Source organism: Myxococcus sp. AB056 (assembly GCF_006547365.1).
Classification (GTDB): domain Bacteria; phylum Myxococcota; class Myxococcia; order Myxococcales; family Myxococcaceae; genus Myxococcus; species Myxococcus virescens.
In genome coordinates this window covers 1-54,209 of sequence record NZ_VHLB01000008.1, presented here as the reverse complement: position 1 = coordinate 54,209, position 54,209 = coordinate 1, and the positions used below count along the sequence as shown (strand labels likewise).

Sequence of the window (54,209 nt, the reverse complement as noted above, 5' to 3'; positions counted from 1 at the left end):
TTCATGTCCACCAGGGACAACTCGCCGAAGAGGGGAATGGCCTTGAGGTATTCGTAGCCGTCCGGCGGCGGCGGTGGCGGCGCGCGGGCGGGCTCCACCGACGGACCGCCATTCAGGTTCAGGTGACGCAGCAGCCGCGTGTGCTCCGCCTGGAGCGCGATGTCACCCCGAAGCTCCGGCTCCTGGAGCGCATCCGCCAGCAGCACCAGCGCCTGCCACGACTCCCCTTGCGCGTCCAGCAGCGCGCTCATCCGCAGCACCGCCTCACGCCGCGCCACCGCGATGTCCGGAGACACGGCACGCAGGGACTCCAGCTCCGCGTGCGGGTTGCCCAGCTCGCGGTACACCGCGGCGGCCTCCATGGGACGGCGCAGCCGGGTGAGACAGCGGGCCATGGCCTCGCGCGCCTGCAGCGACTCGTACAGCGACAGCGCCCGCTCCAGCGCGCCGCCGCGCTCGAAGGCCGCCGCCGCCCGGGCCGGTTCACCCGCGCGCAGCCACGCCTCCGCGGCCAGGAGCAGCGCGCCCGCTTGTTCGTGGAGCTGCGCGACATCGGCCGCGGCGCCATCCACCTCCAGCACCCGCGCGGCGCCAGCGAAGTCACGCGCCCGCCGCAGCACCGACACCAGCGTGGCGCGAGCGAACGCGGACGCACGCGAGGACTCCTCCAGCACGACGTCCCGCTGCGACGCCGCCAGGGCCTCGTAGATGCGGACGGCCACATCCACCGTCCCCTGCGCCACCGCCTCCCAGAAGGGCCGCGTGCCCGTGCTGGCGGGCAGCTCGTCACCGTGCCCCGGCTCCACCGTGGAACGCGCCATGCCGTGAACTCCCCCAAGCACCCCTGGGCCCACCCCCTGGGCTCTCCACGTGCTGGATTGGCGCCGTGCGTAGCAGACCCCATGAAGGGAGGCGAGCGTCCTCGCGAGGCAGGCGTCTTCCACATGGAAGACGCCGCCCAGGGCCGCGTTCAGTCCACCTTCGTCGGGAACGGGTTGCGCTCGGCGAAGCCGAGTTGGTGCCAGTACGGGTAGGTGGGCGTCACCGCGCTGGCCGCGTCGAGCCGGGCCACCTGATCAGGGGTGAGGTTCCACCCCACCGCGCCCAGGTTCTGCCGGAGCTGCTCCTCGTTGCGCGCGCCGATGACGATGGTGGACACGGAGGGGCGCTGGAGCAGCCAGTTGATGGCGACCTGGGGCACCGTCTTCCCTGTCTCCGCGGCGACGGCATCGAGCGCGTCCACCACGCGGAAGAGGTACTCCTCGGAGAGAGGCGGCGCCCCCTGGGCGTTGAGCGAGGACTGCATGCGGGAGCCCTCGGGCCGGGGCTGTCCCCGGCGAATCTTTCCCGTCAGCCGCGCCCAGCCGAGCGGGCTCCACACGACGGTGCCCACCTTCTGGTCCAGGGCGAGGGGCATCAGCTCCCACTCGAACTCCCGGCTCACCAGCGAGTAGTAGGCCTGGTGCGCCACGTGCCGCGCGAGGCCGTACTTCTCCGAGGTGGCGAGCGACTTCATCAGGTGCCAGCCGGAGAAGTTCGACGCGCCGATGTAGCGAATCTTCCCGGCGCGCACGAGGTCGTCGAGCGCCCGCAGCGCCTCCTCGACGGGCGTGAGCGCGTCGAAGGCGTGCAGTTGGTAGAGGTCGATGTAGTCGGTGCCCAGCCGCTTCAGGCTGGCCTCCACCGCGCGGGTGATGTGGAAGCGCGAGGAGCCCACGTCGTTCGGTCCCTCACCCGAGCGGAAGGTGCCCTTCGTGGAGAGGATGACCTTCTCCCGGCGGCCGGAGATGGCCTTGCCGAGAATCTCCTCCGCCAGGCCGCGCGAGTAGTTGTCCGCGCTGTCGAACATGTTCAGCCCCGCCTCCAGGCTGATGTCCACCAGACGCGTGGCCTCCTCGACCCCGCTGCTGCCCCACACCTTGAAGAAGTCCCCCTGGCCTCCAAAGGTTCCCGTCCCGAGCGTCAACACCGGGACCTTGAAGCCAGAGCCGCCGAGCTGCCGATATTCCATTCCCATAGAGGGGCCTCCTGGTAACGGGCGAGCCCCAGGCGCTCAATCGGAATGCGCGACCCGGGCAGCAATTCCCCCCGCTATGCTCCGGCGGAGCGAACGTTAACGTGGGGACCGGCACGTTCTCCCGGAGTCCATTGGCATGAAGTCGCGCATCACGGTTGCCTGGAGCACCGTCGCGTCCCTCCTGGCCGTGCTGCCTGGAACGGCGGCGCATGCCCACGCGGGCCTCCCGGAGACGTCCAACGTCACCCTCCGCCGAGGCCACCCCCAGGACTTCTTCTCCGGGACGACGTTCGGCGCGGTCATCTCCCGCGACAGCGGCAAGACCTGGCGCTGGGTGTGTCCGGATGCCATGGGGTACGGCGGATGGCGCCCTGAGGCCTACCTGTGGCGGGAAACCGGCGACATCCTCGCCGCCACCGGCAGTGCCCTGCTGCACTCCCCGGATGAGGGCTGCTCCTGGCGCACGCATCCCTTCTTCAAGTCGACCTGGGTGACGGGGCTGGCGGCCCACCCCACCGATGACCGCGTCTTCCATGCCGTCACCGGGCGGCCCGGCCTCGCCAACGGCCTGTACCGCTCCAACGACGGCGGCGAGACGTGGACCGCCTCGCCGCTGCTGCGCACCGGACTGGAGCTGAACGCGGTCCGCGTGTCCCCGGTGGACCCCCGCCGCCTCTACGTGTCGGGCGTCTCCAACAACCAGATGGTGGTGCTGCGCAGCGACGACGCGGGCGACACCTGGCAGGAGTTCCCCCATGCGCTCCCGGAGTTGCTGCGACCCTACGCGCTGACCGTGGTGGCGGTGGACCCCGTCGCCGTGGATGTGGTGTGGGTGCGCGTCTCCGCGCAGGGCTACACGCACCTGCTGCGCAGCGATGACGGGGGCCGCACGCTGACGCAGGTGACCGTGTTGGATGACACGTTCATCAACATGGACCTGTCCTCCGACGGCGGCACCGCCTGGGTGGGCACCCTCAACTACTTCTTCATGGGCTCGAGCACCGGCCCGCTGGAGAAGCAGCCCCTGCCCACCGGCAACGCGTGCGTGCTGCGCGACGGCGAGACGCTCTACGGCTGCGGCTCCACCTGGCTGCACGACTGGGCCCTGGCGCGCAGCACGGACCAGGGGCGCACGTGGGAGCACATCTTCGCGCTGTACGAAATCCAGGGCACGCAGCTGTGCCCACGTGGAACCCCCGTGCGGGACCTCTGCCCGGCCCGCTGGCCGCAGCTCGCGGAGCAACTGGGCGCTCCGCTCTACCCGGATGGTGGCGTGGAGGAGCCGCCGCCGCCGGATGCGGGGGCCCCGGATGCGGGCACGCCCGACGCGGGGCAACAGCCGCCCGAGCAGCGCCCACCCGAACCGAAGTCCGGTGGCTGCACCGCCGCTGCGGGCCCCGCCCTGCCCCTGCTGTTGTTGCTGTCCTCCCTCCTCCCGAGGCGCCGTGGCCCACGGCGTCCACATCGATAGGCTTCTGATGACACTCCCGATTCGAAAGCGGCTGTGGGCCCCTTGCGCGGCCGTGCTGCTGGTGCTGGGCACCGCCTGCGACGGCGAGGACGCGCCACGGGACGAAGCGTGCGGCGAACCCCTCTACGGCGGCGAGGCCACCGACGAAGCGTGGCGCACCTTCGTCGACGCGCAAGGCCGACCCACCGACAGCTCCCAGGCGGTGACGCTGGAGTCCCCCGCCCCGGGCCAGACCTATGCGATGGACGCGGCGCCGCCCACGTGGCGTTGGACGTCTCCGCTGGCCTCCCGGCTTCCATCGCGCGAGACGCCCCGCTCCATGCTGGCGTGGCTGGGCAACCTGCTGCTGCCGTCCGCCCAGGCACATCTGCCGCCCGTCACCGGCGACTTCTACTGGGTGCAGGTCACCGTGCCGGGGCGCCAATGTCCGGTGGAGCTGCTGACGTCGAACATGGAGTGGCAGCTCGACGCGGCGACCTGGGACACGCTCCGTGCCGCCTCGGGTCAGGACCTCCGCGTCCAGGTGACCAGCGCCTACCTGGTCCAGAACCGGCTGCGTGAAGGTCCGTATCGCCTGGAGTCACCACGCACCATCCGCGTGGAGGATTCGCGATGAGCCACCGGACACCGTGGTGGATGCCCGCGCTGGCGCTGCTGATGGCCGGCTGTGATGAGAACTCGGCGCGGGTGGTGGGCGTGACGCCACCGGACGGGCTGGACTACGCGCACGAGGAGCCTTGGCGGGAAGGAACGTTCATTCCGCCGCCGGGCCCCGGCGGACGCATCCTGGTCACCAACAGCCTGGATGACACCCTCAGCCTGGTGGAGCTGGCCACCGTGGGCACGCCGGACTTCCGCGAACTGGCGCGCGTGCCGGTGGGGCTCAACCCGGTGGAGCTGGAGGGGCCTCACCACACCGCCGTGTCCCCTGCGGGGGACTTCTATTACGTCGGCATCTCCAACTACGTGCCAGGGGGTGGCTCGGGGCCGCATGGTGCCCACGGCACGGGCGCGGATGACGGCTACTGCTTGAAGCTGGACGCGCGCGACAACCGGCTCGTGGGCTCGGTGCGTGTGAATCCCAATCCCGGCGACGTCGTCATCAGCGCGGATGGGAGCACGCTGTACCAGACGCACTTCGACACGCTGAAGATTGCCGAGATGGCGCGCCAGGGCCGCCCCGAGTCGGACATGAACGCGAACCTGGCCATCATCGACGCGCGGACCATGACCCGGAAGGCCATGGTGGAGGTGTGCCCCGCGCCGCACGCGGTGCGCCTGTCCGCCGACGAGCGCACGGCCTACATCGCCTGCTGGTCGGACGAGGTGGCCATCGTCGACCTCGCTGAGGCGAGCCCGACGGTGACGCTGGTGAAGGTGGCGGCGGGCTCGGGCAGTGCGGTGGCACCCCGGCACCAGCCCTACGCGCTGACGCAGTCCCCCACCACGGGCGAGGTCTGGGTCAGCTCCATGGCCAGCCGGCAGGTGCACGTGCTCAATCCCCAGACGCGCACCATGATGCATGAGCGCGCCGTGCCGCTGCGCGGGCCGCCGATGTTCGGCGCGTTCACCGCGGACGGGCGCACGCTGTACATGCCCTACCAGTTGGTGGACGCGCTGGCCGTCATCGACCCGGAGACGGGCACCGTGCTGCGCGAGGTGCAGTTGGCGGACGCCGGCTGTCTCAACGTGCATCAAGTCACGCTGACGCCCGACGAGCGCATCGGCCTGGTCGTCTGTGAAGGCGACCACGTGGGGCCGGGCACGTTGCACGCGGTAGACCTGACGGAAGGCACGGTGGTGGGCACGGTGGAGGTGGGCATCTTCCCGGACTCGGTGAGCATCCTGCGGGGGCAGCCATGAAGCGCGCGGCATGGGGTGTGGTGGCGCTGGCCCTGGTGCTGACCGGCTGCGACGACAGCGGCAACGGCCGCGTGCCGGCGGCGGAGTACGGCGAGGTGCTGTTCAACGACTCGCGGCTGTCGGAGAGCGGCTTCAACAGCTTCTCGTGCGCGACCTGCCACGCGACGACGCCCACCGCGCCGGCGGGGCGGATGGACTCCGGCTACACGCTGTATGACTCGGCGTTCCGGGAGAGCTGGTGGGGCGGCTTCGAGACGCGCCTGCTGGACGCGGTGAACTTCTGCTACGTCAACTTCATGCGGGGTGTGACGCCGCTGCCGAAGGACTCGCCGCAGAGCCGGGCGCTGTACGAATACCTGGTGAGCATCAGCCCGAGCCCGTCCGCGCCGGCCCGTCCCTTCACGGTGGTGAAGGACATCGTCGAAGTCACGCGCGGTGACGTGGCGCGCGGACAGCAGGTCTACGTAGAGGCCTGCCAGAGCTGCCACGGCGAGCCCCACACCGGCGCGGGCCGGCTGACCGAGCTGGCGTCGATTCTGCCGGAGGTGACGAACGACTACGACGCGCTGTTCCCCGGCGTGCCCAAGTCACTGGTCGTCATCGAGAAGGTGAGGCACGGCCAGTTCTTCGGTGTCGGGGGCAACATGCCGCTCTACAGCCTGGAGTCCCTGTCTGACGAGGACTTGGGCGCATTGCTGGCATTCCTGGCTTTGTGACGGGACCTGCGTGTTCCGGTGGAGCCCACGGGCCACCGGACATAACCTCGCCGCGGACACACACGTGGGAGCGAGAATGGGGTTCTGGGGCAGGCTTTTCGGGAGGAAGACACCAGCGGCCGGCGAGGTTCCTCCCGGCTCCTCCAAGGCCTGGGCGGTGGAGCCGCGCGAAGCGCTGATGCGGCAGGTGGAGGCCCTGCTGCGCGCCGACCCGGCGGTGGAGAAGGTGGAGCGGCGCACGCAGGACTACGGCCTGGACATCACCCGCGCCGGAAGTGACTGCACCTTCTTCCTGGACAACCTCTTCGCGGACACGCGCGAGCTGCCGCCCGAGCAACGCGTCCAGCTCATCCAGCGCTACCTGCGCGCGCTGTGGCAGGAGTCGCCGGATTCGCTCCACTGGGAGCAGGCCCGCGAGCTGCTCCTGCCCGTGCTGCGCGCATCCACCTTCGGCATGTCGCTGCAGAAGCCGGCGGAGTTGGACCGGGAGATGGTGGGGCGGCGGACACTGCCCTTCCTGCGCGAGCTGCTGGTGCTGGACCTGCCGGAGTCCGCCATGTTCGTCCAGCGCCGGCACCTGGAGACCTGGGGCGTCACCGAGGACGAAGCCTTCACGGCGGCCCACGCGAACCTGGCCCGGCTCCCGGACGAAGGCGTGGAGCTCTACGACGAGGAGCACGGCCCGCTGTGGACGGTGGAGACGCGCGATACCTATGAGACGTCCCGGCTGCTGCGCCCGGGGTTCCTCGCGTCCTTCGCCAGTCGCGTGGAGGGCCGGCCCATCGCCATCCTCCCGGAGCGTTCCACCCTGCTCATCGGTGGCGACGCGCGTCCGGAGCTGGTGGCACGGCTGACCGAGAGCGCAGAGCGGGAGTACGCGGCCGCGTCCCGATGCCTGACGCCCGCCCTGTACACGGTGGACGACACGGGACGCGTGGTGCCCTACGTGCACCCCGGTCAGGACGTGCTGGCGAACCGGGTGCGGCTGGCCCACGTCCGCCTGGCGCTGGCGGAGTACAGCGCCCAGAAGGAGGAGCTCGACGCGCTCCATGCGGAACAGGAGGTGGACCTGTTCGTCGCCAGCTACAGCGCGACGGCGCGCAAGCGGGACGAGTTCCCCATCTCCTGGTGTGTCTGGTCGCACGACGTGGACGCCCTGCTGCCAGAGGCGGACATGGTCGCCGTGCGCCCCGCAGCGGAAGGTGATGAGTTCTTCACCGTGCCGTGGCGGGAGGTGCAGCGCATCGCGGGCCGTTGTCTCACGCCGGTGCCGGAGCTGTGGCCGCCGCGCTACCGCACCACGGAGCAGCCATCCCCGGAGATGGTGAAGCAACTTCGCGCCGCGCAGGTCACCTTCGAGGACTTCCAGGCGCCCTGAGACAGGAGGACGGCACGATGCTCGCTTGCGTGGACGTGGACTACCGCCCCGAACTCACCGTGGCCGCGTGCGTGCTGTTCCGAAATTGGGCGGATGCGAACGAAGCCTCGCACCTGGTGGAGCATGGGCCAGCCGCCGCGCCTTACGAGCCCGGGCAGTTCTACCGCCGCGAGTTGCCTCACCTGCTCCGGGTGCTGGCGCGGGTGGAAGTGCCACTGGAGGCCATCATCGTTGATGGCTATGTGTGGCTCGGAGAGGACCGGCCGGGGCTGGGGGCGCACCTGTACGAGGCGCTCAACCGGGAGGTGCCCGTCATCGGCGTGGCGAAGACGGCCTATGTCACCACGGGGCCCTCGGTGCCCGTGCTGAGGGGCAAGAGCCTGCGACCGCTGTTCGTCGGAGCGGCGGGTATGGACGCGGCCACAGCGGCGGAGCACATCCGGCGAATGCATGGGGCATCTCGCACGCCCACGATGTTGAACCGGGTGGACCGGCTCTGCCGCATGTCCTGAGCGGGGCGGCGAAGCCAAACCCCCGACATTTCCGAACAGCGACTGTCGCCTCTCCGCCCGGGGAGCAACCATCCTCCTGGAATCCTCGCGCCGGGAGGCTTACCTTTGACGGCGGATGGCCTCGCACCCGACCTCACAACTGGGCTTGTTCGACACGGCGGCCACTGAGCGCGACGACGTGGAGACGGAGCCGCGTGCGGGCACCGGGGTGCAGCGCAGGCTTCCGGCGCGTGAGGAAGCGCGGCCACGGGCGGCGGAGCGGCCTGTAAGCACTGGCGTGCAGCGCCGACATCCCTCGGGTGAGGACGCGTTGCCACTGGCGACGGAGCGGCGCGCGAGCACCAGCGTGGAGGACCGGCGTCCCGCGCATGAGCGAGATGAAGCGTTGCCACTGGCGACGGAGCAGCGCGCGAGCAGCGTGCCGGAAAGCCGACTCCCCGCGCGCGAGGAAGCCCTGCCGCTGGCGGCGGACCTGGCACGGCGGTTGTCTTCGATTCTTGGCTTGCCGGTTCACCTACGGCTCACGGACAACCGGGCCACTCTGGTGAGCTTCCGTCGGGGTGAGGAGGGGCTGCGGCTGCGCATCCACCACCTCTTCCTGGGAGCACCGGACGCGGTGGTACAGGCCATGGCTGCCTATGCGGGCCGGGCGGATGCGCAGGCGGGCGAGGTGCTGGAATCCTACGCGCACGCGCACAACGAGCGCGTCCGCAGGGAGCGTCGGCCGGGAAAGCCGCTGCGCACGCGGGGCCGCTGCTTCGACCTGCAGGCCATCTTCACGCGGCTCAACGCGAGCTGGTTCGACGGCCGGGTGCAGGTGGACGTGGGCTGGGCGCGCAAGCCGGCGGGCACGAAGCGTCGCAGCATCCACGTGGGCGGCTATGACGCGCGGCTACGCGAGATTCGAATCCACCCGGCGCTGGACCGGCCGCATGTGCCCGCGTTCGTGGTGGACTACCTCGTCTTCCACGCGATGCTGCACGCGGACCTCGACGGCGAAACGGGCAACGAGGGCCGCTGCGCACCCGAGCACACGTCGGCCTTTCGCGAGCGCGAAGCCCTGTTCCCGCTGCGTGACACAGCCCAGCGCTGGCTGGGCGACAATCACGCCTCCCTGCTGCGCGGCCGATAGCGAGGAGGCGGCTCGCGCGGGCCGCGCTACTTCTGCACTGAGAGAATGACCCACGTAGCCGTATCCACGGCGTACACGATGGGGACGTCCGAGAGAGATGGCCCTTCCATGTCACGGCATGCGTCCGGCCGGGCCAAGAAGCTGACGAAGACCACGGCATTCGCCCCAGGAACAGCCGTCACGTCGTAAGACTGGCGCTGGGAGGCACAAACCTCCGTGGGAGTAGCGCCTCGACGCGGCTTCGCCCCCAACGGAAGAAAGTCCTCCATTGCGAATGCGACGGCAGCGGCAATCGCGCCTGGTAGGACGTGCTGCCCATCGGTGGGAAGCACAACTGGAAATCGGTACCGCGCGGCTTCTTCAGGCGGCATCTTCGCGGGCCGAGGCGCGGGCCGAAACAACGCACAGCCTGGAAGCAACGCCAAGCAGAGCGGAACGAGCAAACCCTTGCGCATCTTAGTCTCGCACGTTCTCAATCGCGGTGATGCGGCCAACTGCCTTGTTCTCGGGCTTGATGATCCCCACGAGTTTCCATCGTCTGTCCACACGCTCATAGACCTCACCTGGTCGCGTCTCGCCAATATGGGGTATCAGCTTTTGGAGGTGACATGACGTATCGAACTGGATCCTGATGAACCATCGCTGATTGCCACCCTGTCGGTCCTTGGGGGACATGGGCGAAGGTGACCAGGGATGGCTATGGAAATCCGCCAAAGGAACAGTTCGTCCACGCCCATCGACTACACGGCGAGGCGAAAAACACGACTTTCGCCTGGAGGCTCCCACCAACTGCGTTTCCCCCAAGGGCGAGCCCTTGCTGGCATAGAAGACTCCGTCGCCCAAGGAGTAGATAAGGCCACAGTATTCCTGGCCATAATCTCGTTCCCTTGCGCGAGGAAGTCGCATCACCGCAGGGCATAGCTGGTCGATAACCGCGTCCACGTCACTGGACGGTTCGATGTCCGTCCAAGGGCCACGTACCCATACGTGCCGCTCCCCAGGCTCGAACCCGTAGTCGTCGGACGCCTCCGTTTGGAGCGAAGCACTCGAACATCCGAGCGAGCACAGCACGAACGCCGCCGCAAGCCTCACAGACAATGAGTCCTCCATGTGAGGCGGATTCAAGCAGCAAAGGCTGACTTGAAGTGACTGATAGCCGCTTATATCTCATTCCCCGCGTGGCACAGCCCAGCGCTGAATGGGCGACAGGCTGACGCCCCCACACGCGCCGGGACAGTAGCGGGCGCATGCCCTATCGATGCATGCTCGGGGGATGCGCTACTTCAGCGTGGAAGAAGCCAATCGGCTGGTGCCGCTGTTGACGCGCACCTTCGAGCGGGTCCGTCCGTGGGTGGAGCGTGCCCAGCAGCTCGCGGACGAGCTGGGCGCCGCCCCCAGCCCCAACGACCCGAGCCTGGCCTCCCTGCGCGACGAGCGCGACGCCCTCCTCGAGCGCATCCGCGGCGAACTCCTCCAGCTCCAGGAGATGGGCCTGGAAATCAAGGGCGCGGACGGCCTCGTGGACTTCCGCGCGAACCGGGGCGGCGAGCAGGTCTACCTGTGCTGGCGCTTCGGAGACCCCGCCGTCTCCCACTGGCACGCCCTGCTCGACGGCTTCGCGGGACGGCGTCCCATCGAAAGCCCGGACGACTTCGCCCCCACGTACCTCAGCTAGCCGCCCCGCCGCCGAAGCTCTTCTGCAACAGCGACATCTTGTTCCGCGCCGACAACAGTTGCTGACGCAGTGAGTCCGCCTGCCGGGCCACGTCGAGGAACGCCTGTTCCTCCGCGGCCTGCGCCAGCGAATGGGCCTCGTCCGCGACCAGGGACATCCGCTCCTGGAGCGCCTGGAAGGTCCCCGCCAGCGCGGCGTTCTCCTCCGGCGTCTTCGCCGCCTGCCGCTGCTGCGCGAACTGCTGCATCTGCACGTTCAGCTCGCCCGCGTTCTGTCCCAGGGCGCCGTAGCGCACGAGCAGGTCCTTGAAGACCTCGGTGCGCCGCTGGAGCTCCTGCGCACGCAGGTGGATGGCCTCGGCCTGCGCCTGCTGCCGATCTCTCACCTTCGAGATGGCCCCCACCAGCGCCGTCACCCGCCCCCGGAGCTGCTCGTCCATGTCCGCCAGCCCCTGCAGCATCGCCGACGCGCGCTCCAGGTGCTTCTCGGATTGAAGTGGCGCCTTCTCGAGCTGCTCGGCCTGGGACTCGAAGCGCGCCAACTCCGCGTCGAGTGCCCGGGCGGCAACCACCAGCTCGGAGTCCTGAAGCTTGTCACGCTTGCTCATCGTGGGCGGGACCATGGCATTTCCCAAGAGAAGGCGCCGCACCCAAGCAGGCACCGAGTGCCCCCAAGCGTCTTCGGAACGACGTGGTAGCGCACCAAGGAGGCAGGCACCCCAGGTCGCCTGCAGGCCCGGCCGCCCGGCAACCCCTGGCCGTGAGGCTCGATGCGCCCACGGTGTGCTCGCCAGCGGCGTCCGTCATCCCCAACTTCCGGACATCTGACGTCACGAGGTGCACACATGCCCATGGGTTTCTCACGCTCCGTGCTCGTTACCGGCGCCACTGGCCAGCAGGGGGGTGCCGTCGCACGGAAGCTCTTGCAGCGCGGCCACCGCGTCACCGCATTCATCCACCACCCGGACTCCCCCACCGCCCGCGAGCTCGAGTCGCTCGGCGCCGAGCTGGTCGTCGGGGACTACGACGACCTGGACTCCATCGCCCAAGCGGCCCAGGACATGGACACCATGTTCGCCACCGCCACGCCTTTTGGCCCGGGCGGCGTGCAGGCGGAGGTCCGCCACGGGAAGAACCTGGCGGACGCGGCCCGGCTCGCGCGCGTACAGCACTACGTCTACTCGTCGGTGGCCGGAGCGGACCGCCTGACGGGCATCCCCCACTTCGACAGCAAGCACCGCATCGAGATGCACGTGCGCGGCAGCGGCCTGCCCTACACCATCCTCGGGCCCACATTCTTCATGGAGAACTTCACCAGCGGCATGTTCGAAGAGGGGCTGAAGGCGGGCGTGCTCGCCATGGGCCTGTCGCCCACGCGTGGCCTGCAGATGGTGGCTCTGGAGGACCTCGCGGCCTTCTCCGTCCGCGTCATGGAGGAGCCGGAGCGCTTCGAGGAACAACGCATCGAGGTGGCCTCCGACGAGGTGACGGGCCAGCAGGCCGCCGGGCTGCTGTCCATGGTGAGCGGCCACCGCATCCACTACGAGCAGCTTCCCCTGGACTACATCCGCGAGCGCAGCGAGGACCTGGCCGCCATGTACGAGTGGCTGGACCGCAAGGGCTACCAGGCGGACATCCTCACGCTGCGGCACCGCTTCCCGGAGGTCCGCTGGCACACCTTCGAGGACTGGGCGCGCGGACAGGACTGGAGCGCGCTGACTTCTCCCGCGTGGCCCCATGCCGCCGCGGAGCCCGTATCCCCATGAGCCCCCAAGGCCCGGCGCGGCGGGCTGTGCTTCAGTGAAGCGTCGGCGAGACGTCCCGCATGGACGCGCGAGGGAAGCCCTCCAACAACGACGCCTCGTCGGACACCCCCAGCTCGCGCCGCAGCGTCGGGCCGTCCATGGGCAGACCGAAGAGCGCCGCTGTGGGCACCCAGTCCAGGGCCGCGGCCACCAGGGGCCCCAGGCCCACGAGCGCCACCGCCGCGCCTCGCGACGTCCCTGTCGCCAGTCCGCCCACCACCATCCCAGCGCCCGTCACGATGCGGAGCCACCGCCCCGGCCGCGACGCCAAGAAACCAACGACCATGTGCACCTCCCAGGGGCGAAGATGGCCACGTCCTGGCGGGCGGCCACCCGGGCCAAAGCCCCGCACGGGTGGAACGCCGGGCAGCCAGGCAGGCACCCACGGGCGCCCTGACCGGGCGCCTGCTCGCCGTGCATCTCACGCGGGCTTCATCGGTGCGGCGCCCCGCCTGTCCGCTGCCGGCTTGCGGGGTGAAAGCCAGCTTTCGCGCACGGGGCTCCACGGACCGCCCTGGGGGAGGCAACCATGTTCAGTCGTTCGGAAATCCACAAGGGGATGAAGGTGCGCGGCAACGACGGGCACGTTCTCGGACGCATCATCGAGATGAAGGGGGAGGAGCTCATCGTGGAGAAGGGCCTCATCCGCCGGCAGGACTTCGCGGTGGCCCTGGCGGACGTGCGTGAAGTCGTGGGCGGAGAAGTCGTGCTCAACCACGGGCGGGACAGCCTCTTCTCCGCGCCCCGGGAAGTCTCGCCCACGAAGCACTGACGGCTCAGACGCCGCGGCTCGTGTCCGGTGCGCCCTCCGGGGCAGCGGTGGCCTCCGGTGCACCGTCGCCGCGCCATCCGGCACGCGCCTCCGCCTCGCGAGCCGCGCGTCGCCCCGCGGCCACGTCCACCCGGGACAGCACCGCCGCGCCCGACACGAAGAAGAAGAGCAGGGACAGCACCGCCTGCCGGCTGGAGCCCGTCAGCTCCACCGTGGCCGCGAACACCAGCGGGCCCGCCACCGCGGTGACCTTCTCGAAGACGCTGAAGAGGCCAAAGAACTCCGCCGCCCTGTCCCGGGGCACCATCTGCGCGAAGAGTGAACGGCTCAAGGCCTGACTGCCGCCCTGCACCATGCCCACCAGCAACGCGAGCGCGAAGAAGTGCACCGGCGTGCGCATGAAGTAGCCCAGGAACGTCACCCCCATGTACACCGACAGGGCGAACATCAGCGCGCGCTTCACCCCCACCCGCCCCGCGGCCCGGCCGAACAACACCGCGCACGGCACGCCCACCACCTGCGTCAGCAGCAACGCACCAATCAGCGCGCCCCGGCCAATGCCCAGCTCCGTCCCGTACAGCGTGGACAAGCGGATGATGGTGCCGATGCCGTCGCTGTAGAGCAGATAGGCCACCAACAACAGGAAGGCCTGACGGTGCTGGCGCAGCCCGCCCAGCGTGCCCGCCAACTGCGTGAAGATGCCGCGCAGGGACAGCGGGGGACGTTGGATGGACACGTCCGGTTTCGGCTCGGGGATGCGCCGGAAGAGGGGCACCGAAAAAATGGCCCACCACACCGCCACGGAGGCGAAGGCCACGCGCGAGGCGGCCCCCGCGTCCGCCAATCCGAACCACTGGGGCTTCATCAGCAGCACCAGTTGCGCGGCCAGCAGCAGACCGCCGCCCAGATAGCCCAGCGCGTAGCCCGCGGTGGACACACGGTCCAGTTCGTCATCCCGGGCGATGTGCCGCAAGAGCGCGTCCGCGAACACGATGCTGCCCGTCACGCCCACGTTGCCCAGACCGAAGAGCAGCAGGCCCCATTCCCAGTCACCCGGCCCCACCGTGGCCAGCGCCAGCGTGGACACGATGCCCAGGCCCGCGAAGATGCCCAGCATGTGCTTGATGCGTCCGGCCCGGTCGCTCAGCGCGCCCAGGACCGGTGACAACACCGCCACCACGCTCAGCGCCACCGCGGTGGCGGTGGCGAAGCGGCTGGTGGCCACCTCGCGCGGAAGTCCCTCCGCCGCCACGGAGGCGTAGTAGAGCGGGAACACCACCGTGACGACGGTGGTGATGAAGGCCGAGTTCGCCCAGTCGTACATCGCCCAAGCGCGCAGCGCGGGCCGCGTCAGGCCGATGCGCGACAGGAGCCCCCGCACCCTGTGCCTCATGCGTCGAAGTCCACCCCGCTCACGGCGTCGTCGCCCTGGGCCGACTGGTAGACGTGCCAGGCCGCCGCCAGGTCCTGGAAGGGCAGTCCCACCGCCGCGAAGACGGTGACGTCCTCCTCGGACGTGCGCCCGTGCTTCAGGCCAGCCAGCACCTCGCCCAGCTCCGCGTGGATGGCGTCCTCACCCAGCCCCACCGCGCCCGCGGCGCCGGTGGACACCGACAGGCCCCGGTGGTCGACGACGAACCGGGACTGACGAAGCAGCTCCGCGGACAGCTCGGCCTTGCCCGGCTCGTCCGCGCCCAGCGCGATGATGTGCGTGCCCGGCCGCACCATGCCGGGGTGCAGGAAGGGGTGACGGCTCCACGTCGCCGTCACGATGATGTCCGCGTCGGAGACGGCCTCCTCCATGGACTCCGCCATCCGCACCGGCAGGTTCAACTCCTGATACATGCGCGTGGCGAAGGCGAGCGAGCGCTCCGGCGCCGTGTCGAACACCCGCACGTGCGTCAGCGAGCGCACCAGCCGCAATGACTTGAGCTGCAACACCGCCTGCCGGCCCGCGCCGATGAGCGCCACCCGGCCCGCGTCCGGCCGCGCCAGCACGTCCGCCGACAGCGCGCCCACCACGCCCGTGCGCACCGCCGTCAGGTGACCGGCATCCATCACCGCCATCATCTCGCCGGTAGCGACGTCGTGCAGATGCAGCACGCCTCGAATCGCCGGCGACTGGCCGGGGAACTTCGCGTGCACCTTCACGGAGTAGGCGGGGATGGAGGGCAGGCTGCCAGGGAACAGCACCAGGGCGGTGCCCTCGGCATGGAGGGGGGCCCGAGCGCGCTGCGGTGCCACGGTGCGTGCCAGGGCGTCGGTGCGGAAGGCGTCTCGCATGTCCTCCAGCAAGAGAGGAGCCTGCAGGTTGCGGGAGACGTCGGAGCGGGTCAGCAGGAGCGTGCGCATCTTGCAGACACCCTAACCGAGCCCGTGCGGGCCCACAGCTCCCCAGCACACGGACACGGTGGCAAGCGCCCGAAGTTGGACGTCCGAGCGGACAGTGCGCCGCCGTGCCGCCCGGGGTGGCGTCCACCGGGCCCGCCTCCAGCGACGGTGGGACGAGGCACGCAGGCGCCATCATCCCCAGAATGGAAGTGAACGGCGGGGTGGGCGGCCCCAGGGCCTCGGGAGGCCGGTGATGCTGGAGACAGAGTCACGCACAGCGGGTGACAAGGAGGCCTCCGGGGCTCGGACGCTCAAGACGGCGGAGTTCCTGCGCGCCCACCAGGAGGAGGTGCTGGAGGACTGGCAGCGGGCCATGCGAGCGTTTCACGTGGGACACGCGGCGCAGCCTTCGTGGCTGCTGGACCACATGCCCCAGTTGCTCAACATGGTCGCGGATCTCATCGACCACGGCCCGGACGAAATCCTCACCACGGTGCCGGACGAGCACGCGATGTCCCGGCTGGACGCCGGCTTCGACCTGGGCCAGGTGGCGTCCGAGTACGCGCTCCTGCGCAAGTGCATCCTCCACAGGATGGAAGCCGAAGCGGCCTACCCGGCGCCGGGCGAGTTGGAGCGGATGGAGGACGCGCTGGACCGGATTGTCACCCGGACGGTGACGTCCTTCTCCCAGGGGCGGCAGCGCATCCTCCAGGCCCTGGACCGGATGACGCAGGCCACGCTGGACAGCCCTTCCATGGCCAGCCTCCCCTCGCGGCTGCTCACCGTCCTGGTGGAGTCCGCGCTCTCGGTCGACTCGGCGGCGTTCGTGCTGGTGGAAGGCGACGCGCTGGTGGTGCGCGCCGCGGTGGGCCTGGGCGCGGACGAGGCGCTCGGCCTGTCGCTGGGGCGGGAGGAAGGATTCGTGGGCGAGGTGCTCCGCCAGCGTCAGCCCCTGACGCTGCGCTCAGCGTCCACGGACCCTCGCGTGGCGCTGCCCACGTTGAAGCAGGAAGGGCTGCGCGCCGTGTACGGCGTGCCCCTGCTGGATGGCGACCAGCTCCTGGGCATGGCGTACATGTGCTCGCGCACCGCCTTCGTCTTCTCCGAGCCAGACGCTCTCTTGTTCCGGACCATGGCGCAGCGAGCCACCGCGCACCTGGTGCAGGCCCGACTCCGGGCCCGCGAGCGCCAGGCCCACGCGGACGCCCAGCGCTCGCTGGCGCAACTGGACGCGCTGCTGGCCTCCACACCTCTGGGCATCGCCCAGCTGGACCGGGAGTTGCGCTTCGTGCGCATCAACCAGGCCTTGGCGGACATCGATGGCCACTCGCCGGAAGCCCACCTGGGCCGCCGCTTCCGGGAGATGGCCCCCGTGACGGCCGTGGGCACGTTCGAGCCCATGTTCCGCCGCACGATTGAGACAGGTGAACCCGTGGACGCCGTCGAGTTCACCATCCCTGGAGATGCCCGGACCTTCCAGGCCAGCTTCCACCCAATTCGCACGCCCGACCAAGGGGTGCTGGGCTTGAGCTGCACGGTGGTGGATGTCTCCCACCACAAGCGGGCCGAGGCCGTGCTCCAGCGGGCGGTGGACTTCCGGGAACAACTCATGGCCGTGTTGGGACACGACCTGCGCAACCCGCTCAACGCCATCAACGCCTCGGCCTTCCAGTTGACGCGGTCCGAGGACCTGACGCCCCCCGAGCGTCGCGCCGTGGACCGCATCCGCAAGGCCACCGCGCGCATGGGGCGCATGATTACGGACATCCTCGACTTCGCCCGCACCCGCCTGGGCGGGGGGCTTCCCGTGGCCCGCCAGCCCATGGACTTCGCGGAGGTATGTCAGGCGACGCTGGAGGAGCTCCGGGTCAGCGCTCCGGAGCGCTCGCTGGTGTTCGAGGCGAGCGGAGACACCCGAGGGAACTGGGACCCGGACCGCGTGTCACAAGTGCTGGGCAACCTGGTGGCCAACGCCATCCAGCATGGCCAGGAAGACAGACCGGTGTGTGTCACGGTGCGCGGAGAGGCGGATGAGGTGGTGCTGACGGTCCACAACACCGGCGAGCCGATTGCGGCCGAGCTGATGCCGCGCCTGTTCGACCCGTTCAAGAACATGCCCGCAACCGCGCCACCGCAGGACGTCGCGAGGAAGAAACGCAGCCTGGGCCTGGGCCTCTACATCGTCAGCCAGATTGTCGGCGCACACGGGGGGCACGTGGAGGTCCGCTCCAACCGGGACCAGGGCACCACCTTCACCGTCCATTGGCCCCGCACCCTCACGACGCTCGGGGACGCGTGAAGCAGCGCGGCAGGCGGGACGGCCTGCCACCCGCTGCCCGCACGCCTGCCCCTTCTGGGGGTGAATCGCGCACGCCAGGACGCTATGCCTGGGGCATGTTCTTCAATCCGACCAAGAAGCTGAGGATTCCGACCCCGGAGGAAGCACTGCCGGGCCGCTCGGACGTGATGCCCGTCCCGGAGAAGCACGAGGTGCTGGGTACGCCCATCAAGGGCCCCGTGCCGGAAGGTCTGGAGGAGGTCTACTTCGGCCTGGGATGTTTCTGGGGCGCGGAGCGGAAGTTCTACCAGACGCCTGGCGTGTACAGCACTGCGGTGGGATACGCCGGAGGCCTGACGCCCAACCCCACCTACCGCGAGGTGTGCAGCGGTCTCACCGGACACAACGAGGTCGTCCGCGTCGTCTTCGACCCGAAGAAGGTGTCCTTCGAGCAGCTCCTGCGCATCTTCTGGGAGAGCCATGACCCGACGCAGGGCATGCGCCAGGGCAACGACGTGGGCACGCAGTACCGCTCCGGCATCTACTTCACCAACGAAGCCCAGCAGCGCGCCGCCGTGGCGAGCCGTGACGCGTACCAGAAGGCGCTGGCGGCCCGGGGCTTCGACGCCATCACCACCGAGCTGCTCCCCGCTCCGCCCTTCTATTTCGCCGAGGACTACCACCAGCAGTACCTGGAGAAGAACCCGGGCGGTTACTGCGGGCTGGGCGGCACCGGCGTGAGCTGCCCGGTGGGCGTGGGCGTCAACGCCTGAAGCCGGACGTCTGCGTTGGACGCAAACAAAGACAAACACACCAACCTCGACTGGCTTCCGCGCCAGGCTCGGCTGACGCCCGCCTGAGAGCCCGGTTTGACCGGCCCTGATTCGAGGGCCGGCCCGGCCTCCTGCCTCACGCCAGGTTGTGGAACACGCGCTGGACGTCGTCGTCCTGCTCCAGCGCGTCCACGAGCTCCAGCACCTCGGTGGCCTTGTCCTCGGGCAGCTCGATGGGGTTCAGCGCCACGTATTCGGAGTCCGCCGAGACGGGCACCAGGCCCTTGGCCTCGATGGCGGCCTGAAGCTGGCCGAAGTCGGCGAAGGCGGAGCGGATGATGATCTGCTTCTCGCCCTTCTCTCCCACGCCCTCACCCATCTCCTGGAGGCCGTGGTCGATGAGCTCCAGCTCCAGCGAGTCCAGGTCCAACCCCTCCGGGTTCAACCGGAACACGCCCATGCGCTGGAACATGAAGGCCACGCTGCCCGTGGTGCCCAGGTTCCCGCTGTGCTTGTTGAAGTGCATGCGCACGTTGGCCACGGTGCGCACGACGTTGTCCGTCGCCGTCTCCACCAGCAGCGCGATGCCATGGGGCGCGTAGCCTTCGTAGAGAACGATTTCGTAGTCGGTCGCCGACTGGCCGCTCGCGCGCTTGATGGCCGCGTCGACCTTGTCCTTCGGCATGTTCGCGGCGCGGGCGTTCTGGAGCACCCGGCGCAGCGTGGAGTTTGAATCGGGATTGGGCCCACCCGCCTTCACCGCGATGGCGATGTCCTTGCTGATCCGCGTGAACACCTTCGCCATCTTGTTCCAGCGGGCCATCATCGTGGCCTTGCGTGTCTCGAAAATGCGTCCCATGGGAGGGATGTATAGGTCGGCCGCATTCCGCGTGGCTACTCCCTGTCGCCCCCCGGAGCGCGGATGTTGACCAGGACAGGCCGCACGGTCGCCGGCCTGTCCCCCCCAATGCCCCGCGCGTCACACCTTCGCGGGCTTCTCCAGGACGAGCCCGAAGTGCGTGTAGCAGGTCGGGTGCAGGTCCATGATGTTCTCGAAGTGGAAGACGCGAGACTGAAGTCCCGCCGCCTGCGCGGGCGCCAGGACGCGCTCCTTCAGGGTGACGGCGTCGTAGAAGCGGCCGTGCCGCTCTCCCCAGCGAGGGAAGAGGTGGATGATGGCCTCCGCGTCCCTGCGGATGTCGTATCCCCATGCGGGGTCACACATGGTGAAGGCGTACTCGCCCAGGTACAGCGGGACGATGCAGACCTTGCCGCCGGGCCGGAGCACGCGCCCCGCCTCCCGGATGAAGCCCGTGTCCGCGGTCCCCTCGAAGTGCTCGAAGGAGCAGTGCAGCGTCATCGCGTCCACGGAGCCGTCCTCGAGCGGAAGCTCCGCCGCGGAGCCGCCAATCTGGTGGCCGTGGATGCCCGGCGGGAAGACCAGGTCCTGCGCGTAGATGTTCCGCGTCCGCCCCAACATCCGGACCACGTCCAGGTACGGGCTGCTCGGGGTGGAGGCGATGTCCACGTAGACGGCGTCCTCGCGCGCCACCAGCGGTTCAATCTGCTTCCAGGTGAAGTAGTACTGCGGCCGCTTCTCCCAATACGGTTGGAAGCCGCAGAAGTGCCGAATCACGGCGTTCTGCGCCTGGAGTCCGTCCCAGAAGCGCTCCAGCTCCGCCACATCGAAGCGGTAGGTCTCGACGGGGATGCCGGCCTGGCGCAGGGGCTCGGGCTGCTTGAGCTGAGGACCCGGGCCGTAACGGCCGAAGCCCGTCAGGCTGAGCAGCTTCGACAACGGCTCCGACGCCTTGTAGGCGGCGCGGTGCCGGACACTCTTCTTCACGCGGGTCAGCAGGTTCACGGAGATCCCCCGGGCGGACGCCCGAAACGAGTGGGGATTCTGGGAGAGGGCCCTGGATGCGTCAATGCGGCCTGAAGCCCGCCTTCCCTCCGTGCCAGCGAGCCTGCTCGCTAGCGGACCTGCTGCGTCGCGGGCACCGCGCGGGCCACTTCACCCGAGCCCTCGCCGCTCGCCCGGGCACGCTCCAGGTGCGGGGCCAGCCGTCCAATGGCCATCAGCCCCGCCATGCGGAAGTCGGAGATGAACGACCAGAGCGGGTACTTGAACGACGCCGGCTTGTTCCGCTCGATGACGAAGTGGCTGAACCACGCGAAGCCGTAGGCGGCGACGAGCGCGGCCGGCACCAGCGCGGCGCGGCCCGTCGCGACGGCCGTCACGCCCAGCCCCAGCCCCAGGGAAGTGCCCGTGAAGTGAAGCCAGCGCGTGGACGGCAGCGCGTGCTCCCGCAGGTAGAACGGCCAGAACTCGGCATAGGTCTCGATGCGGTCGGACATGGTGGGAAGTTAGGGCCCCCGGGCGCCCTCCCGTCAACCCGACTCGACGCAGAGCGTGTAGGCGTGGACAGGCAAGGGTACTCCCCGCACGCCCACCAGCCGGGCAGGCCATCCAGCATCGTTCATGTTTTCCAGTCCGGTGCCGCCCTCCTTGGTCCGGGCCTGCAGGACGCCTCCAGGTCATGAAAGACTCTGGAGCCATGACGGAGTGGATGCCCAAGCCGAACCCGGCGGTCGACCTGCGGACGCTGGCCCTCAGCCCAGAAGAGGGCTTCGTGCTCTCCCGCCTGGACGGCGCCACCCCGGCCCGGAACCTGCCCGCGCTGACGGGCCTGCCCCCCGAGCGGCTGCGGAGCATCCTCTCCCGGCTCGTCACCCAGGGCGCGCTGCTGCCCACGCCCACCGCGAGCCCGGCGGCACCTGTCGCCGCTCCGCCTGTGGCCTTCGAGCCCCAGCGACGGACGCCCCCCGCGGACCCCGAGCCCGAAGCAGACCTCCCCGTGCTCGACCTGACGCCGCTGGACGCCGCGCCCGAAGCAGACCTCCCCGTGCTCGACCTGACGCCGCTGGAGGCCGCGCCCGCCCCCGACACCGCGCCGGACGCCGAGCCGACCTCCGAAGACGAGCCCGAAGCCGCCCTGGGCAACTACCGCCAGCTCTTCGAACTGCGGCTGCACCCGCTCCCCGAGGACCAGCGCATCGCCCATGCCCACGCGGCGGAGGACCCCATCCTCTCCGCGCTGTGCTTCGACCCGGTGCCCGCCGTCATCAAGGCCGTGCTGGAGAACGCGCGCACGGGCCTGCCCCATGCGCGGCTCGTGGCGCGCTACCACCGCAACCCCGTCGGCCTGGAGGCACTGTGCGCCCGGGCGGCTTTCGCGGCGGACACCGGGGTGCGGCGCTGGCTCGTGCGCAACCCGCAGCTCCCCGCCAGCCTCTTCCGTCGGCTGTGGAGCGCACGCCGGCTCATGGAGCTGCACAAGGTGGGCAATGACCGCGACGTGCCGGAGTCCACGCGGCGCGCGGCGCGCGAGGTGCTCCGCCAGCGCTTCGCCAGCGGCCCCGCGGAGGAGAAAGTGGAGCTCATCCTCAACACGGAAGGCCGCGCCCTGGCGGCGCTCATCGGCCTGCCGGTGGATGGGAAGACGGCGTCGCTGCTGTGCGGACGCACCTATCGCTCGCCCATGCTCATCCAGAACATCGCCCGCTGGAGCGCGGCCCCGCCGGCCCTCATCGCGCACTTGCTGAAGCAGGAAGCGGTGCGGCGTCAGCCCCAGCTGCGCATGCTGCTGGCCCGCCACCCCAACGCCCCAGCGGACGCGAAGCGCGGCGGCGCCTGAACCTCACGCGGACTTGCGCTTGCGAGCGGGCGAGGCGGGCTTCACGTCCACCCAGCGCTCCGCCCACCGCCCCAGCTCATCCACGACCTTCCACAGCGCCTGTCCCTTCTCCGTGAGCTGGTACGCCACACGGATGGGAGGCCCCGCGTCCACGTGACGCGACACCACGCCCTCCGCCTCCAGTTCCTTGAGCCGCTCCGACAGGACGCGCTCGCTGATGCTGCCAATCTCGTCCGTCAGCTCGCCGAAGCGGCGGGGCCCCGCGAGCAGGATGCGCAGGATGAGGCCCGTCCAGCGCTTCCCCATCAGCTCGCTGGCCTTCTCGAACCGCGCACACCGTGTCAGCGGATGCTCCATTGGCGCCTCCTCCCCCGAATATAGCGAGCCGCCCCGCCACCGGCACGGAAGTCCCAAGCTACTTACTTTTTGGAAGTCGCTTGCAGATTAAAAGCGAACCCATTACCTGAAGAACCGTGGCGGCGGCCCATGAAGGTCACGCGCCGAATCACTCCAGGAAGGGACTCGCCCATGGCAACGCAGCAGGCTGGCCTCGACGCCAACGCCCTCAACCAGCTCTTTCTCGACGCCCGCACCCACAACGCGTGGCTCGACAAGCCGGTGGCGGACGACGTCCTCCAGCAGCTCTACGCGCTCACCCGGATGGCGCCCACAGCGGCCAACTCGCAGCCGGTGCGCATCATCTTCGTGAAGAGCCGTGAGGCGAAGGAGCGGCTCAAGCCCACCCTGTCCCCGGGCAACGTGGACAAGACGATGAACGCGCCGGTGACGGCCATCATCGCGTACGACACCGAGTTCTACGAGAAGATGCCCCAGCTCTTCCCCGCACGCGACATGAAGACGGGCTTCCTCGCCATGCCCGCGGAGTCCCGCGAGAAGACGGCCCACATGAACAGCTCGCTGCAGGGGGGCTACTTCATCCTCGCCGCGCGGGCGCTGGGCCTGGACTGCGGCCCCATGGCGGGCTTCGACAACGCGAAGTTGGACGCGGCGTTCTTCCCGGAGGGGAAGTGGAAGTCCAACTTCCTCATCAACCTCGGCTACGGCGACGCGGAGAAGCTCTTCCCGCGCAACCCGCGCCTGGACTTCAGCGAGGCGTGCCGCATCGAGTAGCGGCCCACCCTCCCGCGAAACTCAGGCCCGCCGCGCCGTGAGGATGGGCTGATGGAAGCCCGTCTCCTCCGGCGTGTGCCAGCGCGTGTCCATCAGCCCCGCGCGCGTGAGCGCCCGCTCCAGCTCCACGCGCTGAAGCGCGCGGTACACGCCCGTGTGCTCGGTGGTGTGCCAGCCCTTGCCTTCGGGGCGGAGGATGAACTGGTGCACCGTGTATGTCCGTCCGTCCGCGGCCCAGTCCCAGACTTGGAAGAGGATGCGGCGGCCCTCGGGCGCTTCCAGCAGCCGCTCCGAGGTGAAGCGGGGCTGGCTCTGCACCAGCGCGTCGGCGTCGCGCACGCTCAGCACCACCAGCCCACCGGGAGCCAGCTTCGACGCCATGGCGCGCGCCGCCGCGTCCAGGTCCTCGTCCGTCAGCAGGTGCGTCACCGCGTTGTCCAGCGCCAGCACCACCGGGAAGGTGCCCTCCACCTGCGCGTCCAGCGTGCGCATGTCCGCCACGCCCGTGGTGAGGTGCACGTTCATCGCGCGAGCCTCGCGCTCGGCACGCGCCACGGCGGCCGGGCTCAAGTCGGTGGCGTGGACGGTGTAGCCACGGCCCGCCAGTCCCAGCGCCTGGGTGCCGATGCCACACGCGCAGTCCAGCACCCGCCGGGGCGGCGGCGCCTCGCAGCGACGCAGCAGCGCGTCCAGCATGGCGCCCTGCCGCTCCACCACCTGCGGCCAGTTGGCGAAGAGCAGGTGGTACTCCTCCGCCATGCCCTCGTAGAACCCCAGCGCCAGGTCGCTCGTGGACGGCGCGATGCCCAGAAACCGCCGTTCACTCACGAGCTGAAGGAGCGCCCCTCGAGCGCCTCAATCGCCGCGCGGAGCTCCGCCGGCACGGGGACCTTCTCGTGGGTGGCGTAGCGCAGGGTGACGATGACGCAGCTCCCCCGGGTGTAGAGGACGCCGTCGTCCTCTCCGGCCACCGCGTGCTCCAGGGTGATGGACGACGTGCCGATGCGGGTGGCGCGGCAACCGGCCACCAGGCGCGCAGGGAAGAGGATGGGACGCAGGTACTCCGCGTTGGTGGCCTTCAGGATGGGCCCCACGCCGTCGCGGTTCGTCCGCTCGTCCCCCGCGCCGGACGGCCCCGTCAGGCCGATGCGCGCGAAGTAGTGGATGCGGGCGGTCTCGAACCAGGTGAACGTGCGCGTGTTGTTGGCGTGGCCGAAGGCGTCCATCTCCCCCCAGTGGAGAGGGAAGGAGACGACCACCGGGAAATCCTTGAGCGGCGAATCCGGCATGTCCCCAGGGTGCCCCACCCGGCGGCCCCAGGGAACCGTGAACCGCGCCTGCCTGGCCTCCAGACGAGGGCCAGGGCCGTGGTAATCCAGGACAGCCATGCGTTCACGATTCCACACGTCCTCGCCCGCGGCCCCCGGGCTCGGCTTCACCGTCCTTTCCGGCCTCTTCCTGGAGCAACCCGCTCATGGCCGCTGAGCGCGAGCCGCTGGAGCCACTGAAGCCGCCACGACGAGAGGACATCCCCGCCGAGGACCTGCATCCCTACGCGTTGTCCCCGCGCGAGGGCCTGCCGGTGTCGGACCAGAGCATGGCGGCGCATCCCCGGAAGCGGGCGGACATGGTGCGCTGGCTTCATCCCGCGCAGTTGCTGCGCACGGGCCTGGACGCGGTGGTGGCGGCCGTCTTCGGCGCGCGCGCGGACCAACGGCTCATCGAAGCGGTGGTGCGGCCGCAGGTGCCCTACTTCGACTACTCGCAGGAGCCGATGCCGGAGGGCGGCTTCTGGCTGGACTATGTGTCGGACACCGGCGACGGCTGGAACTCCACCTACGCGGTGGCTCGGCTGCTGGCGCTGCCAGAGCTGACGCTGTCCGTACAGGGCCAGCCCCATGCGGACCCTCACGCCACACAGCGAGGACGGCTGCTCGTCCATGGCGGTGACGGCGTGTACCCCGGCGCCAGCCGAGAGGTGTACGACGAGCGGCTCGTCCAGCCCTATGAGGCGGCCATGCGGCGCTCGCATGCGCCCAGCCCGGACCTGTTCGTCATTCCGGGCAACCATGACTGGTACGACGGGCTCGGCGCCTTCCTGCGGCTGTTCTGCGCGAACCGGTGGATTGCAGGACGGCGCACGCGGCAGAGCCGCAGCTACTTCGCGCTGAAGCTGCCCCAGCGCTGGTGGCTCATCGGCACGGACGTGCAGCTCAACAGCGACATCGACGTGCCGCAGGTGGAGTACTTCCGCGAAGTGGCCAGCCACATGGGCCCCGACGACCGCATCATCCTCTGCAACGCGGAGCCCGCGTGGATTCTGGCCGCCACCGAGCGGCGCAAGGGCAGCTACCTGGAGAACAACCTGGAGTACCTCCAGGAGAAGGTGTTCGGCCGGCGCATCAACGTCTTCCTCGCAGGGGACCTGCACCACTACCGGCGGCACGAGGACGCCGGCGGGCGGCAGAAAATCACCGCGGGCGGTGGCGGGGCTTTCCTCCACCCCACGCACGCGCCCTCCGCCCACGTCCTGCGGGACGGCTACACATTGCAGAAGAGCTTCCCGGACGAACGGACGTCCCGGAAGCTGGCGCGGCAGAACCTGCTCCTCATCCGCCACAGTCCGCTGTTCGGGTTGATGACCGGCATGCTGTACCTGCTGCTGGCGCTGGCGGCCTACGCGGAGGTGGGCGCGTTCGGAATATCGCAGCTTTCAGACGTCATCCTGGCGGTGGCCAACAGCATGGTGGCCCGGCCGTGGACGCTGGTGCTGGGCATGGCCACCATCGGCGGGCTCATCGGACTTGCGGACTCGGCCTTCGGCAAGTGGCGCACGCTGGCGGGCACGCTCCACGGGCTTGGACACATCGCCGCGGCCTTCTTCGTGGCCTGGGGCGCCACCTACTTCACGGTGAGCGGCCTGGGCGTGTGCCCCGAGCTCGCCGCGGATGGCATCCACTGCGAGGCGGGCTGGTGGCACCTGGCGGGCAAGTTCCTGCTGTCCTCGGGCTTCACCTTCCTAGGCGGCTTCCTGGTGGGCCCCTTCGTCATGGGCCTGTACTTGTGGCTGAGCGTGAATCGCTTCGGTGCGCACTCCAACGAGGCCTTCATCTCGCTGGCGCTTCCGGACTGGAAGAACTTCCTCCGCATGCGCATCGGTGAAGACGGACGGCTCACCGTCTTCCCGGTGGGCATCGAGCGCGTGCCCCGCAAGTGGAAGGAGACCCACGCCGGTCCCTACGCGCCCGCGTTCGACCCGGATGACCCGAAGGCCACCGAGCCCGTACTCATCGAACCCCCCATCCGTGTGTGAGACGTGCCATCACCGGCCACCCGCCGTCCCAACAGGACGGATGGAAGCAAAGCAGGCCCCCATGGCCCCTCTCCGAGAACAGATTGCGCTGTGCTCCGATGTAACGAGGTGGCTCATCGGAGTAGACAGGGCGCATGAGCACCCCTGTCTTCATCTACCTGACCCCGCCCGACGGACTCGTCCCCCTGCTGACGCCGGCGCGGCTCGCGGCCTTCCGCGACTGGCTCTGGCGGGAGAACACGGAGCACCTGAACGCGGAGGACCTGGCCGACATTGAGTCGGATGAGGAGCTGATGGCCATCCTCGGCCTCGTGGACCACCTGCTCCAGCAGGGCGCCGAGTCCCTGCGCAAGCCCCCCACCCGCCACGCGGACGCCATGCTGGACCTGCTCGATGAGCTGTCCGACTACTTCACCTGCGAGGAACTGGGCATTCCAGAGGGCATGGAGCTGGCGACGGACCTCAAGCCCACCGACAAGCAGGTCCGCGCCTCGGACGTCGTCATCGGAGAGAACTGTCCCGAGCGGACATTCGAGCTGTGGCGCCACCTCGTCTGGGGCCGGGCGCCGGACCGGACCGTGGCGGAGGGCATTGGCCTGCGACGCAACTTCCCCTCCATGGGCTACTGGACGGCCGCGGAGGTCCGGCACGTGCGAGACGACCTGCGCCAGCACCTGAGCGGGGCCCCTGACTACATGCCCCTGAGCAACTGGGCCCGCTTCATGACGTCGCTCCGCCTGAAGCTGACACGGACCGGCCGGGCAGCAGCCCCCGCGCCGGCGATTGAGGCCATCTCCCGCGCCGTGGACCGGGCAGCCCGAGAAGGCGCGGGGCTGCTGTTCGCGCGCTGAGCCCGACGTCAGGTCAGGCTGCGCGCCAGCGCCCCCAGCGTGGAGATGGCCGCCTCGATGCGCGGCGTCCACGGGTGGCCACAGTTCAGCCGGAAGCAGTGGCGATATGAATCCATCCGCGCGGAGAAGATGGGCCCCGGGGCGATGCTGATGCCCGCCTCCAGGGCCTTCGCACTCAACGCCAGCGAGTCCACCTGCCGCGGCAGCTCCACCCAGAGCAGCGCGCCGCCCGAGGGCCGCGTCACGCGCGTGCCTTCGGGGAAGAACTCCGCCACGGCCTCGGCCATGCGCTCCACCTGCGCGGCGAGCCGGCGGCGCAAAGAGCGCAGGTGCCTGTCATAGCCTCCATTCTGAAGGAAGCGCGCAATCGCATACTGGGGCACCGTGGCGGTCGTCACGGAGGTGGAGAACTTGAGCAACTCCACCCGCTCCCGGAAGCGGCCCGGCGCCACGTAGCCCACGCGGAAGCCCGGCGCGAGCGTCTTCGAGAACGAGCTGCACAGCAGCACGTTGCCGCGCGTGTCGAATGCCTTGCATGCGCGCGGACGCTCGGCGCCGAAGTGCAGGTCGCCGTAGATGTCGTCCTCGATGAGCGGCACATCGTGAGCATCCAGCAGGTTCACCAGTCGCTGGCGCCGCACGTCGGGCATGCAACTGCCCACCGGGTTGCTGAAGCTGGGCACCGCCAGCACCGCGGCGATGCGCCGCCGCGTCAGCGCCGCCTCCAGCGCCTCCATCTGCATGCCGTTGCGTGGGCAGCAGGGAATCTCCAGCGCGCGCAGGCCCAGCGCTTCGATGGACTGCAGCGTTCCGTAGTACGCGGGGGACTCGATGGCGATGGTGTCTCCCGGGCGGGCCACCGCGAGCAGGCACAGGTGGATGGCCTCGGACGCGCCGAAGGTGGTGATGAAGTCGTCCGCGGCCAGCGAGCAGCCCCAGTCCATGGAGCGGCGCGCGAGCTGCTGGCGCAGCTCCGGACACCCGGGCAGCGCGTCGTACTGGATGCTCCGGTCGCGCGATTCGCGGCTGAGCGCGTTCAGCTCACGGTACAGCCTGCGGACGGGCAGCAGCTCCGGCGCGGGCGAGGCGGCGCCCAGCTTGACCATGCGGGCATCCCCCATGGACCGGTAGACGCTCGCGACGAGCCCGCTGACGGTGACAGCGGTGGCGCTGGACGCGGGCCGGGATACCTGAGGCTCCGCCAGCCGGGGCCGCTCACGGCGGCGCACGTAGTGGCCGGACTGGGGGCGCGTCTCGATGAGCCCCAGGGACTCCAGGTGCAGGTAGGCCTGGAGGACCGTGGAAATGCTCACCCGCTCGCGCAGGCTGAGCTGCCGCACGGACGGCAGCCTGTCTCCAGGCTGCAAGGTGCCCGCGGAGATGGCATCCGCGAGCCGCTCGGCCACCTGCTCGTAGAGCTTTGCTTTGTGTGCCACCGCGCCCATGGCTCCTCCCAAGGTGAGCCGCATCCACCACGGCCGGTATCGGAGACGAGAACGGGCCCGTTGCCCAGATACAGCTCCCGTCGACGGCGACCGGCACAGTTCTCTGGAACAGAACTGTACTGGTCACAACCTCATCTGACGGAATCTGTTCCGCAACCGCCCGGGGGCGCATGTTGGCGCCCTGGAGGACGCGGTGATGTGGGACTGGATGAGGACGGTGGTGAGCGAGCTGCGGTTCGACGCAGCGCCAGCGCGGAGCGTGGGCCCGGTTCACCTGGCCCAGGGCGCCTTGTGGAGCGAGCGCCCCCGGAGCGGACATCCCCTGACGCTGACGTGTCGTGAAGGCATGCTGTGGCTCACCTGCGAGGGCGATGCGAAGGACTACGTGCTGCACCCCGGCGACACGCTGCGCCTGGAGCGCTCCGGGCACGTGGTGGTGCAGGCGCTGAAGCCCTCGCGCTTCTGCCTGATGCAGCGCACGCCGGTCCATACGCCGTGCACGCCTCCAGCGAGGAAGCATGAGGCGCCTGTCCGATAGTCGGCGCCATGCCCTGCCTTGCTATCGTCCGCGCCATGCCCAGCTTCCCTGACTGTCGCCGCCTCGCCTCGGTCCTCACGCTCGTGTCTTCGCTCCTCACCGCGCAGGCCGCGGAGGTCTCCCCGGCGGAACGGGTGGAGACCTCGCCGGGCCTGTCACCGGATGCCGTGCGACGCGCCTTCGACAGCCAACGCCAGACGCTCGCGTCCTGCATGCGTCTGGTCTCCATCCAGCGCGGGAAGGACAAGGCCCCGCATTCGATTGAGTTCGTTCCCTGGAAGGCCGGACCCGACACGGATGATCGCATCCGGGTGCGATTCACCCTGGCGCCAGACGGCAAGGTCCAGAAAGAAGAAAGGCAGACGGAGGCATGGGGCGTGCGGTCGCTGTTCCTCGACCCAGGCTGCGTGGAAGAGCGGGTGAAGACCTGGTCCTTCCCAACCTTTCCAGGGAACCATGACGAGCGGGTGCAGGTGGAACTGTGGGCGCGGTTCCGGACCACGGAGGCGGAACGGACGGCGGCAGCCACCCGGTTGCGTGAATTCTACGGCGACTTCTGCAAGGCCCTCTCCGCGTTGAAAGTCACCCAGCAGCCTCAGGCAGGCGTGGAGTGGCGCGCCACCATCAAACGCTTCCTCGCCGAGCACGGCGCGCGCGTCGACCCACGCATCGGCACGGCCGTGCAGACGGTCGGAGACATCGCGGGCCACGACGTGCCAGGCGCCATCTCGATTTATGAGCGCAGCATGGAAGAGTCGCTCGCCACGACCATTCCATGCCCGAAGCTCCGCGCCTGGGTGAAGGAGGGGTGAGCCCCGGGCCGGCCCCTCCTCGCCGGCCCACTCAGAGCACTTCGCGCAGGTTGCCCTCCACGATGCGCGTCAACTGCGTCACGCGCTTGTGGAGCCAGAACCCGAAGGGCTGGATGCGCTCGGGCTTCGTCATCCTGGGCAGCTTCTGGATGCTTTCATCGAAGCCGACCACGGCGTGTTCGCGCGTTGGGGACTTCGTGCGCAGGTCAAAGGCGAAGGACCTGCCGGTGTGCCAGCCGCCGTGGAACACGGAGAGGCGCTCCAACTCCGCGTTTCCAGTCGCTGCGACGAGGCCGTCGAGGTCATAGACGTCGTCGGCGATCTCCAGGCAGCTCCAGCCCCCGCCCGAAACGTTTCCGCACGGGAACGTGGGCAGTCCATTGTCGACCGCGTTGTCCACAATCCAGGTGATGGAGCCGTACACGCGCAGGAAGTAATCCCAGCTCGACTCTGTCTTCCTCGGCTTGAGCGCCTTCACGCCATTCCAACGTCCGATGCGGTGCTTGTAGACACGCTTGAAGAAGGACAGATTCTGGTCGAGCGAGCCCATGCGCTTGGGCTCCTTCTTCACGTCGAGGTGCTCCGCGACGAAGTGCGCCTTGGGGTAGCGCGCGTGGAGGTCCTTGAGCATGGCGATGGCGGTGTCGACCGCCGCGAACGCGTCCTGCGGCTTGGAGAAGGTGGGCGCCTTGGGAGCGGCGGGCTTCTTCGGCGCGCCCTTCGGAGCCGCGGGCTCGGGGTTGGAATGGGCAGCGTCCCGGAGCTCCACGTTGCGCAGGACGAAGCCAGCCTTCTCCTGGGCACGGATGCGCTGCTCCGCCCGCTGGATGGCGGCCTCGCGGCTGCCGGCGGCCGTCTCCTTGCGGGAGTTCTCGACGGTCCGATTCCCATCGACCCAGATGACCCATTGGGTCGAGGCACCCTTGCGATACTCCCGCACCGTGATGCGCTTCCGGTTCGCGTTCCAGGGCGTGCCATCGCGGAAGCCCAGCTTCCGGTAGCGCGCCACCAGGGCCTCGACGTCCGACGCGTCGCAGAGGGAGACGAGGTGGGCGCCGTTCAGGGTGCCTCGGCGGACCACGGCCTTCTCTCCGCGCACCTCCACGTCGACGAAGAGCTGGGACAGCAGCTTGAAGAGCGTGAAGCGCTCCGTCACGGGCGCGGACACCTTCAGTGCCTTGGGCTCCGGCTTGTAGAGGGTCCCCGCGCTCCAGACTCGCAGCTCACCTCCCGCCGAGTAGAGCCAGACCTCATCCTTCACATCGAGCTGAGGCTCCGAGTACCAGATGGCGTCGCCGCCGTTGAGTTTCTGTAGGCGCTTCCAGTCGGACATGCGCCACCCTCTCGCATGAGGCTGAAGAGGGGTCAACGGAAGCACCGGCTCAACGCCCCGAGCCGCGCGCAGCCAGCCAGGACGTGCTCCGGCTCGCGACGGAGATGTCCTCCGCTGCCGGATTCACAACCCCAGCGCGCTCATGGGGATGCGGTACATGTCCCCCGTGCCACGGCCAATGCCCTGAACGGCGCTGTCATCCCGTGGCGCATCGAAACGTGCCCCCACGTCGCCCGTGAAGGGGCGCGTGCTGCTGAAGTAGAGCCACTTTCCGTCGGGGGAGACGCTGTGGTTGTAGTCGCTCGCGGGCGTGTTGATGCCCTCGCAGAGCCGGCGTGCAGGTGTCCATGCGCCATCCACCTTTCGGCTGAGGAACAAGTCGTATCCGCCCAGGCCGTCTTCCCGCCGCAGTGCACTGAAGATGAGGTAGCTCTCATCAGGAGCAATCCACGGCTCGAGCTCATGGGCCGACGAGTTGATGCCGGACCCCAGGTTCTCTGGCGGCTGGTAGGCGCCGTCGACCCAGCGGGAGACCCAGAGGTCGCTGCCACCCAGCGTGCCGTCTCGCTCACCCCCGAAGTAGAGATTGCCATTGGCGGCCACGGCCGGTGACCACTCGTCGCGGTGCTTGTCGTTGACGGGGGACGGAAGGCGTCGCGCGTCCTCCCATGCTCCGTCGGCGTCCAGCGACGCGGCCCAGATGTCATACGAGCTTCGGGGGCCTTGCTCCCCAGGCTCGGGGCGGTTGGAGATGAAGTACACCGTGCGCCCATCGGGCGAGAAGTGTGGGTCCGCGTTGCTCCATTCGGTGGCGAAGCGCGGGAGCACCGGACGGGACCAGTGCCCTCCTTCGGTCAACTGCGTTTCGTAGAGCGTATATTGTTGGAAACGGTCATCTGCCCTTCCAAAGAGCACGCGTCGCTGGTCTGGAGAGAAGGCCATGAAGAAGTCCCAGGCCCCGGTGGTGAAGAGCCCCGCGCCGTAGAGCTCGGGCGTGCAGGTGCCCCGGTGATTCTCCAGTGCCTCCGCAGGCCGTCCACCGTGTGCGCCACACCCCAGCTCCCAGAGCGTCATCATCAAGAGCACGCCTCGCATCGACGACATCCCCGCCATGTACGGCTCCTCCTGGACATTGCTTCAGCACCACGGCGGTCGGGATAGCATCGGCCCATGAGGCGAAACTTTGGGAATGTTGCGGTGCTTCCCGAGCGGGCCCCCGGCTATCACGCGCTCAGCGCGGGCGAGGCCTTCGACATCAGTGACTGTGTCTGTCGAGCAGGCACCCGCAGCCCCATCTTCAGCGGCGAGCACGCTCGGGTCTGCATCAGTGTCGTGCTGTCCGGCGTGTTCCATGTCCGGAGCCCCGAGGGGACCGCGGTGGTGGGGCCGGGCGCGCTGCTGCTCGGGAACCGGTCGGCGCCCTATGAGTTCCGGCACGTCGATGATGGAGGAGACCGCTCGCTCGTCATCGAGTGCTCCGACGCGTTGCTGGACGATGCCCTCCGCTCGCTGGGGCGTTCCAATCGGGGAACGCGCCCCTTCGCGCGCGTCTGCGCTCCGGCGTCGCTTATGTCGGTGAACGCCGTCCTCCTGGCGCGACAAGCACTCGAGAGTGGCCAGGTGGAGGACCTGCGAGAGGCGGCACTGGCGGTGGTGGACGCAGGGGTGACGCTGGGAAGCGACCCGACGGGGACACAGGTGGAGGTCTCCGACCATCAGGCGCGCAGAGTGGCCCGAGTCCTGCGGTATCTCGAATCAAAGTTCATGGAGGACTGCTCGCTGGACACGCTCGCGGACATCGCGGGGCTCACGAGCTTTCACTTCCTGCGCATGTTCCGAGCCGTGACGGGGCAGACACCCCGCCAGTTCGTCATCGCCACGCGACTGGGCATGGCGGCCACGGCGCTGCGCGGTAGCCGTGCGCGCATCACCGATGTCGCCCTGGATGCCGGCTTCGGGGACCTGTCCCACTTCACGACGAGCTTCACGCGAGCGTTTGGTCTCTCACCTCGCGCATACCGCGCTCGTGCGCTCAAACACGCCTGACCGCGGTTGCAGGCGCGGCTCGCGTTCCGCTATCGAACACCTGAGTCACTGCCTCAGGGCATCGCCAAGGCGGGATACCGCACGGTGCGGGAACTCGAAGCGCCAGATGGTGGCGCCGTTCGCCGCGAACTCCCCTTCGAGCCGGCGGAGCGCGCGCCAGAATGAAAAAACGATGTCTCGCGCCGGAGCTTCCATCCTGAAGCGTTCCGCTTCGGTGTCCTGCACGCGCGTCCGGTCCGGCAAGCGCACGAGCCGCAGGGCCGCCTGAAGCCCAGGACCAGGTTCCAGGCGCAGTTCGTCTACTTCCGGTTCCCCATTCAACTGCGTCGCGCTCGGGAGTCCGTTCTCATAGAAGCCGAGAAGCGATTCCGCCAGGTGCCGAAGCGAGTCGAACGGCACATCGGAGAAGGTCGAGGAGACGTGCCGTCCCTGCACCTCGAACGAGAGCTCCAGCCACCCCTGGCCCCTACATGAGAACGCGACTTTCAATCCGTGCCCCATCAGGGGGTGAGCCTACCGGAGCTGAACAGCCGCTACGAATTGGCGCGGCTCGCGTTCACCATGGGGAGGCTCTTTCGAAGTGAACCGCGCCGCCGCCCTCACTCGCTTGGATAGCAGCCGTGGGACGGACCTGTGCTTCCGCCGATCCCACCTGAATCCCCGCCCTCCCATTCACCCGAGCCAGAACGCATTCTCGAAGCCGGCTACGACTTTCCGAGGACCTCCCATGGCTCACGACCACCACCACCCCGCCCACCACATCGTTCCAGGATTTGGCGCGGACCGCGCCGCTCACTACGACGCCCAGGCGTCCGTCGCGCTCGCGGGCACCCAGGCCCTGTATGAACTCGGCGTCAGCACGCTGACGGCCCAGCTCGACGGCCAGGAAGCGGCCTCACTGCTCTTCGTGGGAGTGGGCACGGGTGCGGAGTTGATGCCCTACACCCGCTTCGACGTCCCCGGCTGGCGCTTTACGGGCGTGGACCCCTCCGACGCCATGCTCGACGTCGCGCAAAAGCGCCTGGAGGCGGAGGGCCTCCTCTCGCGCACGCACCTGCACCATGGCGAGCTCCACACGCTCCCGTCCGGCCCCCTCTTCGATGGCGCGCAGATGATGGGCGTCCTCCACCACGTGGAGGGTGAAGCAGCCCGCCTCGATTTGCTCCGGGAAGTCGCCCGTCGGCTCAAGCCCGGAGCCCCTCTCGTCGTGGGCTGCCGCATCGGCATGGACCCCGAGCTGTTGAACGTGGAGCTCCGGCGGTGGCGGGCCTATGGCACCCCACGGGAGGAACTGGAGCGCCGGCGCGAGCGCTTCATGACGCTGCGGCCCATCGAATCCGATGCCGCCCTGTTCGCGATGCTCGCCCATGCTGGACTGGTCGCGCCGAAGCCGATCTTCGTGTCGCTTCAGTTCAAGGTGTTCCTGGCGCGATACGCGCCCTGAGAGCGACCGCCGCCCCCGAAGCGCGCAGCCGGAGGAGTCCGGCCGCGCGCGTCCACGGACTCACGCCACGGAGGAGGAGCTCTCGAGAATGAGCCCCGGCGCTCACCCGGCGCAGTTCGGCTGCCCCGTCATGGGCCTGTTCGTCGTCGTGGCGCAGGAGCAGAGGCTACCCCGGCACTTGAACGAGGCGCTCTCCTCACACAGGTCATTCACCCGCTTCCAGCGGAGGATGGTCCCCCGCGAGTCGTCCTGGTCCTGGGTGAAGAGTTCGTCGCCCCGGACCGCGAAGGCATGGACCTCGGTGACGAGGTTGTCCAGCGGCCCCTCACTGGAGTCGTCGCACGCGGAGGCCCGGGTCAGCTCCAGCTTCCCGTTGTTCACCTTCCAGGTGCCCAGGTAGTTGTTCCAGCTCCCCCCCAGCAGGATGACGGAGCTGCCACGGAGGACCATCGCCGCGTCGTAGCCATTGCCCTGCTCGACCCGGTAGGTGCCCTCCCGGAGGGTGCCCCCCGTCAGCGGCGGTGCGTTCGTCACCTCGTTGGTGTCCGCGCTCCACGTCGTGCACCACCCCACCGCGGAGCACTGGAGCGCGTTGCCGCCGCCGCCTCCTCCTCCTCCACCGTCTTTGTCGTCTTCCTTGGAGTCACCACACGCCACAGCGAGGAGTGAGAGCGACAGCGCCAACACACGCGACAGGTTCTTCATCGGAACTTCCCGGAAAAAGGTTCATGGGGATTTGCCCCCCACAAAGAGACATCCCGGGAGCCATCGTTGCGTCGAAATCGGACGGCTAGCGCGGACAGTGGTCCTTTTCGGCGCGAGCCTCGGCGACTTCACCGGGGTACGCCTTGCGCCAGGGCTCCCACTCCAGCCACGCCCTGCGCGCCTCCCGACATGCCTCGTCAGACGCCCCGGACAAACGCAAGGCCTGGGCGAGCCGCCGCCGCGCCAGGGGAACCCGCGCGGACGCCACCTGTTCGCTCGCGAGCTCCGCCAGCGCCGTCCTCAAGGGCGCCACCGCCTCCGCTGGCGCGCGCCCCGCCAGATGAATGTCGCCCAGCAGCACCAGCGCCTTGATGCGCTCCGGCGCCACCGGCCCCCAGTCCCGCTCCAGCCTCGCGAGCGCCCGCTCCGCGTGGCCCCGAGCCTCCTCGACGCGCCCCAAGAACAGCAGGGCATCCGCGAGCCAGCGCAGCCCCTCCCCCTCCAGCTCACCGCGTGCCAGCAACGACTCCTGGAGCGCGACGCCGCGCGCATGGAAGCCCCGGGCCTCCTGCGTGCGCCCCAGCAACCGCAACAGCCGTCCCACCTCGTGCAGGTCCAGCGCGACCTCCGGATGCGTGGCGCCGTACACGCGCTCCCGGTGGGCCAGGCTGCGCCGGGCCTGCTCCAGCTCGGCCTCGCGCTCGCCCAGCTCGCCCAGCACCCCCGTCCGGTTCGACGTCATGCCCATCAGCACCGCGTCCGCGCCTTCCGGCGGCACGCTCTTGCGAGCGACCGCGAGGCTCTGCTCGGCCGCGCGCAGCGCCTCCGGCCCCCGCCCCCACTCGAAATAGATGACGGCCAGGTTGGACAACGTGCGCGCCACCACGAGGTGTTCCTCGCCCAGGGTGCGGCGGAGGCTGGCCAGCGCCCGCTGCAGGACGGCCTCCGCACGGGCCAGCTCCCCCGCGTGTGCCAGCGTGCCGCCCAGGTTCACCAGGGCCCGGGCGGTGTCGCGGTGGTCGGGGCCATGCAAGTCCTCCTGAAGCCGCAGCGCCTCTTCCTGCCAGCGCTTCGCCTCCAGGAGCCGGCCCTGATGACGGGCCAGCAAGCCCAGACGTCCATTGAGCTCCGCGCGGGCAGCGGCATGGGAGACGCCCTTCGCCGTGACACGGTCCAGCGCCTCGCGCAGCAGTGGCTCCGCCTCGGAGAAGCGACCCTCCTGCTCGAACAACTCGGCGCGGACATAGTTCAGCAGCGCGTCGAACTCGGGGTCGCGCAGCGGCTCCGCCACCGCCTGAGCGCGGTCCAGATAGGCCCAGGCATCCTGTGTCCGTCCCAGGTCATGGCCACTCAACCACGCCTGGGCATAGAGCACCCGGGCCAGCACGGCATGATGGCGCCCCGCCTCCGCGGCGAGGCCGGCCTGGACCAGCGAGGCTCGCGCATCCTCGAACGCACTGGCGTCTTCCTGGAGCGTGGCGCACAGCAGGTGGGCCTCCGCCTCCAGCGGACGGTAGCGCGTGCGCACAGCCCGCTCCCGTGCCGCCAGCGCCACCTTCAGCGCCTCCGGCGTATGGCCCGCGAACAGCCCCGCATTCGCCCGGGCCAGCTCCGCCCGGACCGCCGTCACCTCCAACAGCACGGCCGGGTCCTCCGGAGGCGCCACGGCCTCCAGCAACGTCCTCACGTCCGAGCAGCGCCGCAGGCTCGCCAGCGAGCCCCCCAGCCCGAAGCCGCGCACCACGGTGCGGGCATCCGCCCCCTGGAGCGCCGCGACCACGCGGGTCACCTCCTCCAGCCGCTCGTCGAGGCAGGCCATGCGCAGGCCCAGGACCTGCTCTGGCTGCTCGCCCCAGACCCGCGTGGCCTCGCAGGCCTCCTGGTGCGCGCGCGTCCAGTCCAGCTTCCAGCGCTCCAGCGCCGCCGCCACCGCGGAGAAGGACGCTTCCGCGTCCGGGGCGCTCGTGGCCAGGAAGGCCCGCCGGGTGGCCTCCCGCGTCTCCGCATCCCAGACGCCCGCGAAGTGCCGCTCACTGCCCTGACACAGCGCTTGAGGCGTCTGCCTGGAGAGCAGCAGTCCGAACACAGCCAGCCCTGTCAGGACCGCGCCCAGCATCACCAGGGCCACCGTGCGCCTGCGCGCCCCGGGGTCCCGGGACAACCGCGCACGCAGCGCCTCCATGGATGAGAACCGCTCCGCGGGGTCGGCGGAGAGCCCGCGCCGGACGACGGCCCGCAGCCACGCGGGGACACCGGCGCGTTCCGGCCGCACGGCCTTCCGCGCCACCTGCTCCAGCAAGGCCTCACGCGTCTTTCCTTCGAAAGGACGCTGGCCGTTGAGCGCCTCGTAGAGCGCGACACAGAAGGAGAACTGGTCCGAACGGGCATCACCGTGCTCGCCGCGGAGTTGTTCGGGCGCGCCGTAGGCCAGCGTGCCCAGCAAGGTCCCCGTGACGGTGAGGGACGCCGGAGACATCGGGCCGGGAGCCGCCGCTCCAGGCACCAGGGTCGCGTTGGCCAGGCCGAAGTCGGTGATGCGGACGAGGCCCCCCTTCGTCAGCAAGACATTGTCCGGCTTGAAGTCCCGGTGGACGATGCCCAGCGCATGCGACGCGGCGAGTCCATCCGCCGCCTGCCGGAAGCGCTCGAGCACCTCCCGGAGCGGGCGCGGTTGCTCCGTCAGCCAGCGCCGCAGCGTGCCGCCCTCCAGGAACTCCATCACCAGGAAGAGCTGTCCCTGGTACTCGCCCACGTCATGAAGGCTGGCGATGTGCGGGTGGGACAGCCTCGCCATGGTGCGGGCCTCGCGCTCCAGGCGTTGCCGCGCCAGGGCCAGCGAGTCCTCATGGAAACGCTCCGGCTTGAGCAGCTTCAGCGCCACCTTGCGGTCCAGCTCGGGGTCATACGCGACATGAACCCGGCCCATGCCGCCCTCGCCTAGCAGCCCCAGCACCACGTAGCGCCCCACCCGCGTGCCCGTGGCGAGCGGCCCCACCCCCGCGAAGGAGGTCCGCGCCTCATTCGAGCTCAGCGCGGCGAGCACGCTCCGGCACTCGGCGCAGCCGGCGACGTGGGCACGCACCTGTTGCTCACGCTCGGAGGAGAGCTGGCCTTCCAGGTGGCGCGCGAGGTCGTTCTCGTCCGGGCAGCTCATTCCTTCGCCGCCAGGAGTCCGGACAGGCTCACGTCGAGGCGGCCATGAACGGCCCGCATCATGCTGTCCAGTTCCTCCTGGGAGAGCGACAGCCGCTCCGTCAGCCCCTCGTGCGTGCGCGTCTCCAGCAGCGCCTTCACCCCGGACAGCCGCCGGGACAGGGTGGACTTGTGCACGCCGTAGAGTTCCCCCATGCGCGCCAGCGACAGCTGCTCGACGAAGTGGAGACGCAGCAACTCCCGGTCCTCGTCATCCAGGGAGGCCACCGCCTGGACGAAGGCGGCGCGCACGTGCGAGCGGGCCTCCTCGCGAACCAGCCCCAGTTCCAGCCCGCCTTGCGCGGGGTCCGCGGCCAGCATCTCCGCGTCCACCCGTGCCTCCTGCCCCTGGGCCTTTCGCATCCGGAGCGCGAGGCGCACCGCGGAGATGTTGACCCAGTGCAACAACGACCCCACGCCCGCATAGCCAAGGAGCCGGGGCGGCGAGTCGGGCCGAGGCATCAGCAGATTTCCCCGGAGCGCTTGAAGCACTTCATCCACGAACGTGGGCGAGGAATGAAACCGTGCGAGCGAGCCATGCAGCTTGCGCAGGACCTGCGCTTCGAAGAGGTCCGCCGCCCCCGGCGTCCCTTGAGCGCAGGCGAGCGCAAGGGCCAGGTCCCTTGCGTGCAAACGCTCCAGCGCGACGACGGGGTCCTCCGCCTCGGAGAGCCGAGCCCCCAGGTGCCGCGCGAACACCAGGGGCTCGGGCGCCGCACACTGAAGGGAGGCCGCCTCACGCAGGGCCAGGGCGAGCGCACGCGGCGCCTCCGGCGCGGAGCGCAAGCGGCCCGCGGCGGCGGTGCCCATCGAACGAAGAACCGCCTCGAGAATCTCCTCCGGAAGAGCGCTGCCCGTACGCATGAGATGGTGATTTCCGTGGCGATGAGGCCACATCCCCCTCTCCGGAATCTCTAGCACGAATGCCCGAACGGGCTCCTGGCCCTCGAGCGGCGCGCGCTTGCGCGCGGCCGCGCTCACTCGACGGGCTACGCCCCTGAGAGCGACCTCCGAACCCGGAGCGCACGGCCCGAGGAGTCCGGCCGCGCGCGTCCACGGGCTCACGCCACGGTGAGGATTTCCGCGCCCTGCTCGGTGACGAGCAGGGTGTGCTCGAACTGGGCGCTGCGGCTGCCGTCTGCTGTGACGGCGGTCCACTCATCATCCCAGGTGCGGTGCCCCCAGCCGCCCAGGTTGATCATCGGCTCGACGGTGAAAATCATGCCGGGCTGCATGATGGTGTCGGCCTCGGCCTCGTAGTAGTGCGGCACCTGGAGCGAGGTGTGAAACGTCTCGCCAATGCCGTGGCCGCAGTAGGCGCGCACCACGCTCATGCCGTGCTGGGTGGCGTGCGTCTCGATGGCGCGGCCGATGTCGCTGATGGGCCGGCCCGGCTTCACCGCGGCGATGCCATACTCCAGGCACTCGCGCGTCACGCGCACCAGCCGCTGGCTCTCCTCGTCCACGTTGCCCACGAAGTACGTCGCCGAGCAGTCACCGTGCACACCATCCAGGTAGATGGTGACGTCCAGGTTGACGATGTCGCCGTCCTCCAGCGGCCGGCTGTCCGGGATGCCGTGGCAGATGACCTCGTTGACGGACGTGCAGAGCGACTTCGGATAGCGGTGGTAGTTGAGCGTGCTGGGGTACCCGCCCCGCTTGATGTACGCCTCGTGGGTAATCGCATCCAGCTCGTCCGTGGTGATGCCCGGACGCACGTGCGAAGCCACCTCCTGCAGCACCTCGGCGGCGGCCTTGCACGCCTTGCGCATGCGGGCGATGACGTCCGGCGTCTTGATGTCGGAGCCCGCGTCCTTGCGCGACGGACGGCCCGTCAGCGCGTAGTCCGGACGGGGAATGTGGAGCGGCACCTCGCGGCGCGGGCTGATGACGCCCGGGCGGATGCCCTTGCGAAGCACGTCCGGGCCCTTCTTGCGCGCCTCGGCGGCATCCGCGCCGCGGTGGCACTTCTTGTACTTGCTGCCACTGCCACACCAGCAGGTGTCGTTGGGGCCCGGAAGCACGGCGGGCGGGGAACGGGGAACAGCGGTAGTCATGACTCACCTCCAGCGCGGAGCTGCTCGGGCTTACGGGCGCGCATCCAGCGCACCACCTGGGGACGAAGCCAAAGCCGGGGCCGCCCCGTGCCCAGGTCCAGGACGGGCCGGGGCATGTCGGGATAGCGGCGCAGGTAGGTGCTGACGCTGTTGGCGTGGCGCAGGCGCAGCAACCCGGCCACCGCCTGAGCGTCAATCAGGTCTTCGGTCTTCACCATGGGACACATTTCGGGCGTGTCTATACCCCTAGACATGCACCCATGCACGGCTTCTTTCCCACACGGGACGGCGGCACTGCTCGCCAGGCGACGCCGCCCGCCTGGACAGGGAGCGGGCCTTCAGCGCGCCAGGGCGGCACACGTCAGGCAGTGCCGGGCCTCCGGAACAGCGCGCAGCCGGTGCCGGCCAATGGCCCCGCCGCAGCGCGCGCACCGGCCGAACTCACCATGAGCGATGCGCGTCAGCGCCTCCTCGATGTCCCGCAGCTCCTGCGCCTCCGCCTGGGTGAAGGACAGGCCCTCCACCTCCAACGAGGCCCGAGCGCGCAGCCGGTGGCTGCGTTGCCGCAATGCTTCCTGGGCCTCCCGAGCCAGCAGCTCCATGTTCGTCTCCCACTGCGGCCACCCCGGCCACTCCGGACCCTCGGCCCAGCAGGAGATTATGCTTTCAGGAAGCGTGCCTTGCGGTGCGCGGCGCTACAGCCCTGAAAACGCGCAAGGCTTGCGCACCCCGGCCAGGGCCCTGCATCCGTTGCGGCGCACCGGCGTCACTCCGCCCGTGCCCGGGATGCGGCGTGTACCCGGGCGCGCTTCTCCACCGCGCGGAACGTGTCCTCCACGGCGTCCTTCTGTCCCATGCGCGCCAGGAAGCCAGGAATGGAGCCGGCCGGGTCCACGGTGAAGCGGTACACGGCATGGGACTTCCCTTCGCCTCGAGGCTCCACGCGCCAGCTTCCCTCGTTGAGCCGGATGCGAACGGTGCCGCGCCGCTGGGGAATGGCGTCCGGCGTCGCCTGCCAGCGCTGCGCGAACACACCCGAGCCGTCCTCCGCCAGCCTGGACTCCAACACCACGTTGCAGATGTAGTCGCGCGAGGACACCACCGGCAGGTCCAGCTTCGTGTACGTGACCTGCCCCTCGTCCGGCAGGCCCTTCAGGATGCGGGACTCCTTCACATACGGCATCCAGTGCCGGTAGGCGTCCACGTCCCGCAGCACCGCCTGGACATCCGCGGCGCTCGCGGCCAGCTCGCCCTCCGCCCACACGTCCTTGGCCTCGGAGCCCGGGCGCGCGCGGACCTTCACCACGTAAGGCTTCTCCGCCACCGTCTTCCACGCCTCTTCCGCGCGGGCTGCTCCGGCGGCGAGCCCCAGCACACAGGCGGACAGGACCGCACCACTCCACGACATCTTCATGCAAACATCCTTCGCGGCTCGGGCCGGGTGTGACGTCACGTCAGCCTCCGACACCCAGGCGCGGCGGCGCATTCACGAATGCGCAACGGGCCCACGCAAGCACCGTCCCCGAGCCACCTTCCGAAGGTGGCCCGGGGCGGCAGCCCCCACGCCGCGCCCTACGGCACGCGGACGGCCCGCCCGCCGAATGCCGGGCTGGCCATGACATCCATTGCCAGACGGTCCGCGTAGGGGCGGCCCAGCCGGCCGTAGGCCTCGGCTTCCTGCTCGGTGAGGACCACGCGCACCGTGAACTGGGCGATGCCCCCCACCACCACATCGAGGAAGAGCGCCCCCTCCGCCGAGCGCACCAGCCGGTACATGAGGGGGCTCTGGATGAGGACCTGCTCCTCGCTCACGGAATCTCCGTCACCACCGCCTGGGAGACGGGCGCGTCGATGACCATCAGTTCCGGCACGCCGCCAGAGGTGTAGCCGCCGAACTTGAAGCAGTCCGTGTCCTCCTCGCTGGTGCACTTCCAGACGCCCGGGTCGCTGTCCACGGGCAGGCGCACGCACACGCCGGTGGCCGCCAGGTCCAGCGTCATCATCCGCAGCGGGCCTTCGAAGTTCTTCGCCGGCAGGCCCAGCGCCTGGCCAATCACCGCCGGGTCATGCGCGCCGTTCACCATCGACTTCTCGACGGCGGCCTGGATGGTCTCCGACGGCGCGGCGAACAGGTAGCAACCGCTGTCATTGCAGCGGCCAAAGTTCTGCGCGTTCGGCTTCACCACGAAGTTCTGGTACGCGGCGTCCGTCATCAGCCACGACACCTTCTTGCCAGGGAAGTTCTTCGCCAGGTGCTGCTCCACGCTCCACGGGCTGGCGCGCTCATCGGCCTCGCGGGAGATTTGCGCCTGCTGCGCATCACAAGCCTGCGGCTGCGTCGGGGTGGGGGTGACGCTGCCGCCCCCCGTGTGCTTGCAGCCGGACAGCAGGAAGACACCAAGGAGCAGGCTCCGAATCGTCCACGTCATGGGCAGATCTCCAGATAGGGAAGGAGTGAAAGAGGTGGCGGAACCTACCTCCTGTCGGCCCATGGATAGTTGTCATTTCTGGATTTTATAATCTCCCCGGCCTGTCCCCCTCCGAGCGGTTATAGGGTGCGGCATGAGCCAGAACCTCTACGACATTCCCCTCAAGTCCATCGACGGTGCCCCGCAGTCTCTCGGCCAGTTCAAGGGCAAGGTCCTGCTGGTGGTCAACGTGGCCTCCAAGTGCGGCCTGACGCCGCAGTACGAAGGCCTGGAGAAGCTCTACGAGCGCAAGCGCGCCGAGGGCTTCGAGGTGCTGGGCTTCCCGGCCAACAACTTCCTGGGCCAGGAGCCGGGCAGCGAGGCGGAAATCAAGTCGTTCTGCACGCTGACCTACGACGTGAAGTTCCCGCTGTTCTCCAAGATTTCGGTGGTGGGCGCGGACAAGCACCCGCTCTACCACGCGCTGACGGGCGCCATCCCGGACGCCGTGGGCGAAGGCCCCATGCGCAGCCGGCTCCAGGGCTACGGCATCACCGCCAACCCCGTGCCGGAAGTGCAGTGGAACTTCGAGAAGTTCCTCGTCGGGCGTGACGGCCGCGTCGCCGCGCGTTTCGCGCCGGACGTCGCCGCGGACGATGCGCGTCTGCTGTCCGCCATCGACGCGGAGCTCGCGAAGCAGGCCTGACCCGGCCGGGGTGCCGCTGGACTTCTGCCGTCCAGCGGACGGGCCCTGACGAAAGCAGTGACTTTTCGCGCGCTCCGGGGCAAGCCAGGGGTGCCATGAGCACGTTCATTCCTGGTCCCCCGCCCGAGCGCGGACTGTTCTGCAACCGCACCCTCAACCTGCGCGCCATCAAGGCGGTGGGTTACGACATGGATTACACGCTCATCCACTACCATGTGGAGGCGTGGGAGCGCCGCGCCTACGAGCACATCCGCGACCGGCTCGTGGAGCAGGGCTGGCCGGTGGCGGACTTGTCGTTCGACCCCGAGCTGTCGATGCGCGGCCTCATCATCGACACGGAGAAGGGCAACCTCCTCAAGGCCAACCGCTTCGGCTTCGTGAAGAAGGCGCTGCACGGCACGCAGGCCATGAGCTTCGAGGCCCAGCGCGACGAATACGCGCGCACCATCATCGACCTGCATGAGCAGCGCTGGGTGTTCCTCAACACGCTCTTCTCGCTGTCGGAGGCGTGCATCTACGCGCAGCTCGTGGACCGGCTGGACGCCGGCCAGCTCCCGGGCCCCATGGGCTATTCGGACCTCTACGAGCACGTGCGGAAGAACCTGGACGCCACGCACATGCAGGGGCGGCTGAAGGCGGAAATCATCGCCGACCCGGAGCGCTACGTCATCGACGACCCGGAGACGCCGCTGGCGCTGCTGGACCAGCGCAACGCCGGCAAGAAGCTGCTGCTCATCACCAACAGCGAGTGGGCCTACACCGAGCCCATGATGCACTTCGCCTTCGACCGGCACCTGCCGGAAGGCATGACGTGGCGGCAGCTCTTCGACGTGGTGATTGTCTCCGCGCGCAAGCCGGAGTTCTTCACCACGCGCTCGTCGCTCTTCGAGGTGGTGGAGTCCAGCGGCGAGGCGCTGCTGCGTCCACACACGGGCCCCTTCAAGCCGGGCACGCCGTACTTCGGCGGCAGCGCGGTGGAGCTGGAGCGTCACCTGGGCATGAGCGGTGACCAGATTCTCTACGTGGGCGACCACATGTTCGGCGACGTGCACGTGACGAAGAATGTGCTGCGCTGGCGCACGGCGCTCATCCTGCGCGAGCTGGAGGACGAGGTGCGCTCCATCGCCTCGTTCCGCGCCACGGAGACCCGGCTGGCCGAGCGCATGGTGGTGAAGGAGCGGCTGGAGGCGGAGAGCTGCCAGATTCGCCTGGAGCTCCAGCGGCGGCGCTTCCAGTACGGCCCGCGCACGGACACGCCTTCGGAGACGGAGCTGGTGGCGCGGCTGGCCACGCTGCGCACGGAGCTGGAGGCGCTGGACGCGGAGCTGGGGCCCCTGGCACGCGCGGCCACCGAGCTGTCCAATCCCATCTGGGGCCTGCTGACGCGCGCGGGCAATGACAAGAGCCACCTGGCCCGGCAGGTGGAGCGGTACGCGGACATCTACACGTCGCGCGTGTCCAACTTCCTGTTCGCCACGCCCTTCGTCTACCTGCGCAGCCCGCGCGGCAGCCTCCCGCATGATCCCAGCCTGCCCGGCGGCACGCCCGTCTTCGGCGCCGGCGAGGCCGGCGGCGGCATGTCCGGCACGGACGGCGGGGAGTAACCGCCCCACCCTTGGGACTCGGCGGCACGGGGCCTCCCGGTGCCGCCGGCGTCCTACCAATCGGGGTGGATGTGTAGATCCTCGGATTCATTGAACTTTCGTTCAGTACCCCTCCGAGGAGCGGGCAGGCAGGCATCCCCCTCCACAGGGCATGTCAGACCGCCCCGGTATGAGTGCTCTTGTGAGCCACTCGACCACGAACAGCTCTTCGACGCGCGTCCTCGAGCAGCGCAACCTGCTTGGGGGCATGGACCTGCTACCGGTGCTGGGCGGCAAGGGCCGCAAGCGCGCCCGGCGCTTCCACGTCGCCTCGGAGCGGCGGGTGGGGTTCGCCGCGGCGCTGGCGCTGGTGGTGGAGCATGGCAAGCAGAAGGCGAAGGAGACGGGCGTCACGTCCCTGAGCCGCTGCCCGCGCTGCGGCCACATGGGCCCCACGGCGCAGGACTTCGGCTACCGCACCATGCGCGGCGAGCGCCGGCCCCAGTCCTGGTGCCGCGGCTGCCGTGGCCTGCACCTGGAGCCCACGGAGACGGCGCGGACCAGCAACACCGCCCCGCGCGGCGCGGACGGCTGGCTGTTCCCGCCCGAGAGCACCACCAGCACCCGCCCGCCCCGGCGTGGCAAAGGGTCGTCGACTCAGTCCCGCTGAGACACGGCCAGCCCCGACATGTCACGTCGGGGCTGACCGGAACCCGGGCTGGGCGTCGCGACTACGAGCGCGCGTTCCCGGAACCGACGAGGGCCTTCGCGTGGTGCGCGAAGTGGTCCGCGAGGAACGTGGCGATGAAGTAGTAGCTGTGGTCGTACCCCGCGTGCCGCCGCAGCGTGAGCGGGTGGCCCGTGGCCTCGCAGGCGGCGGCCAGCAACTCCGGGCGCAATTGGGTGGCGAGGAACTCGTCGGCCTCGCCCTGGTCCACCAGGAGGGTCAGGCGCTCCTTCGCCGTCTTCACCAACTCGACGGCGTCCCAGGCTGCCCACGCGTCATGGCTGTCGCCCAGGTAGGCGGTGAAGGCCTTCTGGCCCCACGGCACCTGTGAGGGTGCGACGATGGGAGAGAAGGCGGACACGCTGCGGTAGCGGCCCGGGTGGCGCAGGGCGGTGACGAGCGCGCCATGACCGCCCATCGAATGGCCGAAGATGCCTCGCGCGTCCGTGGCCGGGAAGTGCTGCTCCACCAGCGCGGGGAGCTCCCGGGCCACGTAGTCCTGCATGCGGAAGTGCGGCGCCCAGGGAGCCTGCGTGGCGTCGAGGTAGAAGCCCGCCCCCTGCCCCAAATCGTAGGCAGCGTCGTTGGCCACCGCGTCGCCACGAGGACTGGTGTCAGGCGCGACGACGATGAATCCGTGGCGCGCCGCGTGCTCCTGCGCGCCCGCCTTGGTGATGAAGTTCTGCTCGGTGCAGGTCAGGCCGGAGAGCCAGTACAGCACCGGGCAGCGCTCGCCGCGCAGCGCGGCCTCCGGCAGGTAGATGCCGAACCGCGTCTCGCCGCCCAGCGCGGAGGAGGTGTGCTTCCACACCTCCTGCCGGCCGCCAAAACTCGCGTGGTGTTCGATGCGTTCCATAATCCCAGTCCTCCCGGAAGGTGCCCTTCGCCTTGGCGCTGTGCGTGGCCGATACGCGCAGGTCCTGCGCCTCGGGGAAGGGGTTGGCGGTTGACTCAGTAGCGGACGACGGTGCGGATGGACTTGCCCTCGTGCATCAGGTCGAAGGCCTCGTTGATGTCCGTCAGCGAACGCGTGTGGGTCACGAACGGCGCGAGCTGAATCTTCCCGGCCATCGCGTCCTCCACCATGCCGGGGAGCTCCGAGCGGCCCTTCACGCCACCAAAGGCGGTGCCCTTCCAGGTCCGGCCCGTGACGAGCTGGAACGGACGGGTGGAGATCTCCTGTCCCGCGCCGGCCACGCCGATGATGATGGACTGGCCCCAGCCGCGGTGCGCGCACTCGATCGCGGCGCGCATCACGCCCACGTTGCCGATGCACTCGAAGGAGTGGTCCACGCCCCAGCCCGTCATCTCCACGATGACCTGCTGGATGGGCCGGTCATGGTCCTTGGGGTTGACGAAGTCGGTGGCGCCGAAGGCCTTCGCCAGCTCGAACTTCGCGGGGTTCGTGTCGATGGCGATGATGCGACCCGCCTTCGCCATCTGGGCGCCCTGGATGACCGCCAGGCCGATGCCGCCCAGGCCGAACACCGCCACCGAATCCCCCTCCTGCACGCGGGCCGTGTTCTTCACCGCGCCCAGGCCCGTCGTCACGCCGCAGCCCAGCAGGCAGACCTGCTCGGGGTTGGCGTTCGGGTTGATGCGGGCCAGCGATACCTCCGCCACCACCGTGTACTCGCTGAAGGTGGAGCACCCCATGTAGTGGTAGACGGGCTTGCCATTGTACGAGAAGCGCGTGGTGCCGTCTGGCATCACACCCTTGCCCTGGGTGGCACGCACCGCCACGCACAGGTTGGTCTTGCCGGACTTGCAGAACAGACACTGGCCGCACTCCGCCGTGTAGAGCGGAATGACGTGGTCGCCGGGCTTCACGGACGTCACGCCCTCGCCCACCGCCTCCACCACGCCGGCGCCCTCGTGGCCGAGCACCACGGGGAAGAGACCTTCCGGATCATCCCCGGAGAGGGTGAACGCGTCGGTGTGACAGACGCCCGTGTGGGTGATGCGGACCAGGACCTCGCCCTTCTGCGGAGGCGCGACGTCGAGTTCGACGATGCTCAAGGGCTTTCCGGCTTCGAAGGCAACAGCGGCACGGGACTTCATGAGGATGCTCCTGGGGCTAGGGGATGAAGGCAGGGACTCCCGCTCACTTGAGATAGGTGCGGACCAGCGTCGTCATGTCCCGCACCCGCTGGGCGTGGCGCGGATCCTCGTCGGACGCCGGACCGAACTCCTCCCGAATATGTGACTCCAGCACCTCGGACATCAGTCCGTTGATGGCGCCCCGGATGGCAGCGAGTTGCTGGAGGACCGTGCCGCATTCGGCCCCGGACTCCAACGCACGCTCCAGGGCTTCGGTCTGACCGCGGATGCGGCGGACGCGGAGCAGCGCCTTCTTCTTCTCTTCCGGCGAGTGGGGCATGGCGGCGACGACATACTGGGTGGGAGTATCCTGCTGCGGCGGATATATACCCCCGGGGGGTATTCGACAAGGAAGGATTGAAGGCGTCCTGACAGCGCGCGGCATCTCTTCCTCCCGGCAGGCGGGGGAGCAATGACCTCCGCCGTCCCATGGAGGGGGATGGAAAAGCCGTGGCGCCGTCCTTACCTCACCCGCAGGGAGGCAACATGGCCGTTCGGACCACAGTGGCAGGCATCAAGAACAGGCGGCGGGTCGACGCGCACGGGGCCCAGCCGAGCGTACAGGCCAGCAAGGGGCGCAAGACGATGCCCCACGATGACGCGGCCGCGCTGCGGCGGCAGAAGACGCTGGAGCGCGTGACGCTGGGCCCCGCCGCCGAGGCACATGAGCCCAAGAGTCATCGGCGACGCGCAACCACCCTCAAGGGCCGCAAGAAGGCCCCCAGCGAGATGAACGTGAAGCACCTCGGCGGGCCGAAGAAGCGCCTGCCCCTTCACGGCGGCTAGCATGTACACGTCGTGACGCGGCCCGCGCCCCGCGACCTCCGGGCGAGGGCCGTGCCCATTTCAAGGGCCCGGTGGCCACAGCGCGCTGGCGCCAGGGTCCTCCGCCACGTAGACGGCCCACACGCGCTCTCCCGGGCGCCGCAGCAGGTCCGACGCGTGCGGTGAAGGCATGCTCCCTTCGACGCGCTGGCCATGCACCGTGAAGACGTAATCGAGCTGCACCAGGCGTCCGGCATGTAGCGTGGGCGCCACCTGACGCTCCACCCGCGTGATTTCAGCCGCGGCCGGCAAGCCCCAGACCCATGCCTTCAACTGGCGCTGCTGCTCGCGCCGCAGTGCCACCGGCCAGCTCGTGCGCCGGAACAACAGCCCCATCCCGATGAAGATGGCGGACTGCAGGAGCAGGGGCCACAGGAAGAACAGTCCCACCGGGAGCAGCATCACCCCCGCCCACAGGGCCAGCGTTCCCAGGACGTAGTGCTTGTGCAGCTTGGGCCGCGAGACGGCCGCGCGTTGTGCCCGGGTCAACCGGCGCGGTGGCAACGGAGGCGGCGGACCTCGCGCGGCGTTCAAGGCCGCCTCCAGGCTCGCGCCGCACTTCATGCAGCGTGCCTCGGCGCCCACCGTGACGGCATGCCCGCAGCCAGGACAGACGATGCGGAACTCGACCGGCTCCGGCGAGAGGTACGGCGCGTCCAAGGAGATTCGAGCGCGGCGCATGGCCCCACCATCGGAGCACCTCCCCGCGCGCCGCCGCAACCCGTCCCGGAATGCCATGACGGGCGTTCCACGACACCACCAGACCTGGGCACCGGGGCCCGGCTGCTCCATTGCTCCCTGGCATCCCCCACCCGGCGTTCCTACCTGTTTCGCTGGAGGTCGCATGCCAGAGAAGAGTCAGACGGAGCGCGTGAAGCGCGCGAAGCGGCAGGGAACGACGTTGGAGCTCAAGCCCACCGACGTGCAGCTCGCCAGCGCGGACAGCACGCACCATGCAAAGAAGAGCGGCCGGCGGGCCCTGGGGAAACGGACCTTCGCGGACCGCAGCGTCAGTCCCCGCCACGCGCCAGGAAAGGGCCTCACGGCGAAAAGCCGCAAGCTGCCCGAACCGGAGCCCGGCCAGAGCAGCACCTCGCGGCGCAAGACACTGCCGTCCGCGGCCGCCGTGGCCTACCGCAAGGAGGGCCGCCCCAAGAAGACGACAGGCCGCGGCGATACGACCCCGCTGAAGGCGGGCAAGGTCTACAAGCGCGCGGGCGCACGGAAGACGAGCATCCGCGCCTGAGGCCCTTCCAGCCTGGAGCCCTGCGAGATGCGTCCTGACTCCGGGCCGTGGAAGGCGCCGTCAGGACCGGGCACAGGCCACCTGCGACGCCATCCTCACGGCGACGGCTCGCGCTCTTGTCGAGGAAGGCGACGACGCGGCCAGCCCTCACCGCATCGCCCACGAGGCCCGCTCGCTCGCGGACTTCGAGGCGGGGCTCGTGCAGCTCACCAGCGAGAAAAACCCGCCCGTTCATGAGTCCGCGGCCGGACCTCCGCGCGAGCGATATGGCCCACCCGCGGCGTTCGTTCCCTCTCGCGCTCATTCCTCGGGGGCGACGCCGTTCACCTCCTCGGCCAGCCTGCGAACCTCGTCGTGCAGCTCGCGCAACTGTCCCAGGTTGCGCTGAAGGAGCACGTCAATCTGCTCCCCCCGCTGCACGTCGCCTTGCGCCACGGCGTCCTCACGCTCGCGCGCCAGCCGCACCACGTCTCGCTCCACCAGCGCCGCCAGCCGCGCCATCTTCTCCAGCTCCCACTGGACTGTTTGTGGCAGCTCGGGCTCGATGTCGTCGTTGTCCTGAGGGGGAGGAAAGGACACCTCTGGCTCGGGCACCACGGGCTCGGGCGCCATCCGGGCCACCGTGACCTGGGGCACCTCTTGCCGAGGCGCGGGAGCGGGCGGCGCCCCCGTATGGGCCGCCACCGGCACCACGCGGGGGGCCGGCGCGGGTGGAGGCGAAGGCGGAGGAGGAGGCACGGCCATGGCGAGCAGCGCGGCGGGCAGCGGCTCCGGCTCGGGCTGGGGCCAGAGCTCCACGGCGCCCAGCGCCACGGCGAGCACGCCCGCACCGGTCAGAATCAAACGGTAACGAATCCGCATGGCCCCCTCCCCGCCCCGGCGCTCAGAAGCGCACCCGCCAGTCGCCGTCCTGGCGCTCCACCCGTAGCAACCACGGTGCCGGACGCTCGCGTCCACCATGGGCCACCCGGGCCCGCACGAGGACGGCCTCGGCGTCACGCCCGTCCACCGTCGATTCGACAATCCCCACCAGCGTGAGGCCATGCCCCCGCAGCTCCCGCACCGTCTCCACACACGGTCGCGCGCTTCCTCCCGTGACCAGCAGCGGTGCCAGGACCTCGCAGTCGCCCTCGGGCAGCGCCGAGAAGAAGTGGCGCACCACGGCCTCCGCGGCCCGCGTCTTCGACGCGTCGGAGGAACACCCGAGCGCGGCCAGCATCAGCCACCCCATCCACCTCACTGGCGCGGGCTGTCGTGACATGGCTCAGTAGCAGTTGGGGGCGAACAGCTCGTCATCCACGGCGGCGGTGAACTGGTCATTGCACCAGCCGCTCACCAGGATGTGGCCATTGCGCACGCAGCTGTCGTGGTTGGTGGCGTCCACCGTGTACTGGGTGTCCCCACCGCACGTGCTGCCGCAGCGCCCGAAGCAGTTGCCCACCACCTTCGGCCGGTGCCAGTGGTTGGGCGAACCGCAGTGCCAGGTATCACCGGCCAGAAAGAACTCATCCCCGCTGCAGGAGTAGTGGTCACCGAGCTGGGCCAGTTGCTGGTTGCCGGGCCAGTCGAAGCCGCCCCGGTCACAGTCGTGCGTCGCGTGGGCGTACCAGTTGTAGCGCCCCTCGCAGCTGCCCGAGTTGCGCCCGTTGCACTGCGCATAGCTGCACAACATCGTGTAGCCACGCCCCTTCTCACCCATCACCGCGCGCCGCAGCCCCACGGTGTCCGGGTACTGGGACCACATACTCACCGCGCGGCGCAGGTACATCGCCGCGGGGGCCGCCGCGTCTCCGGAGGGAAGCGCCGCATCGAGCTCGCGATAGAGGGCGGTGAGCAGCGCGCGGTCCGCGGCGCGCATCTGCGCGTCCATGGCATTCGCCTCCGCGAAACCATCCAGCGTGGAGACGCCGAGGGCCGGCTCCATCAACCCGGTGAGCGTCAACCCGCGCAGCCGGACCTCCAGCCGGTACACCCCGGGCTCCACCTCGCGGGAGGAGAACGTCACCGTCTCGTCCTCATGGACGAAGGTGCCCCGGGCGTCTCCTGGCGTGGCGGAGAGCGACAGCCCCACCTGCCGTGAGCGGAGCTCGTCGCCCGTCTTCGCGGCGCCGCCACACGCACACGCCGCCAGCACCACGCTCCACCACAGCTTCGTGCGCATCCTCGGATTCCTCCGGCCACGCGCAGGCCCGAGTCCTCTGTCCCGCTCACGTCAGGGGAGCACGGCCCAGCGACGGAGAATGCTCGCACCGGACGAATTCGTGAATAGAGCCCGGCGGTCTCAGATGTCTGTCCGCGCGAAGACAGGCAGCGGGCCGGCAGCGCGCGTCAGGCCGAAGTCTCCTTCGGGCAGGGACTCATGGCCGCCAATCACCAGCAGCCCGCCAGGGACCAGCCGCGCCACCAGCCGTGACAGGACCTCGCGTTGAAGCGGCGGCGCGAAGTAGGTGAAGGCGACGTTGCGGCACAGCACCAGGTGGAAGGGCCCGTCAGGCATCTGGGAGCGCAAGTCCTGCTGGAGGAAGTCCACCGCCCGCCGGAACTCCGGCGCAAGGCACGGTTCGTCGCCAGGCCCCGGAAAGGCACGCTCCGCCCAGGCACGCGGCAGCTCACGCAAGGCCCCGCGCGGATAGCAGCCCCGCGCCGCCCGCGCGAGCAGCCCCGCATCCGCATCGGTGGCCACCAACGCCAGGCGCGCTCCCGGGAATCGAGGCTCGAGCCCCAACTGGAAGAGCACCGACAGCGTGTAGGGCTCCTCGCCGGAAGCACAGCCCGCGCTCCACGCCCGCAACGTGGCCTCCCCCTGGGAGCGCAGGGACTCCAGCCGGGCGGGGAGCAGGTCATGGCGCAGCACCTCGAAGACGCGCGCGTCCCGGTAGAAGCGGGAGATGGTGACGCGGCACAGCGCGTCGAGCGCGTCCCACTCCGAGGGCACCGCCTCCAGCCGGGCGCGGTAGGCCCCCGCGTCTGGCAGGCCCAGCGCCTTCAGCCTGCGGCCGATGCGCTTGCACACCTGCCCCCGGACGCGCCGGAAGCCCTCCCAGCGAAGGCGCAGGCGGGGCGCGGCCCACTGCAACAGCTCCACGCATTCACGGTCCGTCATCGGGTCGGCCTCCTCCTGGATGTCGGCACGGCCGCCGCGTCCGGGCAAGGGAAGGCCGCTTGCACCGGGCGGAGGCAGGCGGGATGTGGCATGACGCTCCGGCATTGTCCTTGGACCCCGGAGGAACCCACCCTTGAAGAGACTGAGCGCCCTCACCCTCTCCGCGGCACTGGCGTCGGCCGGCTGCACGCACACCCCCGCCGCGGCCCCCGAGCCCACCGCGC

58 protein-coding genes (1 of these 58 running past the window's edge) are annotated in these 54,209 nt (G+C 69.6%); 25 read left to right on the top strand and 33 right to left on the bottom strand.

Annotated features, from left to right (window positions below):
* Both FMP39_RS05540 and FMP39_RS05535 read right to left on the bottom strand, forming a co-directional pair.
* Window positions 1–821: the 5' portion of a cyclic nucleotide-binding domain-containing protein gene (locus tag FMP39_RS05540; RefSeq protein ID WP_141588959.1), read on the bottom strand. Its footprint begins 361 nt before the window's first position; the window shows 821 of its 1,182 coding nt (coding positions 1–821); it begins with the start codon at window positions 819–821; its stop codon lies beyond the left edge, outside the window.
* Between the two features lie 149 nt (window positions 822–970).
* Window positions 971–2,011 carry an aldo/keto reductase gene (locus FMP39_RS05535; RefSeq protein WP_026114086.1) on the bottom strand — a complete coding sequence of 347 codons (1,041 nt, stop codon included), beginning with the start codon at window positions 2,009–2,011 and terminating at the stop codon, window positions 971–973.
* Window positions 2,012–2,153: 142 nt separating this feature from the next.
* Here FMP39_RS05535 and FMP39_RS05530 point away from each other — a divergent pair, with 142 nt between their 5' ends.
* The 8 genes from FMP39_RS05530 to FMP39_RS05495 all read left to right on the top strand — a co-directional run bounded on the left by FMP39_RS05530 (window position 2,154) and on the right by FMP39_RS05495 (window position 10,764).
* The gene (locus FMP39_RS05530) at window positions 2,154–3,488 is read left to right on the top strand and encodes an exo-alpha-sialidase (RefSeq protein WP_141588958.1); all 1,335 of its coding nucleotides are present in this window, start codon (window positions 2,154–2,156) and stop codon (window positions 3,486–3,488) included.
* Between the two features lie 7 nt (window positions 3,489–3,495).
* Window positions 3,496–4,104, top strand: coding sequence for a hypothetical protein (locus FMP39_RS05525; RefSeq protein ID WP_228557698.1), 609 nt, complete (start codon window positions 3,496–3,498; stop codon window positions 4,102–4,104).
* On the top strand, window positions 4,101–5,351 hold the full coding sequence (locus FMP39_RS05520; protein WP_141588956.1) for a YncE family protein: 1,251 nt from the start codon (window positions 4,101–4,103) through the stop codon (window positions 5,349–5,351). Before FMP39_RS05525 ends, FMP39_RS05520 begins: the two co-directional genes overlap by 4 nt.
* Window positions 5,348–6,067 carry a c-type cytochrome gene (locus tag FMP39_RS05515; protein WP_141588955.1) on the top strand — a complete coding sequence of 240 codons (720 nt, stop codon included), beginning with the start codon at window positions 5,348–5,350 and terminating at the stop codon, window positions 6,065–6,067. The genes FMP39_RS05520 and FMP39_RS05515 overlap by 4 nt, the downstream gene beginning before the upstream one ends.
* Window positions 6,068–6,143: 76 nt before the next feature.
* Window positions 6,144–7,445 (top strand): DUF1444 family protein, encoded by a 1,302-nt coding sequence (locus FMP39_RS05510; protein ID WP_228557697.1) that lies wholly within the window; start codon window positions 6,144–6,146, stop codon window positions 7,443–7,445.
* 17 nt (window positions 7,446–7,462) lie between these two features.
* Entirely contained in the window at window positions 7,463–7,957 is a 495-nt protein-coding gene (locus FMP39_RS05505) for an endonuclease V (RefSeq protein ID WP_090495675.1), read from the top strand.
* A gap of 115 nt (window positions 7,958–8,072) precedes the next feature.
* Window positions 8,073–9,089, top strand: coding sequence for a hypothetical protein (locus FMP39_RS05500; protein WP_141588953.1), 1,017 nt, complete (start codon window positions 8,073–8,075; stop codon window positions 9,087–9,089).
* A gap of 1,273 nt (window positions 9,090–10,362) precedes the next feature.
* The gene (locus tag FMP39_RS05495) at window positions 10,363–10,764 is read left to right on the top strand and encodes a DUF2203 domain-containing protein (protein WP_141588947.1); all 402 of its coding nucleotides are present in this window, start codon (window positions 10,363–10,365) and stop codon (window positions 10,762–10,764) included.
* Here FMP39_RS05495 and FMP39_RS05490 read toward each other — a convergent pair.
* Window positions 10,757–11,371 (bottom strand): hypothetical protein, encoded by a 615-nt coding sequence (locus tag FMP39_RS05490; protein ID WP_141588945.1) that lies wholly within the window; start codon window positions 11,369–11,371, stop codon window positions 10,757–10,759. The genes FMP39_RS05495 and FMP39_RS05490 overlap by 8 nt on opposite strands.
* A 237-nt stretch (window positions 11,372–11,608) precedes the next feature.
* Here FMP39_RS05490 and FMP39_RS05485 point away from each other — a divergent pair, with 237 nt between their 5' ends.
* Window positions 11,609–12,529 (top strand): NmrA/HSCARG family protein, encoded by a 921-nt coding sequence (locus tag FMP39_RS05485; protein ID WP_141588943.1) that lies wholly within the window; start codon window positions 11,609–11,611, stop codon window positions 12,527–12,529.
* Between the two features lie 31 nt (window positions 12,530–12,560).
* Here the strand turns inward: FMP39_RS05485 and FMP39_RS05480 are convergent, their stop codons facing one another.
* On the bottom strand, window positions 12,561–12,854 hold the full coding sequence (locus FMP39_RS05480; RefSeq protein WP_228557696.1) for a YgaP-like transmembrane domain: 294 nt from the start codon (window positions 12,852–12,854) through the stop codon (window positions 12,561–12,563).
* A gap of 243 nt (window positions 12,855–13,097) precedes the next feature.
* Here FMP39_RS05480 and FMP39_RS05475 point away from each other — a divergent pair, with 243 nt between their 5' ends.
* Complete coding sequence (locus FMP39_RS05475; RefSeq protein ID WP_141588940.1) at window positions 13,098–13,340, top strand: DUF2171 domain-containing protein; 243 nt, start codon at window positions 13,098–13,100, stop codon at window positions 13,338–13,340.
* Between the two features lie 4 nt (window positions 13,341–13,344).
* Here the strand turns inward: FMP39_RS05475 and FMP39_RS05470 are convergent, their stop codons facing one another.
* A complete protein-coding gene (locus tag FMP39_RS05470; protein WP_228557695.1) occupies window positions 13,345–14,733 on the bottom strand; it encodes an MFS transporter in 1,389 nt (462 codons plus the stop codon).
* Complete coding sequence (locus FMP39_RS05465) at window positions 14,730–15,692, bottom strand: ornithine cyclodeaminase family protein (protein ID WP_141588938.1); 963 nt, start codon at window positions 15,690–15,692, stop codon at window positions 14,730–14,732. The genes FMP39_RS05470 and FMP39_RS05465 overlap by 4 nt, the downstream gene beginning before the upstream one ends.
* A 232-nt stretch (window positions 15,693–15,924) precedes the next feature.
* On the opposite strand from FMP39_RS05465, the gene FMP39_RS05460 reads away from it, so the two are divergent.
* Entirely contained in the window at window positions 15,925–17,970 is a 2,046-nt protein-coding gene (locus FMP39_RS05460; protein WP_228557694.1) for an ATP-binding protein, read from the top strand.
* Between the two features lie 95 nt (window positions 17,971–18,065).
* Window positions 18,066–18,722: a peptide-methionine (S)-S-oxide reductase MsrA gene (gene msrA / locus FMP39_RS05455; RefSeq protein ID WP_141588934.1), complete on the top strand. Its 657-nt coding sequence runs from the start codon at window positions 18,066–18,068 to the stop codon at window positions 18,720–18,722.
* Window positions 18,723–18,858: 136 nt separating this feature from the next.
* On the opposite strand, the gene FMP39_RS05450 is transcribed toward msrA, so the two are convergent.
* From FMP39_RS05450 to FMP39_RS05440, 3 genes are all read right to left on the bottom strand, one after another.
* Window positions 18,859–19,581, bottom strand: coding sequence for a YebC/PmpR family DNA-binding transcriptional regulator (locus FMP39_RS05450; protein ID WP_090495668.1), 723 nt, complete (start codon window positions 19,579–19,581; stop codon window positions 18,859–18,861).
* A gap of 120 nt (window positions 19,582–19,701) precedes the next feature.
* Window positions 19,702–20,586 (bottom strand): methyltransferase domain-containing protein, encoded by an 885-nt coding sequence (locus tag FMP39_RS05445; RefSeq protein WP_141588932.1) that lies wholly within the window; start codon window positions 20,584–20,586, stop codon window positions 19,702–19,704.
* A 110-nt stretch (window positions 20,587–20,696) separates the two neighbouring features.
* A complete protein-coding gene (locus tag FMP39_RS05440) occupies window positions 20,697–21,080 on the bottom strand; it encodes a DUF962 domain-containing protein (RefSeq protein ID WP_141588930.1) in 384 nt (127 codons plus the stop codon).
* 200 nt (window positions 21,081–21,280) lie between these two features.
* Here FMP39_RS05440 and FMP39_RS05435 point away from each other — a divergent pair, with 200 nt between their 5' ends.
* Window positions 21,281–22,420 (top strand): hypothetical protein, encoded by a 1,140-nt coding sequence (locus FMP39_RS05435; RefSeq protein WP_194858256.1) that lies wholly within the window; start codon window positions 21,281–21,283, stop codon window positions 22,418–22,420.
* A 3-nt stretch (window positions 22,421–22,423) separates the two neighbouring features.
* On the opposite strand, the gene FMP39_RS05430 is transcribed toward FMP39_RS05435, so the two are convergent.
* Complete coding sequence (locus FMP39_RS05430) at window positions 22,424–22,777, bottom strand: helix-turn-helix domain-containing protein (protein WP_141588926.1); 354 nt, start codon at window positions 22,775–22,777, stop codon at window positions 22,424–22,426.
* A gap of 171 nt (window positions 22,778–22,948) precedes the next feature.
* Between FMP39_RS05430 and FMP39_RS05425 the strand changes: the two genes are divergently transcribed.
* On the top strand, window positions 22,949–23,551 hold the full coding sequence (locus FMP39_RS05425) for a malonic semialdehyde reductase (protein WP_141588924.1): 603 nt from the start codon (window positions 22,949–22,951) through the stop codon (window positions 23,549–23,551).
* A 21-nt stretch (window positions 23,552–23,572) separates the two neighbouring features.
* On the opposite strand, the gene FMP39_RS05420 is transcribed toward FMP39_RS05425, so the two are convergent.
* Window positions 23,573–24,379: a bifunctional 2-polyprenyl-6-hydroxyphenol methylase/3-demethylubiquinol 3-O-methyltransferase UbiG gene (locus FMP39_RS05420; protein ID WP_141588922.1), complete on the bottom strand. Its 807-nt coding sequence runs from the start codon at window positions 24,377–24,379 to the stop codon at window positions 23,573–23,575.
* Window positions 24,376–24,840, bottom strand: a complete 465-nt coding sequence (locus FMP39_RS05415; protein WP_194858255.1) for a thioesterase family protein — start codon at window positions 24,838–24,840, stop codon at window positions 24,376–24,378. The genes FMP39_RS05420 and FMP39_RS05415 overlap by 4 nt, the downstream gene beginning before the upstream one ends.
* A 185-nt stretch (window positions 24,841–25,025) precedes the next feature.
* On the opposite strand from FMP39_RS05415, the gene FMP39_RS05410 reads away from it, so the two are divergent.
* Entirely contained in the window at window positions 25,026–26,864 is a 1,839-nt protein-coding gene (locus FMP39_RS05410; RefSeq protein WP_141588919.1) for a metallophosphoesterase, read from the top strand.
* A gap of 134 nt (window positions 26,865–26,998) precedes the next feature.
* Window positions 26,999–27,715 carry a hypothetical protein gene (locus FMP39_RS05405; protein WP_141588918.1) on the top strand — a complete coding sequence of 239 codons (717 nt, stop codon included), beginning with the start codon at window positions 26,999–27,001 and terminating at the stop codon, window positions 27,713–27,715.
* 8 nt (window positions 27,716–27,723) lie between these two features.
* On the opposite strand, the gene FMP39_RS05400 is transcribed toward FMP39_RS05405, so the two are convergent.
* On the bottom strand, window positions 27,724–29,160 hold the full coding sequence (locus tag FMP39_RS05400) for a PLP-dependent aminotransferase family protein (RefSeq protein WP_228557693.1): 1,437 nt from the start codon (window positions 29,158–29,160) through the stop codon (window positions 27,724–27,726).
* A gap of 196 nt (window positions 29,161–29,356) precedes the next feature.
* On the opposite strand from FMP39_RS05400, the gene FMP39_RS05395 reads away from it, so the two are divergent.
* Window positions 29,357–29,698, top strand: coding sequence for a DUF2917 domain-containing protein (locus tag FMP39_RS05395; protein WP_228557692.1), 342 nt, complete (start codon window positions 29,357–29,359; stop codon window positions 29,696–29,698).
* A gap of 35 nt (window positions 29,699–29,733) precedes the next feature.
* A complete protein-coding gene (locus FMP39_RS05390) occupies window positions 29,734–30,510 on the top strand; it encodes a hypothetical protein (RefSeq protein ID WP_228557691.1) in 777 nt (258 codons plus the stop codon).
* A 31-nt stretch (window positions 30,511–30,541) separates the two neighbouring features.
* On the opposite strand, the gene FMP39_RS37780 is transcribed toward FMP39_RS05390, so the two are convergent.
* A complete protein-coding gene (locus FMP39_RS37780) occupies window positions 30,542–31,843 on the bottom strand; it encodes a hypothetical protein (RefSeq protein WP_228557690.1) in 1,302 nt (433 codons plus the stop codon).
* Between the two features lie 123 nt (window positions 31,844–31,966).
* Window positions 31,967–32,956, bottom strand: a complete 990-nt coding sequence (locus tag FMP39_RS05375) for a PD40 domain-containing protein (protein WP_141588911.1) — start codon at window positions 32,954–32,956, stop codon at window positions 31,967–31,969.
* Between the two features lie 57 nt (window positions 32,957–33,013).
* Here FMP39_RS05375 and FMP39_RS05370 point away from each other — a divergent pair, with 57 nt between their 5' ends.
* Window positions 33,014–33,889: an AraC family transcriptional regulator gene (locus FMP39_RS05370; RefSeq protein ID WP_194858248.1), complete on the top strand. Its 876-nt coding sequence runs from the start codon at window positions 33,014–33,016 to the stop codon at window positions 33,887–33,889.
* A 45-nt stretch (window positions 33,890–33,934) separates the two neighbouring features.
* Here FMP39_RS05370 and FMP39_RS05365 read toward each other — a convergent pair whose 3' ends face one another.
* Entirely contained in the window at window positions 33,935–34,390 is a 456-nt protein-coding gene (locus FMP39_RS05365) for a hypothetical protein (RefSeq protein WP_228557689.1), read from the bottom strand.
* Between the two features lie 226 nt (window positions 34,391–34,616).
* Between FMP39_RS05365 and FMP39_RS05360 the strand changes: the two genes are divergently transcribed.
* Window positions 34,617–35,333 (top strand): class I SAM-dependent methyltransferase, encoded by a 717-nt coding sequence (locus tag FMP39_RS05360; protein ID WP_194858247.1) that lies wholly within the window; start codon window positions 34,617–34,619, stop codon window positions 35,331–35,333.
* A 102-nt stretch (window positions 35,334–35,435) separates the two neighbouring features.
* Here the strand turns inward: FMP39_RS05360 and FMP39_RS05355 are convergent, their stop codons facing one another.
* The 9 genes from FMP39_RS05355 to FMP39_RS05315 form a co-directional block, all read right to left on the bottom strand.
* Window positions 35,436–36,038 (bottom strand): hypothetical protein, encoded by a 603-nt coding sequence (locus tag FMP39_RS05355; protein WP_141588908.1) that lies wholly within the window; start codon window positions 36,036–36,038, stop codon window positions 35,436–35,438.
* A gap of 85 nt (window positions 36,039–36,123) precedes the next feature.
* Window positions 36,124–39,192, bottom strand: a complete 3,069-nt coding sequence (locus tag FMP39_RS05350) for a tetratricopeptide repeat protein (protein WP_141588907.1) — start codon at window positions 39,190–39,192, stop codon at window positions 36,124–36,126.
* A complete protein-coding gene (locus FMP39_RS05345; protein ID WP_228557688.1) occupies window positions 39,189–40,094 on the bottom strand; it encodes a transcriptional regulator in 906 nt (301 codons plus the stop codon). Before FMP39_RS05345 ends, FMP39_RS05350 begins: the two co-directional genes overlap by 4 nt.
* A 197-nt stretch (window positions 40,095–40,291) precedes the next feature.
* Entirely contained in the window at window positions 40,292–41,287 is a 996-nt protein-coding gene (gene map / locus FMP39_RS05340) for a type I methionyl aminopeptidase (RefSeq protein WP_141588906.1), read from the bottom strand.
* Window positions 41,284–41,505, bottom strand: a complete 222-nt coding sequence (locus tag FMP39_RS05335; protein ID WP_171410092.1) for a hypothetical protein — start codon at window positions 41,503–41,505, stop codon at window positions 41,284–41,286. The genes map and FMP39_RS05335 overlap by 4 nt, the downstream gene beginning before the upstream one ends.
* Window positions 41,506–41,625: 120 nt before the next feature.
* Window positions 41,626–41,889: a TraR/DksA C4-type zinc finger protein gene (locus tag FMP39_RS05330; protein WP_141588904.1), complete on the bottom strand. Its 264-nt coding sequence runs from the start codon at window positions 41,887–41,889 to the stop codon at window positions 41,626–41,628.
* A gap of 164 nt (window positions 41,890–42,053) precedes the next feature.
* Window positions 42,054–42,701 (bottom strand): START domain-containing protein, encoded by a 648-nt coding sequence (locus FMP39_RS05325; RefSeq protein WP_228557687.1) that lies wholly within the window; start codon window positions 42,699–42,701, stop codon window positions 42,054–42,056.
* A gap of 158 nt (window positions 42,702–42,859) precedes the next feature.
* Window positions 42,860–43,099, bottom strand: coding sequence for a hypothetical protein (locus FMP39_RS05320; RefSeq protein ID WP_011557007.1), 240 nt, complete (start codon window positions 43,097–43,099; stop codon window positions 42,860–42,862).
* Window positions 43,096–43,716, bottom strand: coding sequence for a hypothetical protein (locus tag FMP39_RS05315; protein WP_090493640.1), 621 nt, complete (start codon window positions 43,714–43,716; stop codon window positions 43,096–43,098). The genes FMP39_RS05320 and FMP39_RS05315 overlap by 4 nt, the downstream gene beginning before the upstream one ends.
* Before the next feature lie 133 nt (window positions 43,717–43,849).
* On the opposite strand from FMP39_RS05315, the gene FMP39_RS05310 reads away from it, so the two are divergent.
* The 3 genes from FMP39_RS05310 to FMP39_RS05300 all read left to right on the top strand — a co-directional run bounded on the left by FMP39_RS05310 (window position 43,850) and on the right by FMP39_RS05300 (window position 46,654).
* A complete protein-coding gene (locus FMP39_RS05310; protein ID WP_141588901.1) occupies window positions 43,850–44,401 on the top strand; it encodes a glutathione peroxidase in 552 nt (183 codons plus the stop codon).
* Window positions 44,402–44,496: 95 nt separating this feature from the next.
* Window positions 44,497–46,005 (top strand): HAD-IG family 5'-nucleotidase, encoded by a 1,509-nt coding sequence (locus tag FMP39_RS05305; protein WP_141588899.1) that lies wholly within the window; start codon window positions 44,497–44,499, stop codon window positions 46,003–46,005.
* Between the two features lie 151 nt (window positions 46,006–46,156).
* On the top strand, window positions 46,157–46,654 hold the full coding sequence (locus tag FMP39_RS05300) for a hypothetical protein (RefSeq protein WP_011557011.1): 498 nt from the start codon (window positions 46,157–46,159) through the stop codon (window positions 46,652–46,654).
* A gap of 61 nt (window positions 46,655–46,715) precedes the next feature.
* Here the strand turns inward: FMP39_RS05300 and fghA are convergent, their stop codons facing one another.
* The 3 genes from fghA to frmR form a co-directional block, all read right to left on the bottom strand.
* Window positions 46,716–47,567, bottom strand: a complete 852-nt coding sequence (gene fghA, locus FMP39_RS05295) for an S-formylglutathione hydrolase (protein ID WP_141588897.1) — start codon at window positions 47,565–47,567, stop codon at window positions 46,716–46,718.
* 95 nt (window positions 47,568–47,662) lie between these two features.
* A complete protein-coding gene (locus FMP39_RS05290; RefSeq protein WP_141588896.1) occupies window positions 47,663–48,772 on the bottom strand; it encodes an S-(hydroxymethyl)glutathione dehydrogenase/class III alcohol dehydrogenase in 1,110 nt (369 codons plus the stop codon).
* Between the two features lie 43 nt (window positions 48,773–48,815).
* A complete protein-coding gene (gene frmR, locus FMP39_RS05285; RefSeq protein WP_011557014.1) occupies window positions 48,816–49,091 on the bottom strand; it encodes a formaldehyde-responsive transcriptional repressor FrmR in 276 nt (91 codons plus the stop codon).
* A 206-nt stretch (window positions 49,092–49,297) separates the two neighbouring features.
* On the opposite strand from frmR, the gene FMP39_RS05280 reads away from it, so the two are divergent.
* Window positions 49,298–49,597 (top strand): hypothetical protein, encoded by a 300-nt coding sequence (locus tag FMP39_RS05280; protein ID WP_225888327.1) that lies wholly within the window; start codon window positions 49,298–49,300, stop codon window positions 49,595–49,597.
* A gap of 60 nt (window positions 49,598–49,657) precedes the next feature.
* On the opposite strand, the gene FMP39_RS05275 is transcribed toward FMP39_RS05280, so the two are convergent.
* A complete protein-coding gene (locus tag FMP39_RS05275; RefSeq protein WP_228557686.1) occupies window positions 49,658–50,317 on the bottom strand; it encodes a hypothetical protein in 660 nt (219 codons plus the stop codon).
* Window positions 50,318–50,480: 163 nt separating this feature from the next.
* On the opposite strand from FMP39_RS05275, the gene FMP39_RS05270 reads away from it, so the two are divergent.
* Window positions 50,481–50,882: a hypothetical protein gene (locus FMP39_RS05270; protein ID WP_141588893.1), complete on the top strand. Its 402-nt coding sequence runs from the start codon at window positions 50,481–50,483 to the stop codon at window positions 50,880–50,882.
* Between the two features lie 300 nt (window positions 50,883–51,182).
* On the opposite strand, the gene FMP39_RS05265 is transcribed toward FMP39_RS05270, so the two are convergent.
* From FMP39_RS05265 to FMP39_RS05250, 4 genes are all read right to left on the bottom strand, one after another.
* Complete coding sequence (locus tag FMP39_RS05265; protein ID WP_141588892.1) at window positions 51,183–51,743, bottom strand: hypothetical protein; 561 nt, start codon at window positions 51,741–51,743, stop codon at window positions 51,183–51,185.
* A gap of 22 nt (window positions 51,744–51,765) precedes the next feature.
* Window positions 51,766–52,143, bottom strand: a complete 378-nt coding sequence (locus tag FMP39_RS05260) for a hypothetical protein (protein WP_141588891.1) — start codon at window positions 52,141–52,143, stop codon at window positions 51,766–51,768.
* A gap of 3 nt (window positions 52,144–52,146) precedes the next feature.
* Window positions 52,147–53,043, bottom strand: a complete 897-nt coding sequence (locus FMP39_RS05255; protein WP_141588890.1) for a hypothetical protein — start codon at window positions 53,041–53,043, stop codon at window positions 52,147–52,149.
* 120 nt (window positions 53,044–53,163) lie between these two features.
* Window positions 53,164–53,985 carry a protein-glutamate O-methyltransferase CheR gene (locus tag FMP39_RS05250; protein WP_141588889.1) on the bottom strand — a complete coding sequence of 274 codons (822 nt, stop codon included), beginning with the start codon at window positions 53,983–53,985 and terminating at the stop codon, window positions 53,164–53,166.
* Between the last annotated feature and the right edge of the window lie 224 nt (window positions 53,986–54,209).

Coding starts and splice junctions, on each gene's coding strand:
- FMP39_RS05470 (WP_228557695.1), bottom strand. CDS start 14,733: ATGAGGCACAGGGTGCGGGGGCTCCTGTCGCGCATCGGCCTGACGCGG.
- FMP39_RS05475 (WP_141588940.1), top strand. CDS start 13,098: ATGTTCAGTCGTTCGGAAATCCACAAGGGGATGAAGGTGCGCGGCAAC.
- FMP39_RS05520 (WP_141588956.1), top strand. CDS start 4,101: ATGAGCCACCGGACACCGTGGTGGATGCCCGCGCTGGCGCTGCTGATG.
- FMP39_RS05375 (WP_141588911.1), bottom strand. CDS start 32,956: ATGGCGGGGATGTCGTCGATGCGAGGCGTGCTCTTGATGATGACGCTC.
- map (WP_141588906.1), bottom strand. CDS start 41,287: ATGACTACCGCTGTTCCCCGTTCCCCGCCCGCCGTGCTTCCGGGCCCC.
- FMP39_RS05430 (WP_141588926.1), bottom strand. CDS start 22,777: ATGGAGCATCCGCTGACACGGTGTGCGCGGTTCGAGAAGGCCAGCGAG.
- FMP39_RS05435 (WP_194858256.1), top strand. CDS start 21,281: ATGACGGAGTGGATGCCCAAGCCGAACCCGGCGGTCGACCTGCGGACG.
- FMP39_RS05330 (WP_141588904.1), bottom strand. CDS start 41,889: ATGGAGCTGCTGGCTCGGGAGGCCCAGGAAGCATTGCGGCAACGCAGC.
- FMP39_RS05305 (WP_141588899.1), top strand. CDS start 44,497: ATGAGCACGTTCATTCCTGGTCCCCCGCCCGAGCGCGGACTGTTCTGC.
- FMP39_RS05310 (WP_141588901.1), top strand. CDS start 43,850: ATGAGCCAGAACCTCTACGACATTCCCCTCAAGTCCATCGACGGTGCC.
- FMP39_RS05400 (WP_228557693.1), bottom strand. CDS start 29,160: ATGGGCGCGGTGGCACACAAAGCAAAGCTCTACGAGCAGGTGGCCGAG.
- FMP39_RS05460 (WP_228557694.1), top strand. CDS start 15,925: ATGCTGGAGACAGAGTCACGCACAGCGGGTGACAAGGAGGCCTCCGGG.
- FMP39_RS05290 (WP_141588896.1), bottom strand. CDS start 48,772: ATGAAGTCCCGTGCCGCTGTTGCCTTCGAAGCCGGAAAGCCCTTGAGC.
- FMP39_RS05250 (WP_141588889.1), bottom strand. CDS start 53,985: ATGACGGACCGTGAATGCGTGGAGCTGTTGCAGTGGGCCGCGCCCCGC.
- FMP39_RS05535 (WP_026114086.1), bottom strand. CDS start 2,011: ATGGAATATCGGCAGCTCGGCGGCTCTGGCTTCAAGGTCCCGGTGTTG.
- FMP39_RS05315 (WP_090493640.1), bottom strand. CDS start 43,716: ATGACGTGGACGATTCGGAGCCTGCTCCTTGGTGTCTTCCTGCTGTCC.
- frmR (WP_011557014.1), bottom strand. CDS start 49,091: ATGCCCCACTCGCCGGAAGAGAAGAAGAAGGCGCTGCTCCGCGTCCGC.
- FMP39_RS05275 (WP_228557686.1), bottom strand. CDS start 50,317: ATGCGCCGCGCTCGAATCTCCTTGGACGCGCCGTACCTCTCGCCGGAG.
- FMP39_RS05465 (WP_141588938.1), bottom strand. CDS start 15,692: ATGCGCACGCTCCTGCTGACCCGCTCCGACGTCTCCCGCAACCTGCAG.
- FMP39_RS05265 (WP_141588892.1), bottom strand. CDS start 51,743: ATGCGGATTCGTTACCGTTTGATTCTGACCGGTGCGGGCGTGCTCGCC.
- FMP39_RS05410 (WP_141588919.1), top strand. CDS start 25,026: ATGGCCGCTGAGCGCGAGCCGCTGGAGCCACTGAAGCCGCCACGACGA.
- FMP39_RS05450 (WP_090495668.1), bottom strand. CDS start 19,581: ATGGGACGCATTTTCGAGACACGCAAGGCCACGATGATGGCCCGCTGG.
- msrA (WP_141588934.1), top strand. CDS start 18,066: ATGTTCTTCAATCCGACCAAGAAGCTGAGGATTCCGACCCCGGAGGAA.
- FMP39_RS05415 (WP_194858255.1), bottom strand. CDS start 24,840: ATGCCGGATTCGCCGCTCAAGGATTTCCCGGTGGTCGTCTCCTTCCCT.
- FMP39_RS05495 (WP_141588947.1), top strand. CDS start 10,363: ATGCGCTACTTCAGCGTGGAAGAAGCCAATCGGCTGGTGCCGCTGTTG.
- FMP39_RS05440 (WP_141588930.1), bottom strand. CDS start 21,080: ATGTCCGACCGCATCGAGACCTATGCCGAGTTCTGGCCGTTCTACCTG.
- FMP39_RS05500 (WP_141588953.1), top strand. CDS start 8,073: ATGGCCTCGCACCCGACCTCACAACTGGGCTTGTTCGACACGGCGGCC.
- FMP39_RS05525 (WP_228557698.1), top strand. CDS start 3,496: ATGACACTCCCGATTCGAAAGCGGCTGTGGGCCCCTTGCGCGGCCGTG.
- fghA (WP_141588897.1), bottom strand. CDS start 47,567: ATGGAACGCATCGAACACCACGCGAGTTTTGGCGGCCGGCAGGAGGTG.
- FMP39_RS05325 (WP_228557687.1), bottom strand. CDS start 42,701: ATGAAGATGTCGTGGAGTGGTGCGGTCCTGTCCGCCTGTGTGCTGGGG.
- FMP39_RS05350 (WP_141588907.1), bottom strand. CDS start 39,192: ATGAGCTGCCCGGACGAGAACGACCTCGCGCGCCACCTGGAAGGCCAG.
- FMP39_RS05345 (WP_228557688.1), bottom strand. CDS start 40,094: ATGCGTACGGGCAGCGCTCTTCCGGAGGAGATTCTCGAGGCGGTTCTT.
- FMP39_RS05360 (WP_194858247.1), top strand. CDS start 34,617: ATGGCTCACGACCACCACCACCCCGCCCACCACATCGTTCCAGGATTT.
- FMP39_RS05365 (WP_228557689.1), bottom strand. CDS start 34,390: ATGGGGCACGGATTGAAAGTCGCGTTCTCATGTAGGGGCCAGGGGTGG.
- FMP39_RS05530 (WP_141588958.1), top strand. CDS start 2,154: ATGAAGTCGCGCATCACGGTTGCCTGGAGCACCGTCGCGTCCCTCCTG.
- FMP39_RS05515 (WP_141588955.1), top strand. CDS start 5,348: ATGAAGCGCGCGGCATGGGGTGTGGTGGCGCTGGCCCTGGTGCTGACC.
- FMP39_RS37780 (WP_228557690.1), bottom strand. CDS start 31,843: ATGTCCGACTGGAAGCGCCTACAGAAACTCAACGGCGGCGACGCCATC.
- FMP39_RS05505 (WP_090495675.1), top strand. CDS start 7,463: ATGCTCGCTTGCGTGGACGTGGACTACCGCCCCGAACTCACCGTGGCC.
- FMP39_RS05280 (WP_225888327.1), top strand. CDS start 49,298: ATGGCCGTTCGGACCACAGTGGCAGGCATCAAGAACAGGCGGCGGGTC.
- FMP39_RS05355 (WP_141588908.1), bottom strand. CDS start 36,038: ATGAAGAACCTGTCGCGTGTGTTGGCGCTGTCGCTCTCACTCCTCGCT.
- FMP39_RS05335 (WP_171410092.1), bottom strand. CDS start 41,505: ATGGTGAAGACCGAAGACCTGATTGACGCTCAGGCGGTGGCCGGGTTG.
- FMP39_RS05270 (WP_141588893.1), top strand. CDS start 50,481: ATGCCAGAGAAGAGTCAGACGGAGCGCGTGAAGCGCGCGAAGCGGCAG.
- FMP39_RS05300 (WP_011557011.1), top strand. CDS start 46,157: ATGTCAGACCGCCCCGGTATGAGTGCTCTTGTGAGCCACTCGACCACG.
- FMP39_RS05395 (WP_228557692.1), top strand. CDS start 29,357: ATGTGGGACTGGATGAGGACGGTGGTGAGCGAGCTGCGGTTCGACGCA.
- FMP39_RS05260 (WP_141588891.1), bottom strand. CDS start 52,143: ATGTCACGACAGCCCGCGCCAGTGAGGTGGATGGGGTGGCTGATGCTG.
- FMP39_RS05405 (WP_141588918.1), top strand. CDS start 26,999: ATGAGCACCCCTGTCTTCATCTACCTGACCCCGCCCGACGGACTCGTC.
- FMP39_RS05390 (WP_228557691.1), top strand. CDS start 29,734: ATGCCCAGCTTCCCTGACTGTCGCCGCCTCGCCTCGGTCCTCACGCTC.
- FMP39_RS05510 (WP_228557697.1), top strand. CDS start 6,144: ATGGGGTTCTGGGGCAGGCTTTTCGGGAGGAAGACACCAGCGGCCGGC.
- FMP39_RS05425 (WP_141588924.1), top strand. CDS start 22,949: ATGGCAACGCAGCAGGCTGGCCTCGACGCCAACGCCCTCAACCAGCTC.
- FMP39_RS05490 (WP_141588945.1), bottom strand. CDS start 11,371: ATGAGCAAGCGTGACAAGCTTCAGGACTCCGAGCTGGTGGTTGCCGCC.
- FMP39_RS05255 (WP_141588890.1), bottom strand. CDS start 53,043: ATGCGCACGAAGCTGTGGTGGAGCGTGGTGCTGGCGGCGTGTGCGTGT.
- FMP39_RS05370 (WP_194858248.1), top strand. CDS start 33,014: ATGAGGCGAAACTTTGGGAATGTTGCGGTGCTTCCCGAGCGGGCCCCC.
- FMP39_RS05480 (WP_228557696.1), bottom strand. CDS start 12,854: ATGGTCGTTGGTTTCTTGGCGTCGCGGCCGGGGCGGTGGCTCCGCATC.
- FMP39_RS05485 (WP_141588943.1), top strand. CDS start 11,609: ATGCCCATGGGTTTCTCACGCTCCGTGCTCGTTACCGGCGCCACTGGC.